Source organism: Streptosporangium sp. NPDC048886 (genome assembly GCF_055586905.1).
This window is the reverse complement of record NZ_JBVJHH010000001.1, coordinates 115,161-170,862: the sequence shown is the minus strand read 5'-3', so window position 1 is coordinate 170,862 and position 55,702 is coordinate 115,161. Positions and strand designations below refer to the sequence as shown.

Sequence of the window (55,702 nt, the reverse complement as noted above, 5' to 3'; positions counted from 1 at the left end):
TCCTCCCGGACGCCGCACACCACCTTGGACCAGACCCGTCCGCTCACCGCGCTCGCCTTCGACGCCGTCCCGGCCGTGCGGGTGGGCGACGGCGCGGCCTGCGGCCGGGTCCGGGATCTGGGGATCGCCGGCCTCGCCGCCGAGCAGGTGGGCGGCGCCGCCCGCTGCCTGGAGACGGCCGTGGCCCACGCGAGGCAGCGCCACCAGTTCGGCCGCCCCATCGGCTCCTTCCAGGCCGTCAAGCACAAGCTCGCCGATCTGCTCCTGCTCGTCGAGTCCGCCCGCTCCGCCGCGCAGGCGGCCGCCCGGGCCTCCGGGGACGACCTCCCCGTCCAGGCGGCCATCGCCGGCTCCTACTGCACGGAGGCGTATCTGACCGCCGCGGGCGAGAACATCCAGATCCACGGCGGCACCGGCGTCACCTGGGAGCACTCCGCCCACCGCCACCTCAAGCGCGCCACCGCCGACGCCCAGCTCTTCGGCCCCCCGCAGGCGCACCGCGGCCGGCTGGCCGCTGCCGCCGGCCTCTGACCCGCCGGGCGGCCGGGGCACACGGCGCGCGAGCTGGAGCACCTCGTCGCGCCCGGCGTCGACCTGGCCGAGGCACGCGCGGCGCGCGAGAAGGCCGCGGGCCCGGCGGGGTCAGCCGCCGAGGAGCACCACTTCCCAGGGCTGCCGGGAGGTGGTCCTGCGGGTGGTGTTGAGGGCTTCGGACATGCGCCGGAGGCCGGGACGGGCGCGCAGGCGCTCGCGCCCCACGGGGTCCGCCGCGCGCAGGACGAACAGGACGCCCATGACGTCGAGGGCGGCGGTGGCGGAGGTGGCCGGACCCGCCGGGACGGCCAGGGCGCCGGGGACGCCGGGGTCCCGGACGCGCTCGGTCAGCGCGGCGGCGACCTCGGCGGCGTGGGGGCCGTCGCGCCACTCGACGTGCCAGCTCTGGTCGCTCCCCCGCCACCAGGCCAGGTCCCGGCAGGACTCCATGAGCCCGGCCTCGCCCGCCAGCGCGGCCATCACCCGGCCCAGGGCCTCGAACCGGCGCCCGTCCTCGGGCGGCGCCTCGCCGGAGGAGGCGCGGGGCCGCCCCGCCGGGCCCGGCGTCCTCACCTCCGGGGGCGTGCCGTCCCGCCGACGCCGCGCGCCGGCTCCGCGCCGTCTGTCCGCCCCTGAGCTCACAGAGCCAACTGTGATCGGCGGGGCCCGTCCCCGCAAGCCCCGGTCCGGGCCCCGGTCGGGCGGGGTCGGCTTGTTGCCGTCCCACCAGGCTGGTAATCTCGCCAAGCGAGCGCTTGGTTAAGTGAAGGGCTCGCGACCGGGGACCGGATGTGACACAACGGAGGCGTGGATGACGTCCCTACGGATCAGCCTGGGATATGAGCTGGAGGTCCGCGGGCGCTCCCGCGAGGTCGAGCAACAGGCGTTCCAGAACGTGATCGAGCAGGTGGTGCTCGGCGACCGGCTGGGGTTCGACACCGCGTGGTTCGTGGAGCACCACTTCACCCGCGGTTTCTCCCACTCCTCGGCCCCCGACCTGGTGCTGGCCGCCATCTCCCAGCGCACCGAGCGCATCCATCTGGGCCTGGGCGTGGTGCTGCTGCCCTTCCAGTCCCCCATCCGCACGGCGGAGCGGGTCGCGACCCTCGACGTCATCTCCGGTGGCCGGGTCGAGTTCGGCACGGGCCGGGGCGCCTCCCCGCTGGAGTACCAGGCGTTCCGCAAGCCGTTCGAGAAGTCCCGGCAGATCTGGGAGGACTCACTGGAGGCGACCCTCGCCATCTGGAGGGCCGACGGGGAGCCGGTCAGCCGCTCCGGCGAGTTCTTCGAGATCCCCGACGTCGCGGTCTACCCGCGCCCCGCCCAGGTGCCGCACCCTCCCGTGTGGGTGGCCTCCACCTCGCTGGAGGGATATCTGGCCGCCGCCAAGCACGGCTACAACCTGCTCGGCATGACGATGCTGAAGGGGATCGACGACGTCGCCGACGACATCGCCCGCTACCGGCAGTGCCTGGCCGACAACGGCTTCGACCCCGACAGCCGCCGGGTCGCGCTGATGATCCCCTGGTACGTCGCGGAGACCCGCGCGCGGGCGTTCGAGATCGCCGCCGACCCGGTGCTGTGGTACATCCGGCGCCAGGTCAACCTGGTCACGCCGCCCGACTACTACGACGCCCGGCACGCCACCCACAAGGTCCTCGGCCAGCTCGCGGCCGGGATGCCGCCGGAGGAGGCGATGGCCACCCTCCGCGAGCACCACATGGTCGTGGTGGACGACGTGGAGGGCTCGCGCAAGGCGGCGGCCCGCATCGCCGAGGCCGGGGCCACGGACCTGATCCTCCAGGCCCAGGTCGGGGGGCTCGCCCACGAGCACGTCTGCGAGTCGATGCGGCTGTTCATGACCGAGGTGGCCAGATGACGGCCGGCCCGGGAGGGACCCGGGTCCGCGACCGGGGCGACGGGGCGGCGGCCGGCGACACGACGGCCTGGAAGACCCGGGGTGATCTCGCCGCGGCGGGCCGTACCGCGACCGGCCTGCTGCTGGTCTCCGCGGACGCCGGGAGCGTGGTCTCCGCCGGCGGGCCGGCCGAGACCGTCCGCGCCTACACCGCCGCGCTGGAGGCGGCGGGGGTGGGCACGACGGACCGGGTCGTGGTGGCGCTGTCGGGGGACGGCGAGCTCGCGGGCGCGCGGTGGGCGCTGGCCGCGGCCGAGACGGCCCAGGCGGCGGCCTCCGTCGGCCCGCGCGGCAGGCTCCGGCTGCACCACGCGCTGGAGTCGCTGAGGGCGACCACCCTGGTGATCACGCCGACCGGGGCCATGGACCTGCTGGCCAGGCTGCACCTGGAGTTCCTGCTCGACCCGCTGGACCTGGGCCTGCGGCACATCATCCTGACCGGGGAGATCGCCTCCCGGCGGACGATGCCGCACCTGGCGGCGGAGTTCGAGGCGGAGGTGACGGAGGTCTACTGCTCGCCGTTCACCGCGGTACCGCTGGGATGGCGCTCCTCGGAGACGGCGCCGCTCACCCTGTTCGATCCGGGGGCGGCGGGCCTGGCCCCGCTGGACAGGGACGAGCCGCTGACCGCTCCGTACGCCCCCGGCCTGGCCGAGGTGGTCGTCGCCGACCCGCCGACCGGCACGACGCTCCGCACCGGGCAGGTCGTCCGGCTGGCCGCCGGAGACGCCTTCCCCGCGCCCGAGCACACCGTCGGCGACCACGTGCTGGTACGCGGGGTGTGGCTGTCGCTGGAGCGGATCGAGAGGGCGCTCGGCAGGATCGACGGCGTCTCCGGCTGGGAGCTGGGCGTGGCCCGGGAGGGCACGCTCGACGCCGCGACCCTGACGGTGACCTTCAACCGGGAGAGTCTCGTCGGCAACCCCATGTGGAGGTCGCGCATCCAGCAGTCGCTCAAGGCGCTCACGCCGGTCACGATCGCCGTCGAGATCTGCCCGCAGGTCTCGGAGGCCGGCCCCCGGGGCGTGGTGAACGACGGGCGGGGCCACCATCTCGGCAGGGACCGCACGGCCATCGCCCGCTGACCCCCCTCGAAAGGCGCGACCGGCATGGAAGTACCCGGCTGGGGGACGATCCCCCGGATGCTCCGCGACCAGGCCAGCACCCACCCCTCCGACATCGTCGTGGACGACGGCGAGGTACGGCTGTCGCTCGCCGATCTGCGCGCCCGGGCCGGCGCCGTCGCCCGGGGCCTGATCGCCCTGGGCGTGCGGCCCGGCGACCGGGTCGCGATCTGGGGCCCCAACGACCTGGACTGGGTCACGAGCGCGTTCGGCGTCTGGGACGCCGGGGCGGTGCTCGTGCCGCTCTCGGCGCGCTGCAGGGGCATCGAGGCCGCCGGCACGCTGCGCGGGACCGGGACGAGCGTGCTGATCACCGGAGACGGCCTGGACGGCACGGTCTTCACCGACCTGCTGGCCGGCGCGGCGGGCGGGCCGGGCGCCGGGCGCCCCTACGCCGGCCTGCCGGAGCTGCGGCAGGCGATCGTGCCGGAGCGGGTGCGACGTCCCGGGACGGTGCGGCTCTCCCAACTGCTCTCGGACGGGTCCCGGGCCGGCCGGGCCGAGGCGGAGGAGCGGGCGCTGGCCGTACGGCCGGGCGACCTGTGCGAGATCATGTCCACCTCCGGCACCACCGGGACGCCCAAGGGCGTCATGCTGGAACACGGCCACACGCTGCGCGGCTACTGGGACTGGGCGGAGATCGTCACCCTCCGCCCCGGCGACCGCTATCCGGTCATCGCGCCGTTCGCGCACGGTTTCGGGCTCAACGCGGGGCTGCTGGCCTCGGTGATGCGCCGGGCCGTGATGACGCCGGTCCCGGCGTTCGGCCCCGACCTGCTCATGGACCTGATCCGCGACAGGAGGATCACGGTCCTGGCCGGGCCGCCGACGCTGTTCCACCGGCTGCTGGAGGAGCCCGACCTCGGGGAGCACTCGCTCCGGGTGGCGATCTGCGGCGCGGCCTCGGTGCCCGCCGAGCTCATCCGCAGGCTGCTGGAGCGGCTCGGGCTGGAGCGCATGATCAACGCCTACGGGCTGATGGAGGGCACGGTCGTCTCCATGACCAGGGCGGAGGACCCCGTCGAGGTCGTCGCGTCGAGCACGGGCCGCCCGGTGCCGGGCATGGAGGTCAGGATCGTGGACGAGCGCGGCGCCGAGGTCCCGCCCGGCGGGCGCGGTGAGATCGTCGTGCGGGGCTACGGGGTCATGCGCGGCTACTGGAACGAGCCGGACAAGACCGCCGAGGTGATCAGGGACGGCTGGCTCCACACCGGTGACATCGGCGCCTTCGATCCCGGCGGCAACCTCGCGGTGGTGGACCGCAAGAAGGAGCTGTACATCGTCGGCGGGTTCAACGTCTCCCCCGCCGAGGTGGAGGGCCTGCTGCTGCGGGAGGGCTCGCTGGCCCAGGCGGCGGTGGTCGGGGTGCCGGACGGGAGGTCGGGCGAGGCCGGGTGGGCGTTCGTGGTCCCCCGGCCGGGCGTCGCCGTCGATCCGGCGGGGATCGTCGCGTGGGCCGGGGAGAACATGTCCGACTACAAGGTGCCCAGACGGGTGGTCGTGGTGGACGCCCTGCCGGTCAACGCCAACGGGAAGATCGACAAGCAGGCCCTGCGCGCCCGGGCGGCCTCCCGGGCACAGGTGTGACCGACCGGCGGTCCCCGCGGCCCGGCGCGCGTCGGGCGTCGGGCGGCGGGCGGCGGGTGGAGTGGGACGGCGACGGCCCCGACGGGTGAGACGCGATGAGGAAGGCCGCGGCGGGCGGAGTGGAGTGGCGACGGCCCCAGCGAGTTAGATCCGGCGAGAACGGCCTCTATGAGTGGGTACGACGGATATATACGGCATGACGTCGGATATATCCGCCGGGATGGCGGCGCGCGCACCGGCCACACGGGTTATCTGGATCATGTTGCCTGTCGAGGCTGGCAGGGCGCGCCCCGTTGATACAGAATCGCGTTCACGACAGCCCGCGCCTAGGAGGCGATGTGTCACTGCGAGTCGCGATCGTCGGATCAGGGCCTGCCGGGATCTACACGGCCGAGGCGCTGATGAAGCAGGCCCCCGGGGCCGTCGAGGTGGACGTGCTCGAGCGGCTGCCCACGCCCTACGGCCTGGTGCGGTACGGCGTGGCCCCCGACCACACCTCGATCAAGTCGATCGCACAGTATCTGCGCCGGGTGCTGGAGCTGCCCTCCGTGCGGTTCCTGGGCGGTGTCGAGCTGGGCAAGGACGTCGGCGTCACGGACCTGCTGGACTGCTACGACGCCGTGGTCTACTGCACCGGCGCGATGGTGGACCGGCGGATGGGCATCCCCGGTGAGGACCTGCCCGGCAGCGTGGCCGCCACCGACTTCGTGAACTGGTACTGCGGCCACCCCGACACGCCCGCCGACCGCTTCGTCCTCGACAGCCCGGAGGTCGCGGTGATCGGCGTGGGCAACGTGGCGGTGGACGTGGTGCGCGTCCTCGCCAAGACCGCCGAGGAGCTGCGCGCCACGGACGTGCCCGACGAGGTGCTGTCCCGGCTGGCCGGCAGCCAGGTCAAGGCCATCCACATGATCGGCCGCCGGGGGCCCGAGCACGCCAAGTTCACCCTGAAGGAGCTCCGGGAGCTGGGCGAGCTGACCAACGCCGACGTGTGCGTGCGGCCCGAGGAGGCGGTGGCGGACGTCACGGACCTGCCGCGGCAGGTCCGGGGGAACGTCGAGGTGCTGCAGGGCTGGGCCGCCCGCACCCCGGTGGGCCGCCCCCGGAGACTGGACGTGCGGTTCTGGATGCGCCCGGTGGAGATCCTCGGCGAGAGCCGGGTGGAGGCGCTCAGGCTCGAACGGACCCGGCTGGTGGACGGCCGCGTCGTGGGCACCGGCGAGTTCGAGACCCTCCCGGTCGGCATGGTCCTGCGCTCGGTCGGCTACCAGAGCGTGCCGCTGCCCGGCGTCCCCTTCTCCGAGGCCACCATGACCGTCCCGAACGAGGCCGGCCGGGTCCGTGACCGCGAGTACGTGGCCGGCTGGCTCAAGCGCGGTCCCACCGGCGTGATCGGCACCAACAAGTCCGACGCCGCGGAGACGGTCCGCACCCTGCTGACCGACCTCGCCGGCCGCGAGCCGGCCCGCCACGCCGACCTGGACGACCTCCTCGCCTCCCGGGGCGTCTCGCCCATCACCTACGGGCACTGGCTGGCCATCGAGGAGGCGGAGGCGGCCCTGGCCAGGACCCTGGGCCGCGGTGAGCGCGTCAAGCTCCTCGGTCTCGCGGCCATGCTCACCGCCTCCGGCCGATGACCCGGCGGTGAGGCGGGCCGGTGCCGGAGGTCGGCGGCCCGACCGCCACACCGGCCCCCCGGGTCGGCCGCTCCCGCGGGCGCTCGGCGACATCACCGACGGGGCCCCGCGCGGAGCCCGGACCGTCGCACCGCGCGGGCATGGACACGGCGCCCGGGAACGGCCGAGCATTGAGGGGCGAAGCCCGGCCCGCCCACGAGGAGCACCGCCATGCGCGTCACACTCGCCGACCCGTCGGCCCTGATCCCCGGCTTCGAGCAGACCCACCGCGAGCAGTCGGCGGCCTATCCGGCGACGGCGGCGACGGTGGGGTGGCAGCCGGTGCACACCGTCTACGTCCCCGCCGACCGGTTCGACGCGGGGACCGTGGCGGCCTGGGGGGAGGAGGCACGGGACCTGCTCGGGCGGCACCTGTCCAGGAAGGACCTGGCCAGGCTCTTCGAGATGCACGAGCAGACCGCCAAGGCCGTGCACGAGAAGGTCGCCGCCAAGCTCGGCCGGGAGCCGATCGAGGACCTGCGGGTGGACTTCGAGGACGGCTACGGCCTGCGTCCCGGGGAGGAGGACGGTCACGTCGCGCGGGCCGCGGAGGCCGTCGCGGCCCTGCACGCGGACGGGACGCTCCCGCGCCGCTGGGGGCTGCGGGTGAAGTCGTTCGCCGACGGCGACCCGGTCCGGAGCCTGCGCACGCTGGACGGGTTCCTGACCGGGGTGATCGACCGGGTCGGGCACCTGCCGGAAGGGTTCGTGGTCACCTTCCCCAAGGTCCTGATGAGGGCATACCTCGGCCAGTTCGCCGACTGCCTGGAGGCGCTGGAGCAAGGACTCGGCCTCGCCGGTGGCACGCTCCGGTTCGAGATGCAGGTGGAGGCCGCCCAGACGGTGCGCTTCCTCGACGCCGGCCTGGTCTCCTCGCTCGGGGGCCGGCTGGCCGCGGCGCACTTCGGCGTCTTCGACTACACGGCGAGCTGCTCCCTGCCCCCGCACGAGCAGCGGCTGGACCACCCGGCCTGCGACCACGCCCGGCACGTCATGCAGACGGCCTTCGCCGGGACCGGGGTGGAGCTGTCGGACGGCTCGCTGGCCGCCTCTCCCGCCTCCGACGACAGATACGTCGTGCGGAACCTGTGGTGGCGGCACGTGGCGCTGATCAGGCACTCCCTGAGCCACGGCTTCTACCAGGGCTGGGACATGCACCCCTCACACCTGGTCAGCCGCTACGTCGCGGTCTACCACTTCCATCTGACGCGCTATGAGGAGTACGCGCGGCGGGTGCGCGCCTGGGAGGAGCAGCGCGAGGCGGGCGGCGGCGTGATGGACGAGCCCGCCACGGTCAGGACGATGGCCGCCGCCCTCCGCCGCGCCGACCTGGCCCTCGGGACGGCCTGACGGCCGTCAGTCGATCAGGGCGCGCCACCGGCGGACCAGGTGCGGGTCGACCGGGTCGGACCACGACGGCCGCACGGCGCTGCCGACGTGGAAGGCCCGCACGCCGTACTCCAGCAGCGCCGGGACGTGACCCGGCCGGAGCCCGCCGCCCGCCATGATCAGCGGGCCGTCGCCGGCCTCACACCGGGTCTTGAGCAGCGGCAGTCCGTCGGCCACGCCGCTGGGCGCGCCCGAGGTGAGGACGGTGGCGAGGTTGGGCAGCAGCCGGACGGCCCGCCAGCCCGCCTGGAGGTCGGCCGCGTGGTCGACCGCCCGGTGGAAGGTCCAGGGCAGCGGGGCGACGGCGTGGATGAGCGCCTCGGTGGCGGCCAGGTCGACCGCCCCGGCGGAGTCGAGGAAGCCGAACACGAACCCGGCCGCGCCCGCCTCGGAGAGGGCCCTGGCATCGCGCCGCAGGCCCTCCAGCGACTCGGGCGTGGCCAGGAACGAGGGCTCGCCGCGCAACATCACCATCTGCGGCAGCGCGCACTCCTTGGAGATCGCCGCGACCGTCTCCACCGCGGGGGTGAGCCCGTCCGACGCCATGTCGACGACGATCTCCAGGCGGTCGGCACCGCCTTCTTCCGCCGCGACGGCGTCACGCACGTCGAGCGCGATCACCTCAAGCAAGGATCCGGTCATGGGGTGAGGCTATCGGATGACTTTGTCCTAGGATCGCCGTGGTTCAGACATGCTGCCTCACGGAAGATCCACGCAGGTCGACGAAGGGCAGCGCGGCACCGGCGGCACCGCCGCGCAGACCTCCGGCGCGCTGGAACAGCGCCCCCGAGGCGCGGTGCGGCAGATCGACCGTGCGGAGGTGGGCGAAACGCTGGCCCCGATAGTAGTCCTGCAGTCGCGCGTTGTCCTTGGAGCAGTCAAGCCGGAGCCAGCGCCTGCCCGTCGCCAGCACCCGCAGGCCCGCCCAGTCGAGCAGCGCCTCCCCCAGGCCGCGGCCGGAGTGGGCCCGCGCCACCGACAGCTTGTGGACGTAGAGCGCCGACTCCGGGCCGTCCTCGGCGGCCCAGAACTCGGGGTCGGCGTGGCCGTCCAGGGCGAGGGTGGCGGCGGGCCCCTCCTCGCCGTCCAGCAGATACATGGTCCCCTCCTCGATCAGCGGGGCGATGCGCTCGGCCGGGAAGCCTCCGGCGGGCCACTGGCGCACGCCGCGGCGGTTCAGCCAGCCGGCCGTCTCGGCGAGGAGCGCGAGCACTCCCGGGAGGTCGGTCCCGGTCGCTCTGCGCAGCGCGAGCCGGCGTGCGGTGGTGGGGCGGAAGGCGTCGGAGTGCATGGTTGATCCCTTCGTTGCACTTGGTGCGGGAGTGGACACGGACAGTGGCCGGATGGTGGCGCGCGGTATCCATGCCCGGCTAGGCGGGGCGCCTAGGGGTCTGAGGGGAGCGGAGGGGACAGGCCGCGCCTGCCCGGCCGGCCGGCGCGACCCGGTGGTCGCCCGCGGCGCGGACGGTGTTCGGGCCACCCCGTCAGGGCGGCCACGGAGACGTCAACGGCTTTCCAGCTCGTATCTGATCAGGTGCTTGTCGGCGGGGAGCACCGAAACGGCGACACGTACGGCGGTGTCGGTCTCGTCGTATCCGACCCGGACGTAGACGACCACGGGCGTCCCCGACTGGAGCTGGAGCCGCTCGACCTCCGAGCTGGTGGGCATCCGCGCCCAGATGTCGTCCACCACGCGGACCTGGGGGTGGCCGAGCTCCTCCAGCACCCGGTTGGCGCCGCGCATGATGTCGCCGGGACGGGCGATCTCGGAGCCGGCGACCAGCGCCAGGGGGAAGTAGGAGTCGTTGGTGTTGTACGGCTGGCCGTCCACGAACCGGAGCCTGCGACGGACCACGGCGAGCTCCTCGTCGGGCAGCTCCAGCCTGCTGGCGATCTCCTCGACGGGCTGCACGATCGAGACCTCGATCTCCTGGCTGGGCTCGCGGCCCTCCTGGGAGACCGCCCAGGCGAAGGCCTCCCTGGTCTCCTCGGGCTGCGGCTGGAGCTCGCGCTGGGGGTGGATGAGCAGCGGGCGGCGCTCCCTGACCACGGTGCCCCTGCGCGGGGTGCGGGTGACCAGGCCCTCGTTGACCAGCTCACCGAGGGCGAGCCGCACGGTGTTACGGCTGACCTGGTGGGTCAGCATGAGCTCCGCTTCGGTCGGCAGCTGATCTCCCGGTCCGAGCGCACCGGAGTAGATGGTCCTCCGAAGCTCGGAGGCCACCAACTGATACAGCGTTGACCGTGCCATTTAGTCCCCTTTGTGCCAACAAAACTAGACGATCTGGTTCTAGCGGGGAACAGCCCCTTGACCCAACCTCCCAAGACCCGCATCATCCAATCGTTGGTACAAATCCATCGAAAGGTCGGCGAGGAGGTGAGACCGGTGCCGTCGATCCGCGCGGACGCGCCCTACCTGCCCTGGCACGATCCCTGCGAGGCAACACGTTTACTGCGCTACGCGTTGCATCGCCAGGGATTCACCCACACCTACCAGAGCAACGGGAGCGGGATGTCCGTGCTTTCGGTGCTGTCCGATCTCACCGTGTGGTGCAAGAGCGGCCTGTTCGTGTGGAGCGAGGCCGGCCGCGAGACCTCCCACCCGGCCGGCGACCCGGTCGGGGCGGCGCGTCTCATCTCACGCCGCCACCGGTCGCCGGCCCGCGGTGCCCCCTCCGGGGAGAGGACGGGCCCCCGGGGCCACGCCTCTCCCCCCACCCGCTCCGCGCGCGATTAGCCGGTGCCAGGACCCCAACCCTCGCCGGGGTCCTCACACCGCCGCGCCGGGGACGGAGCGCGTCCTGGCGGGTCCCCCACGCCCGCCAGGGCGCGCTCCCCGTCAGGACGCGCCCTCCGCCGGCTCCGGCGGCCCGTCCCGACCCCGACCGGACGTGCGGCCCGGGGCCTCCCCCGGCGCTCCCGGGCCGCCCGTCCCACCACGGCCGCGTCACTCCGCCGGCCGCCAGTTGATCAGGGACAGCTCCTCGTCCACCACGGCGAAGACCGCCCGGACGGGCCCGCCCGCGACCGGCGGCTCCGGCCAGTCCCAGTTGCCGTACATCACGCATTCGGGCGCGTCCGCCAGCCGTACCATCACCACGACATAGGGCTCGGTCACTCCGGCGAGGAAGGGCTGGTGGCTGACGATCCAGCTCTCGACGCGGCCGGCCGGGGCGATCGGCCGCCAGTGCCACCGGCGGGTCCGGCAGCGGTGGCAGTAGGCCCGGGCCGGGAAGCGGAGCGTGCCGCAGGAGTCGCACTCCTGGACGGCGAGCTCGTGCCGGGCGACCCGCTCCCACCACTCCGCCGAGTCGCGATCGGTGACCGGGCGCACGCTCACCCCTTCCGGAGGATCAGGGCCGAGGTGGCGGGCAGGATGTAGCCGGGCTGGGCGGTGGACAGGGCCACCTCGGCGCCCTCCACCTGCCGCTCGCCCGCGTCGCCCCGCAGTTGCGAGACGGCCTCGGCGATGTGGTTGACGCCGTGCACGTATCCCTCGGACAGGAACCCGCCGTGCGTGTTGACCGGCAGCTCGCCGCCGAGAGCGGTGGCGCCGGAGGCGACGTACGGCCCGCCCTCGCCCTTGGCGCAGAAGCCGTAGTCCTCCAGCTGCACGATCACCGAGTAGGTGAAGCAGTCGTAGATCTCGGCCACGTCGATCTCGGCGGGACCGACACCCGCCTGGCGGTAGAGGCGGGGGGCCAGCTCGGCCGCGGCGGTCACCGTGACGTCCGCGCCGCCGCCGGACAGGAAGGAGTCGCCGCCGCCCCACGCCGCCGCGGAGATCAGCACGGGCGGCCGTCTCAGGTCACGGGCCCGGTCCGCGCCGGTGATGACGATCGCGCAGGCCCCGTCGGTCTCCAGGCAGCAGTCGAGCAGCCGGAACGGCTCGGCGATCCACCGGCTGCCCAGGTAGTCGTCCAGGGTGATCGGGGTGCGCATGAGCGCGCGGGGGTTGCGCGCCGCGTTGGCCCGCTGCGTGACGGCGAGCCGGCCGAAGTGCTCGGGCCGCGTGCCGTATCTCGCCATGTGGGCGCGGGCGACCATCGCGTACTGCTGCGGCGGCGCGAAGTATCCGTAGGGCGCCTGGTACTGCACCTCCGGGCCGGGCGGCAGCCCCCGGCCCGTGCCGCCCATCCGGAACTCCGAGCGGGCGTTGATCGCCCGGTAGCAGACGACCGTCTCGGCCACCCCCGCCGCGACCGCGAGCGCGGCCTGCCCGACCACCGCGTGGGAGACGCTGCCGCCGCCGAACTGGTCCAGGTGCCAGGCCGGCCGGTGGATGCCGAGCGCGGGGCCGACCACCGAGGGGGCGGCGGAGTCGCCGACCCGGTGGGTGGCGATCCCGTCGACGTCGTCGGCGGTCAGTCCGGCGTCCTCCAGCGCGGCCAGGACCGCCTCGCAGGCCAGGGTCAGCGTGCTCACCCCGGAGTCCCTGGACAGACGCGTGTATCCGACCCCCGCGACGGCCGTACGGTCCCGGAAACCGCCCACGCACACCCCTCCGAATACAAGCAAGCGCTTGGCCGAAGGCTAGGCAGGGCCGGGCCCGGGTGTCAACGGGGCGTGACGGCCACCACTTTTTCCGGCACCCCACTGTCATCCAAGCAAGCGCTTGGTAATATGGACGGAGACGGCGGAGGACGCCGTCCGCCGCCGAACTTCCCTCGGGGGCCGACCTGGCGCGATCGAGGAGGCGAGTGCGACCATGAACACCCATGCGGCCCGGCTGCTGGAGCCGGACGGTCACCTGCGCGTCACCCCCGGCGCACGCGGGATCATCGCCAACGGAGTCGCCATGCACAGTGGCCTTCCCCAAGGCCTGTCCGACGGAGCCGACAACCGCGCCCAGGCCGTGGACGGCACATGGTTCCGCTCCGTGCTGGGCCATTTCGCCACCGGCGTCGTCGCCATCACCGCCATCGACCCCGACAACGGCGAGCCGTGCGGCCTGGCCGCCAACTCCTTCACCTCGGTCTCGCTGGACCCGCCCCTGGTGGCCTTCTGCGTGGCGCACACCAGCACGAGCTGGCCGCGCCTGCGCGCGGCCAAGACCCAGACCGTCAACGTGCTCGCCGAGCACCAGGAAACGGTCTGCGCCGCGCTCGCGAGCCGGGGCGGCGCCAAGTTCGCCGGCCTGACCTGGACCGACTCCCCCGGCGGCAACCCGGTGATCGACGAAGCGCTGGCCTGGATCGACTGCACGATCGAGGCCGAGCACCCGGCGGGCGACCACGTCATCGTCGTCGCCCGGGTCCACCAGCTCGGCCTCCACGGCGACGGCGGGCCGCTGCTGTTCTTCCGGGGCGGCTACGGCCGGTTCCGCTCATGACCCTGCGCGAGGAGATCCGCGCCTGGCTGGCCGAGCATCTCGACGGCGAGTTCGCGCACGCCCGCGGTCTGGGCGGGCCGGGCCGCGAGCACGAGGGCCACGACGTCCGCCTGGCCTGGGAGCGGCTGCTCGGCGAGGCCGGCTGGACGTGCCTGGGCTGGCCCAGGCGGTACGGCGGGCGGGAGGCGACGCTGGAGGAGCAGGTCGCCTTCCACGAGGAGTACGCCCGCGCGGCGGCCCCGGCCAGGGTCGGGCACATCGGCGAGGGGCTGATCGGGCCGACCGTCATCGACCACGGCACCGAGGAGCAGCGACGGCGCTTCCTGCCCCCCATCCGGCGGGGCGAGGAGCTGTGGTGCCAGGGCTACTCCGAACCCGACGCGGGCTCCGACCTGGCCGGCGTGCGGACCCGCGCCCACCTCGAAGACGGCCACTGGGTGATCACCGGCCAGAAGGTGTGGACCTCGCTGGCCCACGTGGCCGACTGGTGTTTCGTGATCGCCCGGACCGAGCCCGGCTCGCAGCGGCACCGGGGCCTGTCCTACCTGCTGGTCCCGATGGACCAGCCGGGGGTCGAGGTCCGGCCCATCGTCCAGCTGACCGGCACCAGCGAGTTCAACGAGGTCTTCTTCGACGGCGCCCGCACCCCCGCCGCCAACATCCTGGGCGCCCCCGGCGAGGGCTGGCGGGTGGCCATGGCCACGCTCGGCTACGAGCGTGGCGCCTCCACCCTCGGCCAGCAGATCGGCTTCCAGCGGGAGTTCGCCAGGGTCGTGGAGACCGCGAGGCGGACCGGGGCCGCCGCCGACCCGGTGCTGCGCGACCGGCTGGTCCAGTCGTGGCTGGAGCTGCAGATCATGCGCCTGAACGCGCTGCGCACGATGACCTCGCTGTCGGCCGGGGAACCGGGCCCCGAGGTGTCGATCGGCAAGCTCTACTGGTCGGAGTGGCACCGGCGGCTGGGCGAGCTGGCCCAGGCCGTCCAGGGCCGGGAGGGCCTGGTCGCCGACGGCCCGCCGTACGAGCTGAACGACCTGCAGCGTCTCTACCTGTTCAGCCGCGCCGACACCATCTACGCCGGGTCCAGCGAGATCCAGCGCAACATCATCGCCGAGCGCACCCTGGGCCTGCCCAAGGGCTGAGACGGCCGTGCCCGCCCCCTCTCCCGCCGGAACGGAGCCCAGGTGATCCATCCGCCTCCCCCCTACCCCCGCCCGCACGGCCTGCTCGACGGGAAGGTCACGCTGGTCACGGCCGCGGCCGGCGCGGGCATCGGATACGCCACGGCCCGGCGCTGCGCCGAGGAAGGCGCCAGCGTGGTCATCTCCGACCGCCACGAGCGGCGGCTGGGCGAGGCCGCCGACGCGCTGGCCGAGCTGACCGGGGTCCGGCCGCTCGCGGTGCCGTGCGACGTCACCTCCGAGGCCCAGGTCCAGGAGCTGTTCGAGGCGGTGGAGCAGGCGCACGGGCGGCTGGACGTGGTGGTCAACAACGCCGGCCTGGGCGGTACGGCCAGGCTCGTCGACATGACCGACGGGCAGTGGGACGCGGTGCTGGGGGTGACCCTCACCGGCACGATGCGCTGCACCCGGGCCGCCCTGCGGCTGATGGCCCCGCGGGGCTCGGGGGTGATCGTCAACAACTCCTCGGTGATCGGCTGGCGGGCCCAGGAGGGCCAGTCCCACTACGCCGCCGCCAAGGCCGGGGTGATGGCGCTGACCAGATGCGCCGCCGTGGAGGCCGCCCCGCACGGCGTCCGGGTCAACGCGGTCGCCCCGTCCCTGGCCATGCACCCCTTCCTCGCCAAGGTCACCAGCGACGAGCTGCTCGCCGAGCTCACCGCCCGCGAGGCGTTCGGCCGCCCGGCCGAGCCGTGGGAGGTGGCCAACGTGATCGTCTTCCTGGCGAGCGACTACTCCACGTACATGACCGGCGAGGTGGTCTCGGTCTCCAGCCGCCACCCGTAGGACCGCGGCGGCGCCGTCCGCCCGGACGCCCGGCGCCGTCGACATCGGCCCAGCTCAGGGCCGAGATCGACGAGTTCGGGTGGGTCGACACAGCCTGAGTGGGTATCGGACAATAGTCGGAGATGGAAGGGCTGCCGACCGAACGGCTCTGTTCCCCGAGGTGGGGGGACGGGAGGACCATGGAGAGCAGCGACCAGTCCCCTCCGCGTGTCGCCCTTCTGGGCGGCTTCCGGCTGCTGGCCGCGGGCGGCCAGGTGACGGTCTCCGGCGGGTCCGAGCGCCTCCTGGCGTTCGTCGCCCTGTGCGGCCATCCCGTGCCCCGCAACCTGCTGGCGGGGACCCTCTGGCCCGACGCGCCGGAGCGGCGCGCGGGGGCGAGCCTGCGCTCGGCGCTGGTCCGCCTGAACGGCGCCGGACGGCAGGTGCTCAGCGTCGGCTCGACCGAGATATGCCTGCGCCCCGGGGCTCACGTCGACTTCCACGAGGCCCGGTCGCTGGCCCAGCGCGTCCTCGACCCCACCACGCCGACCCACGAGCGGGACCTCAGCGCGGAGGCCGTCGCCCTGCTGTCGGACAGCCTGTTGCCCGGCTGGTACGACGACTGGGCCGTCGTCGAGGCGGAGGAGTGGCACCAGCGGCGCCTGCACGCGCTGGAGGCGCTGACCGCCGACTTCATCGCGGCCGGCCGGCACGCCGACGCGGTCGCCGCCGCCAGCGTGGCCGTGCGCGCCGAACCGCTGCGCGAAAGCGCCCGCGCCGCGCTCATCCGGGCCTACCTGGCCGAGGGCAACCAGGCCGAGGCGCTGCGGTGCTTCGAGCACTACGGCCACCACCTCCAGGCCGAGCTGGGCCTTCAGCCGACGCCGCGCCTGTGCGGACTCGTCGCCGGGCTGCGCCCGGACGCCGGCCGCTGACGGCGGTCTCGGAGGGGCGGCCGTGGGAAACGCCGGTGGAGCCCGGCCTCCTGCGGCGTGGTCACGCCCGCATCACACCGGCGTCGCGGCCGGGTGACGCCGGGCTGGTCACGATGAATGTGGAGGTCAGAGCCGGACCCGGCCACCGGATGGTGCCGTGGACGGTCCTGCCGCTGAAAGGAGACAGGCATGCATGGCAAGCGACGTCTGCTGCTGATGGGGCCGGCGCTCCTGGGCGCCCTCGCACTGGGACCCACCGTGCCCTCGCAGGCCATGGCCGTCCCCGGCCCCGTGCAGCCGGCGGGGACCGGCACCATGGTCAACCTGACGACCGTGCTCACGTCCACATCCGAAAAGCCCGGTAAACGGTACAAAGCGGGTAGACGAGACGGCTTCGCGGACGGCCGGAGCGACTGCAAGGCCGGGCGGTCCCACGACCTCAACATCAGCGGTTCCGGGAACTACGCTAGGGGATTCCGGGACGGCTACAACGAGGGCTACCACAGCTGCACACCGCCCAAGCCCTCGCCCACGACCACGACCACGCCGCCCGGTGGCGGCAGCGGCGGTAGCGGTGGCGGGTCCGGCGGCGGCAGCGGCGGATCCGGCGGCGGCAGCGGCGGATCCGGCGGCGGGTCCGGCGGCGGGTCCGGTGGCGGGTCCGGTGGCGGGTCCGGCGGCGGGTCCGGCGGCGGCATCGGCACCCGGTAAGTGAGAATGTCCGAGCGGGGAGGCGGCACGGCGTCCGCCGCCACGCCCCTCCCCCTCGGTCCGTGCCGCGCCGTGCCGGGGAGCGGTCACGACCGGCCGGCCATTGGTACGTTCCAGATCCGTGACGTCCCACATATGGCGCAGCTCGGGCTTCTCCCTCTAACGTGCGCATCATGACCACCGATGGGCGCTCGGCGCACATTCTCGACGTCCTGATCACCGAGTTCGGTGACTCCATCAAGCGTGACCCCGCGGCCTTCCGGCGCAAGTTCCGGAAGATGGCCGCCTCGCCCTTCGCCTTCTACCGGGGCAGCGCCAGCCTGTTCTACGCGGACATGACCGGGGCGTTCGCCGACGAGTCCTTCCTCGACGGCCAGACGCGCCGGGTGTGGATCCACGGTGACCTGCACGCCGAGAACTTCGGCACCTACATGAACGCCTCGGGCGTCCTGGTCTTCAACGTCAACGACTTCGACGAGGCCTACGTCGGGCCCTATGTCTGGGACCTCAAGCGGTTCGTGGCCAGCGTCGCGCTCATCGGATACGCCAAGGCGCTGTCGGACGAAGTGATCACCGATCTGGTGGCCGGGTTCGCCCACGCCTACCTCGCCGAGCTGACCGGCGTCTCCGAGGGCGGGGACGACGCGATCGGCTCGCTGACCCTGGAGACCACCACCGGCGTGCTCCACCGGGTGCTGCAGGTGGCCCGGCTCAACACCCGGGTGGCGCTGCTGGACGCCGAGACCACGATCGACAACTTCGACCGCAGGTTCGCCGCCATGGAGGGCCGTTTCCCGATCGACGAGGAGACCCGGCACGCGGTGGAGGCGGCCTTCCAGGACTACCTGACCACGCTCCCCGCCGTCTCCGGGGTCGAGCACAGGATCAAGGACTTCGCGCTCCGCACGGGCGTCGGCATCGGCTCGGCCGGGCTGCCCTCCTACAACATGCTGCTGGAGGGCCACACCCAGGCCCTGGAGAACGACGTCATCCTCTACATGAAGCAGGCCCAGGTTCCCGCCGTGGCCCGGCACATCTCCGACGAGAAGGTGCACGGCTACTTCAGGCACCAGGGCCACCGCACCGCCGAGTCGCAGCGGGCCCTGCAGGCCTACGCCGACCCGTGGCTCGGCTACACCACCCTGAACGGCGTCGGCCAGCTCGTCGCCGAGGTCTCCCCCTACTCCGCCGACCTCGACTGGGGCGACGTCAACGAGCCGGACGAGCTGGCCTCGGTGATCGGCGACCTCGGCCGGGCCGTGGCCCGGATGCACTCGGTGGCCGACGACGAGTCCAGCCACGACCTGGTCGACTTCTCCACCGAGGACGCGATCGTGGCCGTGATCGGCGGCGACGCCGACGGCTTCACCGCCATGCTCGTCGACTTCGCCCACTCCTACGGCGCGCAGGCCAGGACCGACCACCAGCGCTTCGTCGACCTGTTCCGCAACGGCCGCCTCCCCGGCCTCTGAGGGCGCCGGATCACGGCCACGGCGATCATCCGGCCGGCCCCGGCGCCTTCCGGACAGCGACCGTCCGCGCCCGCTCTCCCGGTCGCCGGCGCGGCGGCAGAGCCGTGACGGGCGGGGGCGCCGGGGACGCGGCTATCCCCGGCGCGCCCCGGCGTAGTGGCAGGCGGCCTGCGACCCGGGCACGGAGGGGAGCACGGGCAGCGGCTGCGACCTGCACCGCCCGTCGACCCCGGCCTCGGCGGCCGTGCCCGCGGCCAGGACCTGGCAGCGCGGGTGGAAGCGGCAGCCCTGCGGGATCCGGGTCGGGTCCGGCGGCTCGCCGCCCAGCACGACCGGCGACGGCGACTCGGGAAGCACCGACAACAGCGCCTGCGTGTAGGGGTGGGACGGCGACTTCAGGATCTGCTCGACGGGTCCCGACTCGACGATCCTGCCGAGATACATCACCGCGACGCGGTCGGCGATGTTCCAGGCCAGCCCGAGGTCGTGGGTGACCACCAGGGCCGACAGGCCCAGCTCGGCGCGGAGGCGCAGCATCAGGGCGAGGATCTCGCCGCGGACCGAGGCGTCCAGCGAGGCCACCGGCTCGTCGGCCACCAGGAGCCGGGGCTCCAGCGCTAGGGCGCCGGCGATGACGACGCGCTGGCGCTGGCCGCCGGACAGCTCGTGGGGGTAGGAGTGGAAGAAGCGCTCCGGCGGGCGCAGCCCGGCGCGCGACAGCGCCGAAGCGACCCGCTCCTCCTCCCCGGGCAGGCGGTGGATCCGCGGCCCCTCGGCCACCGCCTCGTAGACGGTGTGCCGGGGGTTGAGCGACCCCGTCGGGTCCTGCAGCACGAGCTGCGCCTCGCGGCGGTACGCCTTCAGGGCGCGCGATCCGTAGGACAGGGGCGCCCCGCCGTACAGGACCGATCCCGAGGTGGGCCGCTCCAGGCCGAGCAGGGTGCGCGCCAGCGTCGTCTTGCCGCAGCCGGACTCACCCACCAGCGCGACGATCTCCCCCTCGCCCACCTGGAGGTTCACCCCGTCCACCGCGCGGGCGCGCCGCCCGCGTGAGGAGAACTCCACGTGCAGGTCGCGGGCTTCCAGCAGGCTCATGCGGCCCCCTCCGTCGGTCGGACGACCGAGATGCGGTGCTTGCCGGCGCGGGTGATCCGCCCGGTCACTGGACCTCCTCCACCGGCCGGCCGGGCACGGTGCCCCGCGCTCCGGCCTCCTCACCCCGCGCTCCGGCCTCCTCGCCGGGCGCCCCGGCCGTCTCCGGCAGGACGCGTACGCACGCGGCGGTGTGCGGGGCCGGGGCCGGGCCGCCGCCCGCCGGCCACAGCTCGACCTCCCGCGACGCGCACGAGGGCAGGGAGACCTGGCACCTCGGGTGGAAGGAGCAGCCGGTGGGCAGGTGCCGGGGGTCGGGCGGGTCTCCGCCCAGGCCCTTGGGCGCCATCCGGGAGGCGGGGTCGCCGACCGTGGGGAAGGCGGCGGCCAGCGCCCGACTGTAGGGATGGCGGGCGTCCTGGAAGACCTCGCGCGAGGGGCCCGACTCGACCACGCGCCCGGCGTACATGACCGCCAGCCGGTCGCACATCGAGGCCAGGACCGACAGGTCGTGGGAGATCATGATCATGCTGATGCCGTGCTCGGCGATGAGCGAGCGGATCAGCGCGAGCACCTGGGCCTGGATCATGACGTCCAGGGCCGTCGTCGGCTCGTCGGCGATGATCAGGCGCGGCGAGCAGGCCAGCGCCATGGCGATCATCACCCGCTGGCGCTGCCCGCCGGACAGCTCGTGCGGGTGGCTGCGGGCGCGCCAGGCGGGCATGCCGACCTGTTCCAGCAGCTCCGCCACCTTCCGGCGGGCCGCGGCCGGGGTCGCCAGCCCGTGGACCAGCAGCGGTTCGGCGAGCTGGTCCTCGATCCGTCGCACCGGGTTCAGGGCGTGCTGGGCCCCCTGGAAGACCACCGAGGCCGACGCCCACCGCACCGCGCGCAGCCGTCCCCACTTCATCGTGAGCACGTCCTCCCCGTCCAGCAGGATCTCGCCGGACACGCGCGCGTCCCGGGGGAGCAGCCGCAGCAGGGCCATGGCCAGCGTCGACTTGCCCGACCCGGACTCCCCCGCCACGCCGAGAGCCTGACCGGCGGCCAGGTCCAGGGACACCCCCCGCACGGCGGGCACCTCTCCGGCGGTGGCCCGGTAGGTCACCGTCACATCGCGCAGTTCGAGCAGAGTCACGAGGCCCCCCGCAGGCGTGGGTTGAGTACGGCCTCCAGCGCCCGGCCGCAGAGCGTGAACGCCATGACGACCGCGACGATGCACAGGCCGGGCGCGAGGATGTACCACCACGCGCCGGAGGTGGCGGCGCCCCAGTCGTAGGAGCCGCGCAGCATGCCGCCCCACGACACGCTGCCCGAGTCGGCGCCGAGGAAGGCCAGCGTCGACTCGGCGACGATGGCGCTGGCCACCTGCAGGGTGGTGTTGGCCAGCACCAGCGGGGCGACGTTCGGCAGCACGTGCCTGGTCATGATGTGCCAGTGTCCCGCGCCGAGGGCTCTGGAGCGTTCGATGTAGGGCCTGGCCTCGACCGCCAGGGTCTGCGCCCGGATCAGCCGCGCGGTGGACGCCCAGGAGGTCACGCCGATCGCCAGGATGATGGTGGAGGTGCCGCCGCCGAGGATGGCCGCGAGCACCAGGGCCAGCACGAGCGAGGGCAGGACCAGGAACCAGTCGGTGATCCGCATCAGCACGGCCGAGGTCCAGCCGCGGAAGTGGCCCGCCGCGATGCCCATCACCGTGCCGATGGTCATGCTGAGCAGGGCCGACATGAAGCCGATGAGCAGCGAGACGCGCGAGCCCCACAGGATCATCAGTATGACGGACCGGCCCGACTCGTCGGTGCCCAGCGGGAAGTCCGGGCTCGGGGCGGCCATCTTGGCGCCCGTCGCCTTGGTGACGTCCATCCCGGCCGGGTCGGTGACCAGCGGGGTGAGGAGGGCCAGGACGACGGCCGCGATCAGGATCGCGGCGCCGTACAGTCCGGCCCGCTGCCGGCGGTAGGCCCGCCAGAAGCGCGACAGCGCCGCCCTGCGGCGGGTCCAGGTGACGCTCACGCCGACCTCACCCTCGGGTCCAGGACGTGGTAGGCCACGTCGGCCAGCGTGTTCATGACGATCACCGCGGTGCACACCACCATGAACGTCCCCTGCATGACCGCGAAGTCCGGTCCCTTGATCGCCTCGTAGAACAGCAGGCCGAGCCCCGGCCAGGAGTAGACGGTCTCCACCGAGACCGCTCCCCCGACCACGAACCCGATGTGGATGAACACCAGCGTCACGGTCGGCAGGAGCGCGTTGGGCACGGCGTGGCGCCGCCGTACCTCGTCGTCGCGCAACCCCTTGGCGCGCGCGGTGGTCACGTAGTCCTGGCCGATCTCGTCGAGCAGCGAGGAGCGCATGACCAGCAGGTACTGCGCGTAGACCACGGCGACCAGGGTGAGGCACGGCAGCACGAGGTGGTGGGCGACGTGCAGGAGGTAGGCGGGCCCGTCGGGCGCGTCGATCCCCTCCATGCCCCGGGTGGGGAACATCCCCGGGATCGGCCCCACCCCGGCGGCCAGGACCATCAGCAGCAGCAGTCCCAGCCAGAACGTCGGCACCGACCACAGGACGAGCGACAGGCCGGTGGACAGGCGGTCGAACCGGCTGCCGTGCTTCCACGCCGCCCGGGTGCCCTGCCACAGACCCAGGCTGACCGCGATGACCAGTCCGGTGCCCACCAGCACCAGCGTCGGGCCGACCCGCTCGCCGATGAGGTCGGCGACCGGGCGCTTGTACTCGTAGGAGGTGCCGAGGTCCAGCCGGAGGGTCCGCAGCACGAAGTCGAGGAACTGCCGCATCAGGGGCCTGTCGAGCCCCATCTGGTGGCGGAGCAGGTCGAGCTGTTCGGGGCTGAGCGGTACGTCGCGCGTGTAGGCGATCGCGGGGTCGCCGGGGATCAGCCGGAAGACGAAGAACGTCGCGACGATGACCATGGCGACGCTGAGCACGGCCCCGCCGGCCTTCGCCAGCGCGTAGCGCAGCACCGTCCGGCGGGCGCCGCGCTCCTGGCCGGAGCCCGCCGCCGGGCCGGCGGCGGGTTCGGTGTCGAGAGGCGCTGTCATCGAGGGGTCACTCGCGTTCGTCCGCCGCGGAGCGGCGCCGCCTGGCGAGCAGGAAACCGCCCGCGCCCAGGACGACCACGGCGGCGACGATGCCCGCGACGAGGCCGGTGCCGAGGCCGCCGCCGGACGGGCCCGCCGCCGGCGCGGCCACCGCGTCCAGCGAGTAGAAGGGCCAGGAGCTGCTGCCGCCGTACAGCAGGCCCTTGTCCTCGGGGATCGGGGTGATGCTGGTGATCTTGTCCTTGCGGTAGCCCTCGAGGTTGTTGGGATAGTAGATGGCGATGACCGGGGCGTCGGTGTAGAGGCGCTTCTGCATCCGCTTGATGATCTCGATGCGCTTGGCGCGGTCGAGCTCGGTCAGCTGCTCCTGGTAGAGCTTCTCGTACTCCGGGTCGCAGTAGAACGACTCGGTGCCGCCGCCCTCGCCGCCGGCCGTGGGCCGGCGGCTGCACAGGTGGGTGGCCAGGACCTCCTCGGGGTCGGGGTTGACCGACCAGCCGCTGATCGCGATGTCGAACAGGCCGGTGAAGCCGGTCTCCTCGGTGAACTTGCTGGAGTCGAGCTTCTTCGTCGTGAGCGCGATGCCGATGTCCTTCAACCAGCCGGTCAGGAACTGCGCGAGCTTGTCCTCGACCGGGACCTCGGTGTGGATGCTGAAGCGCATCTCCAGCTTGCGCTCGCCGTCGGGCATCGTCCGGATCCCGTCGGGACCCTTCTTGTAGCCGGCGTCATCGAGGATCTTGTTGGCCTTCGCCACGTCGTGGGTGACGAGGTCGTCGCCCTCGGCCTTCCAGAAGAAGTCCTTGTACATCGGCGGGATGACGGACCCGTCGGCCGGCACGGCCAGGCCGTTCTGCACCTGGTCGACCAGGGCCTGCTTGTCGATCGCGTGGTGGATGGCCTGCCGGACCTTCGGGTCCTTCAGGGCCGGGTGCCCGTCGCCGACCGGCTTGTCGTCGATCGTCTTCGCGCCGTGGTTGATCTGCAGGTAGGCGGCCCGGCGGCCGAGGGTGTTCCACTGGACGATGTCCGGAGCGCCCGCCAGCGCCTGGAACTGGGGAGCGTCCAGCCGGCCGATCAGGTCGATGTCGCCCTTCTTCAGGCCCGCGATGGCGGCCTCGGGGTTCTCGTAGAAGACGACGTGCAGCTCGTCGATCCTGGGGGCGCCCCGCCAGTAGTCGGGGTTGGCCCTGAGCTTGATGTAGGCGCCCTTCTTGTACTCGACCGGGAGGTACGGGCCGCTGCCGGCGGCCGGGAACCGGTCGTTCTCGAACTTGCCCAGGTCGCCGACCTTCTCCCAGACGTGCTTGGGCACGATCGGGATGGGGTTCTCCAGCATCGAGGCCTGCGGCTTCTTGGTCTTGATGACCAGGGTCCGGTCATCGGTCGCCGTGACGCTCTCGAAGTTCTCCACCGCCGGGCCGTTGGCCTGCTTGGCCGCGTCGACGGTCATGACCGTGTTGAAGGTCCACGCGGCGTCCTGCGCGGTGACCGGCCGGCCGTCCGACCACTTGGCGTTGGCGCGGATCTTGAAGGTCCAGGTCAGCTTGTCGTCGGCCGTCTCCCACGACTCGGCCAGGTCGGGGCTCGGCTGCAGGGTCTTGGGGTCGGGGACGGTGAGGAAACCGTACATCCACCGGTGGATGGAGGAGGAGACCACCCGGACCGCCAGGAACGGGTTCAGCGAGTCGACGGCCTGCAGGGCACCCAGTCGCACGATCTTCTTGCCCGTCGCGGGCGCCTGTCTGGCCAGTGCCTGCGTCGCCGGGAGTATCGCCAGCAGCAGGGTCAGGCCGAGCGCGGCCAGCCGCGCACCCATTCTCGTCATGGTGGTGTCCCATCTCCGAGCCGGTGGTCCGTTGTAGACGAAGGCACACCATAAAGACGCCGCACGTCAACGAATGGTGGAAGATTGTTTCATTCTTGTTTCTTTCCATGACGTTAATTTTCAACCAACCGTTCGGTATGGACGGGCGTCCGGCGGTGCGGCATGCTGCCGACCATGGATCTGTTCTCGGTGGAAGGCAAGACCGTCGTCGTCACCGGCGGCTCGCGCGGGATCGGCAGGATGATCGCGGCCGGTTTCGTGGCGGCCGGGGCGACCGTCTACATCTCCTCGCGCCGCGCCGCCGAGGTCGAGAAGACGGCCGCCGAGCTGGGATGCGTCGCCGTGCCGGCCGACCTGTCCACCGAGGAGGGCGCCCGCACGCTCGTGGCGGCGGTCACCGCGCGGGAGTCACGGCTGGACGTGCTGGTCAACAACGCCGGAGCGACCTGGGGCGCCCCCCTTGAGGAGTATCCGGAGCACGCCTTCGACAAGCTCTGGGGGATCAACGTCAAGGGCGTCTTCCACCTGACCCAGCGCTTCCTGCCGCTGCTGCGCGCCGCCGCGGGCCCGGAGGACCCGGCCAGGGTGATCAACATCGGGTCGATCGACGGGATCCGGGTGCCCACGATGGAGAACTACGCCTACTCGGCGGCCAAGGCGGCCGTGCACATGCTCACCCGGCACCTGTCCCAGCGGCTGGCCGGCGAGTCGATCACGGTCAACGCCATCGCGCCGGGCCCGTTCGAGTCGAAGATGATGGCCTTCGCGCTCGACGACCCGGCGACCCGATCGGCGATCGAGTCCCACGTGCCGCTGGGCCGCATCGGCAGCCCGGAGGACATGGCCGGCACCGCGATCTTCCTGGCGTCGCGGGCGGGCGCCTATCTCACCGGGGTGGTCATCCCGGTGGACGGCGGCATCTCCGCCCGCGGCTAGTCCCCTCCCGCCCCTCGCTGCGCTCCCGCCACTCGCCGCGCTCCCGCCACCCGCTGCGCTCCCGCCACCCGCTGCGCTCCCGCGGCTCGCGGTAGCGTGGGAGTCGGCCTCTCCGGGCGGCGACATCGCCCTCGGTCCCGGTCCATCGTGCGCGGAGTCGGAGGTGATCACGGTGCATCCGGTCCCATGACAGCCCCATCCCGGGGTGTCACGGAGCCGAAAGGTGACCGTATGAGCAAGACCGACAAGACCCGGCCCTGGTGGGTGCGGATGGCCGACGCACCGATGGTGACCTGCCTGCCCGTGCATGACCACCGGTTCGGGCCGTGCACGCTGCCGGAGGAGATCACCGCCGACAGCGCGTCCCTGAGCCACCGCACGGACGGCTGTCACTGGGGCGCCACCGTCCACGCCTACTACCTGTTCCACTGCGGCCGCAGCGACGGGGGCCGGGAGTGGTACCGCCTCCGGCGCGAAGAGCGCCGCCGCAGCCGTCACCGGGCACGCCACGCGCTGCGCGCCTATCGCGGCGAAGACTGAGAGGGAACGGAGGGCCGGACATCAGCGGGCACCGCCCCCTTCCCCGTCCGGCCGGCACGGAACCGGAGCACAGGACGGGCCAGATCCCCATCTGACCGGATCGCCCCCTCCTCTCCGCCGTTGCTTGACCTTGCGACGTCTCGTGGGGTCCGCGATCCTCGCGGCCCCCACGGGAGTTCCGCTGCCACGTCCGACGTGCGCCGCCCGGCAGCCGGACGCCCCGGCCGGCCGAAAAGCGGAGGCTCGACGCTGGACGCCCCGGCCGGCCGAAAAGCGGAGGGTCAACGCCAGCACACCGCGCCACAAAACGCCTATTGCCCCCTAAATGGGACAATGGGCAGCATGGGTAGCAAACATTAAATTACGTCCCTTAATAGGGATATCAACTACAACAAATCCCCCTTGTTCGTAATTAATGTGATGTGACATATTACGCGTGACACTCCCCCTTCCGAAAGGAACTCCCCCCACGTGCGTAAGCTCATCACCATGCTCGCGGCCGGGCTGGTCGGGACGGCCCTGGGCGCCTCCGCGCTGCCCGGCCTCGCCGCCGCGGACCCGGACCCCAAGCCTCCCGCCGCCAAGCCCGGGGACGGCCGGCATTCGGACGCGGTCAGCCCGTTCGCGGTCGAAGAGCAGTCCCTCCGGACCAAGGCCATGGAGCAGGCACTGACCGCTCCCCAGGCGGGCAAGCGCTCCTCGGGCAAGGTCAAGGTCGGCGACCGGTACGTCGAGCTCGCCCTCGAACGCAAGGACAAGATCTTCACCGTGCTCGCCGAGTTCGGCAACAAGATCGACAACGCGACCCTGCACGGAGGGAAGATCCGCTACGGCGGCGTACCCGGCCCGCTGCACAACCAGATCCCCAGACCCCAGCGGAGCTACGACAACCACACGCTCTGGCAGCGGGACTTCAGCCGGGCCTACTACCAGGACATCTACTTCAACGGCGCCCAGGGCGCCAACTCACTGCGCAACTTCTACCGGCTCCAGTCCGCCGGCCGGTACGACTTCGACGGCTACGTCTCCGACTGGGTGAAGGTCCCCTACAACGAGTCCCGCTACGGCACCCCGCGCTGCGAAAGCGGCCTGGACTGCGACACCCCCCTGTTCGACTTCGTCAAGGACTCCGCCAACGCCTGGTACGACGCCGAGCGCGCCAAGGGCCGCAGCGTCGAGGACATCACGGCCGAGCTCAAGTCCTACGACGTCTGGGACCGCTACGATCACGACTTCGACGGCGACTTCGACGAGCCCGACGGCTACATCGACCGTTTCCAGGTGATCCACGCCGGCGTCGACGAGACGTGGGGCGGCGGCGCGCAGGGCGCGGACGCGCTGTGGGCGGTCAACCACGACGCCTACTGGAACCTGCGCGGGAGCTCCGGCCCGGCGGGCAACCTGCGGGGCGGCACCCAGATCGGCGACACCGGCGTCTGGGTCGGCAAGTTCCTGACCGCCGGCGAGAACAGCGGCGTCGGCCTGATCGCCCATGAGTACGGCCATGACCTGGGCTTACCCGACCTGTACGACGGCGGCGGGAGCAACAGCGTCCAGTTCTGGTCGCTCATGTCCAGCGCCTCGTACCTGAGCAGGAAGGACGGACCGAGCGGCGAGTATCCGGGCGACCTGGACGCCTGGAGCAAACTGCGGCTCGGCTGGCTGTCCCACGACAGGGCCAAGGCCGCCACGGCGTCCACTCACACCCTCGGCGTGAGCTCCTACAACACCGCCGACCCACAGGCCGTCATCGTGGATCTGCCGCCGCACACGGTCACCACCGAACTGGTCGAGCCGGCCCAGGGCTCCCATCAGTGGTGGAGCGGCAGGGGCGACTACCTCAACGAGACGCTCAGCCGCGAGATCGACCTGACCGGCGCGGCCCCGGCCGTCCTGAACGCCAAGGTCTGGTACCAGATCGAGCAGGACTTCGACTTCCTCTACGCCGAGGTCTCCGAGGACGGCAAGGTCTGGACGCCGATCGGCGGCACCGTCGGCGGGCAGCCGATCCCGAGCGTCAACGGCGTGCCCGGCATCACCGGACGCAGCGGCTGGACCGACCTGAGCCTCCCGCTGGACGCCTACACGGGTAAGAAGATCCAGTTCCGGTTCCGCTACTTCACCGACACCAACACCGTCGAGAACGGCTTCGTCGTCGACGCCGTCACCGGCGCCGTCACCGACGACGCGGAGAACGGCGACAACGGCTGGACCGCGGCGGGCTTCAGCCGCGTCGGCAAGACCGGGACCAAGCAGCACCCCCGTGCCTACATCGCCGAGAACCGGCGCTACACCGGCTACGGCGCCTACCTCAAGACCGGCCCCTACAGCGCCGGTTTCTCCAACGACCCCACCCGGCGCGACATCTACGAGCACTACCCCTACCGGGAGGGCGTCCTCGTCTGGCTCTGGGACACCTACTACACCGACAACGCCACCCGTAACCACCCCGGCGAGGGCATGATCCTGCCGATCGACGCCCACCCGGTCCCGCTGCTCTGGAAAGACCACAGCATGGTCAACGACCGGCTCCAGGTCTTCGACGCCCCCTTCGGCCTGTCCTCCACCGGCCGTCTCACGCTGCACAAGGACAGCGCCAGGACGACCTTCCCCTCGCTCCCCGCCGTCCCGGCCTTCAACGACCGCACCGGCGTCTACTGGTACAGCACCAGCCCCCTGCTGGGCGTCCGGCCTCCCGACACCAACACCGAGATCAAGGTGGTCCGGGAAGCCGCCAAGGGCCTTCGCACCACCATCACGGTGGGCCCCGCCTCCTGAGCAGGTGCGGGCTCGCGTCCCACCGGGCCCGGAGAGCCACCCACCCGCCCGCGGCCGCTCGACATCGCCACCGGTGTGAGCGGCCTCCGGCCGGACCCGCGGCCGGGTGAGCACGCGGGAGACGCGGGGGCGCGCGACCGTGGTCGCGCGCCCCCGCTCATTCAGTCGCCCCGGGCCGGATCAGTAGACGACCGGCACATCGACGGAGACGGAGGTCGGGCCGGGCAGGGGCGTGCCGCCGCCACCGGGGCCCACGGGACCGGGGGTGATCTCCACCTTGGCGCGGACCGTGGTCCCGGAGGCCACGGTCGTGGTGACGCCCTCGACGGTGAAGAAGTTGTTCCAGATGCTCAGCGCCTGGCTCCCCGACCCGAGCGGGGCACCGCCGACGATCGCGCCGGAGACCAGCGCACCGACGTTGCGGGGATTGACCGGGGGCTCGGAGATGCCGAGGGCACCGATGATCCCGTAGACCCGTACCTGACCGCCTGTGACGTCCACGCACGCCTTGACGTTCAGCCCCTGGATCGGACCGCCGGTGCTGCACGTGGTCGTCGTCGTGAGGGTCGCGGCCGAGGCGGGAGTGCTCATCGCGAGCCCGCCGGCGATGGCGGCCCCGGCCATCACGAGCGCGAGACCGCGGTTGACGATCTGGTTCATCGAATTCCTCCGTTGGGGTCAGGCGCCCGACTCCGTTGCCGGGCGCCTGTGATTTATAGAATGCCACATGTCACATTGCACAGAGGTGTTCTCTAAGAGAATTGCCGGAAAATTGCTCGGAGCGCCTTGGAACGCTGCAATCCTGCGGCGCCGTGCAATGAAACGCCGAGCCGGAGCGGCGCCCTGTCGGACGCCATTTGCCCTACGGCCGGCGACGCCGGGACCGCCCTTAATTAAGGGCGTTACATAATCTAATTAAGGGCGTTGCACAATCTCGGAATCGGCTCCCTGCCGCATCCACGTCGACGACGGGTGCGGGCAGCGTGTCAGGGAAGCCCTCTCACCCGAGCCGGCCCGCGCCCTCGACCAGCTCGGCGATGTTCGCGGCCGCCGCGAAGCTCAGCCGGAGGTAGGCGTCTGGGGGCTCGGCGGGGAAGTATCGGTTGCCGGGGTCGACGAAGACGCCGCGGGCCTGGGCGGCGTCGGCCACAGCGACGGCCTGCCGGCCGGACGGTAGCCGGACCCACAGGTGGAGCCCGCCCTCCGGCACTCGGGTGACCGTCCAATCAGGGACCTGGCGGGCCAGGGCGCCGGCGAGGGCGGCGCACCGTTCGCGCAGCGCGCCGGCCAGGGCCTGGAGGTGGCGATCCCACGCGGGCGTGCTGAGCAACTCGACCGCCGCCTCCTGCAGCGGCCGGGCGACGAAGAAGTCGTCGACGTAGCGCATGCCGAGCAGCCGCCGCGTCACCGGGCCGCGGGCGATGACGGCGCCGATGCGCAGGCTGGGAGAGGCGGGCTTGGTCAGGGAGGTCAGGTGGACGACGGTCCCGTCGGGGTCGTCGGCGACCAGCGGGGCGAGCGGGGGGCGTCCGTGGCCGAGGTGCCGGGCGAAGTCGTCCTCGATGAGGAAGGCGCCCGCGGCCCGTGCGACCTCGACGATCCGGCGGCGCCTGTCGGGGGCCAGCACCGTCCCCGTGGGGTTGTGGAAGGTGGGCTGGCAGTACAGAAGGGAGGCTCCGGTCATGTCGAAGGCGCTCGCCAGCAGGTCGGGACGGATGCCGTCGTCGTCCATGGGGACGGGGATCGGGCGCAGCCCCGCGGCCCGGGCGGCGGCCAGGGCCCCCGGGTAGGTGGGCGACTCCATCAGCACCGGGCCGCCCGGTGCCGCGACGGCGCGGAACAGCATGGACAGCGCGCCCTGGCCGCCACCGGTGATCAGCACGTCCTGCGCGGTCACGGCGCCGCCCGCCGCTCGGGCGAAGACGGCGCGCAGTGGTTCCAGGCCCGCCGTCGGCGCGCGGTGCCAGGCGTCCGGGCGGCGGGCCGCGCGAGCGAGGGCGGCCGCCAGCGCCCGCGTCGGCTGCAGCGTCTCGTGAAGGTAGCCGCCGGACATCGCGATCCCCCCCTCCAGCGGGGGATGGGCCGCCTCGACGGCGTTGCCCGGGTCGTACTCCCGGCCGGCCAGCGTGATCTCCTGCCACGACGTGTCACCCGGCGTCGCGGTCGGACGGGCCGGGCGAGGGGCGACGAACGTGCCGATCCCCGGGCGGGTGACCACGGTGCCCTCGGCGATCAGCACCGCGATCGCACGGGACACCGTGCCGGGCCCGACCCGGAAGCGCTCGATCAGCTCTCGGCTGCTCGGCAACCGATCGCCGGGCGCCATCCGGGCCAGCAGGGGCCGGAGGTTCGCGACCAACTCCGCAGAAGTGCTACTGTCCGCCACGAAAATCGATAGTAGCACTACCAGCATCACTTCAGAATCACCCCTGGCGGAGAGCCGGCGCCGCAGGCGACACCCGCGGCCCTCTCACCGGGGCCGCCGGTCGCCCGGCGCACGATCTCGCGCCGACGTCTCCTCAGCCCCGGCACCAGGCTCGGGTGGCCCGGCGGCCGGCTCTGGACCGGGCATTGACGGAGATTAATTACATGTTATTGATGGGATAAGTCAGAAAATTTCCATACAGCTGCACCATCGGACCGGGGGACCGTCGGAGCCCACCCCAGGAGGATGCGCATGGCGCGCAGCCAGCCCACTGACCCGCCCGTCGACTTACTCGCAGCAGTCCAAGGAGAAGTCTCCTGGTTCTGCTGCGGCACGGCCTGGGGGCCGTGCAGCAGCACCGGCAAGGGAGCCTGCGGCACCTGCAACTCCGGGAACCTGCAACACGCCTGGCCCAACACCTCCGACGCCTGCTGGTCGATCACCCGGCCGGACAGCTGCGGCGTCTCGCTGTCCCGCAGGACCTGTGGTTTCAACCACCGCATCACGGCGCTGTGCAGCGGCGCCAGCGTCGTCACCTCCATCGCCGACTGCGGACCGCAGACGGACCTGTTCTGCGGCGAGCGCAGCTGCTGCGGCGCGACCTGCGCGAGCAACCGGCTGATCGACCTGACCCCGGCCGCCTACAGCCGGATCGCCGGCCTCTCGACCGGCCTGCGGCCGTGCGAGATCTCGGTCCCCTAGGAGGCGGCCCGATGACCAGCAGAAGGCAACTGCTCAAGTCCGCCCTGCTCGGCGGCGGAGCCGGCGTCGTCGCCGCGACCGCGCTGGGATCACTCGGCCCGGAGGCGGCCTTCGGCGCCGTGGCACCCGAGATCGAGCCCGGCACCCCCGACCCCGGCTTCGCCGAGGGGCGGATCCGTTCCATCAAGGACGACACGCTCTTCGTCCTGGGATCGAACATGGTCTTCCACCGCATCAGGGTCGTCGACGGCACGAGCCTGTGGAAGCTCGGCCCCGTCGCCTTCGACCAGGCCAGACCCGGTGACGGGCTCTACGCCCGGGGCGTCCGGATGCCGGACGGGGTGCTCGCCGCCGAGGCGGTGTGGCTCAACATCGTCAACATCAAGGGCCACATCAGGAACATCACCAGCGAGAAGATCCACCTGGACCACAAGGGGCAGGAGATCCTCTGCCACCGCGTGCCGGGCAGATCGGTCGCCGTCTATTCCGACTCGCCGCCCTCCGCCGACCTGTCGCTGCTGCGGGTGAGCCAGCACGTGCAGGTCCTGGGCGCCTGGCGGCCCGACACCAACGAAGTCGACATCGCCACCGTCTTCTCCCCTCACTAGGAGTGACAGATGCATGGGATCGCCGCGCTGCAGCCGTACGTGATCGGCTCCTTCCTGCTCTGGGCCGCCCTGGCGAAACTGCTCAGCCGGAAGATGCGGGCGCAGGCCGGGCAGAGCGCGCTGGCCCGGCTGGTCGGCCCGGCGCGCGCGGTCCCCACGCTCCGGCTCGTCGGGGTGCTGGAGCTCGCGGTGGCGGCCGCGCTGCTGCTGCCGCCGGCCCTGCCCGCGGAGGGCGCGGCCGGCGCCGCGCTCTCCGCGGGATTCCTCGCCTATCTCGCCTACGCGCGCCTGGCCGCGCCCGCCGCGTCCTGCGGCTGCCTGGGCACGCACTCCCGCCCGGTGGACCGGCGTGCCTTCGCCCGGGCGGGGCTCCTGCTCGTCATGGGCATCGCGGCGCTCTGGGCGCGGCCGTACCCGCTGGACCCGCCGCTCGCGGTCCTGGGCCTGGTGGAGATCGCCGTCCTGCTGGGGCTCTCGGCGGAGCTGGACCGCCACTGGCTGATGCCCCTGCGCCGGCTGCTCGTACGGCTGCGCAGACCGCTCGCCCCGCCCGCACCGCGGGAGATCCCGCTGGAGGTCACCCTGCGCCTGCTCTACCTCAGCCCCGCCTACTGCTCGGCGTCGGCGCGGCTCACCTCCGACGTCCAGGACGTGTGGGACGAGGACGGCCTGCGGTTCGTGGTCTACGCCGCTCGCGGGCGGACGGCGGTCTTCGCCGTCCCGCTCTCCGGCGGCGACCCGTCGGCCGTCCGCGCCGCCCTCGTCGAGGAGCCCGCGCCCGCCTGACCGTCCGGCGGCCTGCCCGGCCGCCGGCGCGCGGGTCAGAGCGCCACGGTCAGAGCGCCGCGCTCAGCGCGCGGGCCAGGTTGGCCGCGGCCTCGGGCGCGTAGTGCAGGAACAGGTAGGGCTCGGTGAGCTCCAGCTCGATGAGGACCGGGCTGCCGTCGGGCAGACGGACCAGGTCCACCCGGGCGTAGAGCACCTCGGGGAACTCGGCCAGCACCTGCTCGGCCAGGGCGAGCTGGTCGGACCCGGGAGTGCGGAGCTCGCCGTGGCCGTTCGCCCGCTCCGGCGCGGTGGCGTTGCCGGCCAGCATCGGGTTGCGCCGGATGGCGTGGCTGAACCGGCCGCCGAAGTAGAGCAGCGAGGTCTCCCCCTCGGTCTCGACCATGTCCAGATAGGGCTGGATCATCGCGGTCCGCCCCTCGGCGGCCAGCCGGGCGGCGTGGGCCCCGGCCTCCCCGCGGTCGCCGGTCCTGATCGTGTCGCGGGCCCCGGCCGACACCGTGGGCTTGACCACGTACTCGGCGAGGACCGGGAAGTCGGGCTCCTGGCCCGGCTCGACCCAGTAGGTGGGGATGGCCGGCGCCTTCAGGTCCCGCAGGTAGGTCTTGTCGGTGTTGCGCTCAAGCACGGCGGCCGGGTTGAGCAGCCGGGTGACGGACTCGACGCGGCGGGCCCAGTCGAGGAACTCCGCCCGCCGGGCCACGTAGTCCCAGGCGGAGCGGACCACGACGGCGTCGAAGGCGGCCCAGTCGGCCTCGGGGTCGTCCCAGCGCACGATCCGCCCGGCGATCCCGGCCTCGGCCCAGGCGGCGAGAGCGAGCTCCTTCTCGTTGTCGAGCCCGTCCGGGTCCGCGAAAGTCACATAGGCCGCAGAAACGCTCATGGAAAGCCCCTTATGTCAGCACCAACCAAACAGAAAGGACCTTACACAGAGCCACTCGCCGGCCGCGGCCCGGCCCGGGGCGTCCGCGGCTACGCCCCGTAGACGGGCTCCGGCTCGGCCGCCTCGGCCAGCAGCCCGGCGACCGCGTCGCCGATCTCGGCGGGCTCCCAGCGGGCGCCCCGGTCGGCGCGGGGGCCGTGCCGCCAGCCGTCGGCGAGGGAGAGGACGCCGCCCTCGACCTCGAACACCCGCCCCGTGACGTGGGCGGACCCGGCCGAACCGAGCCATGCCACCAGCGGCGCCACGTTGGCCGGGTCCATCGCGTCGAAGCCGCCCGCGGGCCTGGCCATCGTCGTGGCGAAGACCTCCTCGGTCATCCGGGTCCGCGCGGCCGGGGCGATCGCGTTCACCGTGACGCCGTAGCGGCCGAGCTCGGCGGCGGCCACCTGGGTGAGCGCCACGATGCCCGCCTTGGCCGCGGCGTAGTTGCCCTGCCCGACGCTGCCGAGCAGCCCGGCGCCGGAGGAGGTGTTGATCACGCGGGCGTCCACCGGCTCCCCCGCCTTCGACCGCTCCCGCCAATGCGCCCCGGCGTGCCGCAGCGGCAGGAAGTGGCCCTTGAGGTGGACCCGGATCACCTCGTCCCACTCTTGCTCGGTCATCGAGACCAGCATCCGGTCGCGGACGAACCCGGCGTTGTTCACCAGCACGTCCAGCCGGCCGTAGGCGCTCAGCGCCGTCTTGACCAGCCGCGCCGCGCCGTCCCAGTCGGCGACGTCGTCGCTGTTGGCCATCGCCTGGCCCCCCATCTCGCGGATCTCGGCGGCCACCTCCAGCGCGGGCACCCCGGAGCGGCCGTCTCCCCGGGGCCCCGCGCCGAGGTCGTTGACCACGACCTTCGCCCCCTGCCTGGCGAACTCAAGGGCGTGTTCCCGCCCGATGCCGCGCCCGGCCCCGGTCACGATCACCACACGCCCGTCACAGATGCCGCTCATGCAAGGTCCTTCCATGCAAGGTCCTCCGTCGTGATCATGCAGAGTTTCCCGGGGGTTCACCCGCCGTGTCCAGAAGCGATCCGCCGCCAGGCGGGGATCTCCCCGCCGCCGTGCAGGAGGAGCTCGGCCCCGGTCACGTAGCCGGGGGCGGCCAGCCACAGGCACGCCCCGGCCACGTCCTCGGGCAGGGCCATCCGGCCCGCGGGGACGGCGTCGCCCATCCGCCGGACCCCCTCGGGGCCGCCGTAGTGACCGGCCGCGCTCTCGGTCTCGGCGAGGCCGACGACCACCGTGTTGACGCGGACCCGCGGCGCCCACTCGGCGGCCAGGCAGGCGGCCAGGTGGTGCAGACCCGCCTTGGCCGCGCCGTAGGCGGAGGTGCCGGGCGAGGGACGCGCGCCGCTCGAACTGCCGATCATGATGATCGAGCCGCCCACCGCGGCCAGGAGCGGGTGGGCGCGCTGGGCGACCAGCAGCGGAGCGATCAGGTTGAGCTCGACGATCCGGGCGTGCAGCCGCGGCGAGGTCCCGGCCAGCGGCGCGTACGGCGAGCCGCCCGCGTTGCTGACCACCGTGTCGAGCCGCCCGTGCCGCTCCTCGATCTCCCCGACCAGCCGGTCCACCTCGGCCGGGTCCCGCACGTCGGCCGCGACGAACCCGATGCCCGCCGGCAGCGCCCGCGGCTCCTGGCGCGCGCACACCACCACCCGGGCCCCGGCGGCCAGGAAGGCGGCGGCGATCCCGGCGCCGAGTCCCTTGGTCCCGCCGGTGACCAGCACGACCGATCCGGCGTAGTCGTAGGAGACCCGCATGACACCCTCACCGTCTTCCTTCCGCCCGGCCTGTCGCGTGCTACCGTACCAAGCAAGCGTTAGGTGAATACAGTGAGGCGCGATGGGAATCACTCTGCACAGTGGCGGACCGGTCGCCGAGGTGGTCATGGACGTGCCCCCGGTCAACGCGTTGACCGTCTCGGGCTGGTTCGAGCTGGCGCGGGCCCTGCGGAAGGCCGGACGCGACCCCGTCACCCGCGTGGTGGTGCTGCGCGCCGAGGGCCGGGGCTTCAACGCCGGGGTGGACGTCAAGGAGATGCAGGCCACCCCCGGGCACGCCGCCCTGGTCGGGGCCAACCGGGGATGCGCGGCGGCCTTCGCGGCGGTCTACGAGTGCGAGGTCCCGGTGATCGCCGCCGTGCACGGGTTCTGCCTGGGCGGCGGCGTCGGCCTGGCGGGCAACGCCGACATCGTCGTGGCCGCCGAGAACGCCTACTTCGGCCTGCCGGAGGTGGACCGCGGCGCGCTGGGCGCGGCCACCCACCTGGCCCGGCTGGTCCCCCAGCACCTGATGCGCGCCATGGTCTACACCTGCCGCACCGTCACCGCCGCCGAACTGCGCGCCTTCGGCTCGGTGCTGGAGGTCGTCCCCCGCGACAAGCTGCGCGAGGCCGCCCTCGACGTCGCCTCCGCGATCGCCGCCAAGGACCCCTACGTCATCCGCCGGGCCAAGGAGTCGCTCAACGGCATCGACCCGGTCGACGTCAGGCGCAGCTACCGGTTCGAGCAGGGCTTCACCTTCGAGCTCAACCTGATGGGCGCCGGCGACAGGCACCGCGACGCGTTCGTCTCCGGCGAGGCCGGGACGGACGGGGCGCCGGGCGAGGAGGTTCGATGAGCGGCAAGGTGATGTCGGTCGAGGAGATCGTCGGCTCGCTGCGCAGCGGCATGACGGTCGGGATCGGCGGCTGGGGCTCGCGGCGCAAGCCGATGGCCCTGGTCCGCGCGCTGTGCCGCTCCTCCCTCGAAGACCTGACGATCGTCTCCTACGGCGGCGCCGACGTCGGCCTGCTCTGCGCCCACGGCAAGGTCCGCAGGGTGATCGCGCCCTTCGTCACGCTCGACTCGATCCCCCTCGAACCGCACTTCCGGGCCGCCCGGCAGAGCGGTGCCGTGGAGTTCACCGAGTACGACGAGGGCATGTTCATGTTCGGCCTGCTCGCGGCGGCGCACCGGCTGCCCTTCCTGCCGACCCGGGCCGGGCTCGGCTCGGACGTGACGCGGGTCAACCCCGGCCTGCGGACCGTCCGCTCCCCCTACCCCGACGGCGAGGAGCTGATCGCGGTCCCCGCGCTGACCATGGACGCCGCGCTCGTCCACCTCAACCGGGCCGACCGCCTCGGCAACGCCCAGTATCTCGGCCCCGAGCCCTACTTCGACGACCTCTACGCCAAGGCCGCCGAGCGCTGCTACGTCTCCTGCGAGCGCCTGGTGGACACCGCCGACCTGCTCAAGGAAGGCCCGCTCCAGTCGCTGCTGATCAGCAGGTCCATGGTGACCGGCGTGGTGGAGACGCCCGGCGGCGCCCACTTCTCCACCTGCGAGCCGGACTACGGCCGCGACGAGACCTTCCAGCGGGCCTACGTGGCCGCCGCCGCCGACCCGCAGGCGTGGAAGGCGTTCCGGGAGCGCTACCTGTCCGGCGACGAGACCTCCTACCAGGAGGCCGTACGGCAGGCACGGGAGGGCGCGTGAGCGCCGGCCCCCTCCGGCGCCGCCGCACCGGACAGCTCAGGACACCGGCCCCCGGGAGGGACACGTGACGATCACCGCCACACGCGCCGAGGTGTGCGTCGTCGCCTGCGCCGAGGCGTTCCGGGGGGACGGGGAGATCCTCGCCGCCGGCGTCGGCGGCGCGTTCACCCTGCTGGCCGCCCGGCTGGCCCGGCTCACCTTCGAGCCCGACCTGATCACCCATGACGGGACGTGCCTGCTGACCGGGGACGTGCCGCCGCTGGGCGAGACGCCCGGGGTGGTCGAGGGCTGGCTGCCCCTCCGGGACCACCTGTGGCTGGTGCTCAACGGCCGGCGGCACGTCATGCTGGGGGCGAGCCAGCTCGACCGGTACGGCAACAGCAACATCTCCTGCATCGGCGACTGGGCCAGGCCCCGCTCCCAGCTCCTCGGCGTGCGCGGCGCCCCGGGCAACACCGTGTGCGGCCCGACCAGTTACTGGATCCCCAAGCACTCGCCCCGGGTGTTCGTGCCGAAGGTGGACATGGTCAGCGGCGTCGGCCACGACCGCGCGGCCGAGGCGGGACCGAGCGCCTACCGCCACCACGACCTGCGCCGGGTGGTCACCGACCTGGCCGTGCTGGACTTCGACACCCCCGACCACTCGATGCGCCTGGCCTCGGTCCACCCGGGCGTCACCGTGGCGGAGGTCGTGGAGCGGACCGGCTTCCCGCTCGCCGTCCCGGACACGGTCCCCCGGACCCGCCTGCCCACCGGCGAGGAGCTCCGCGTCCTCCGCGAGGTCCTCGACCCCGGTTCCCTGCGCGAGCGCGAGGTCCCCGACCCGGGCCCGCCCGGCGCCCCCGCGGCCCCCGGGCCCCCCGGCGCCGCCTCCCCGCGCGAGCGCGGGGCCCCCGCGTGACCTCCGGCCCCGGGCCGGCCGTACCCGCCGGCGGCGCCGCGGACCCGGCCGGGCCCGCGGCGCCCACCCTGACCACCCGGCTCACCGAGCTGGTCGGCTGCCGCCACCCCATCGTGCAGACCGGCATGGGCTACGTGGCCGGCGCCCGGCTGGCCGCCGCCACCTCCGCGGCTGGCGGCCTGGGGATCATCGCGGCGGCCACGATGCCGGTCGAGCAGATGACCGCCGCGATCCGGTCGGTCCGGGAGCGGACCGACGCGCCCTTCGGGGTGAACATCCGCTCCGACGCCGACGACGCGCGCGAGCGGATCGACATCATGATCCGTGAGGGAGTCCGGGTCGCGTCGTTCGCGCTGGCGCCCAGGCGAGAGCTCATCGCCCGGCTGAAGGACGCCGGCGTGGTGACGGTCCCCTCGGTCGGTGCGCGCAGGCACGCCGAGAAGGTCGCCGCCTGGGGGGTGGACGCGGTGATCGTGCAGGGCGGCGAGGGCGGCGGGCACACCGGGGCCGTCCCGACCACGGTGCTGCTCCCCCAGGTCGTGGACGCGGTGGACGTCCCGGTCATCGCGGCGGGCGGCTTCTTCGACGGACGCGGGCTGGTCGCCGCCCTGTCGTACGGCGCGTGCGGGATCGCGATGGGCACCCGCTTCCTGCTGACCTCCGACTCCCCGGTCGGCGAGGAGGTGAAGAAGGTCTACCTCGGCATGTCCGACACCGTGGTCACCACCCGGGTTGACGGCGTCCCGCACCGCGTCCTGCGCACCCCCTTCGTCGACTCCCTCGAACGCTCCCGGCTGCGCCTGCTCCGCGCGATCGCCAACGGGGCCCGGTTCAGGAGGCTGTCGGGCACGTCCTGGGCCGGGATGGTGCGCGAGGGCCGCCGGATGAGACACGGCCGCGACCTGACCTGGGCCCAGGTCCTGCAGGCGGCCAACACCCCGATGCTGCTGCGGGCCGCCATGGTGGACGGGCGCGCGGACCTGGGCGTCATGGCCTCGGGTCAGGTCGTCGGGCTGATCGACGATCTGCCGAGCTGCGCGGAGCTGATCGGCCGGATCATGTCCGAGGCGCACGCCGTACTGGACCGTCTGCCGCGTCCGTGACCAGACCGGGCCGGCCTTTACGAAGTATGTCCGTTTTTCGGGTCTCCTCGGCCGGTATGGTCCCGCCGGCCGACGCGGCCGCGTGGCACGCGCCGCGGCCGTCAGCCCGGGCGACGATCCGGCCCGCCTCGACGCGGACGGCGGCCTCGGTCCCGTCGCTGACGGCGGGCACACCGGCCGCCGCGGCGAGGGCGCCGGAGCCGTCGTGGACCACCCGCAGGGGCGGCCACGCCGAGGGCGGGAAGGCCTGGCGCAGGCAGGCGCAGAGGCCGGCGACGGCCAGCCGGGCCAGCGGCGTCAGCTCCTCGGGGTCGCCGGTGACCAGGACGGCGGTGACCGCGGCTCCGGCCGGCGCGGCCCGCACCGCCTCCTCGACGGCCTCGAGCCGGTGCAGCCCGAGGACCGCCACCACGCCGTCGTCGGCCAGCCGCGCGGGGCCGCCGCGGATGACGTCCGTGGCGGGCGGCGGGGACCACGGCTCGTCGGCGGGCCGCGCCCGCGGGATGTAGGGGAGGTGCGGGGGCCGCCACATGTCGCCCAGGTCGAGGTCCGCGAGCTGCTCGCAGACGCCGATGACGTTGAAGGGCTCGATGAAGCCGGGCGCGGCGGCGGCCAGCTGGCCCGCGCCGTGCAGGGTCGTGAGCACGGACTCGGCCACGCGCACCAGGCGGCCGACGGGCGTCCCGGGCGGGCGCAGCCGCTCCAGGGCCAGCCCGAGCAGGATCGCGTCGAACCTCATCAGCTGTGCGAATGGCAGCCGGGTCCGCCCGTCCACCAGGATCTCGGACATCAGGTCCGAGCCGAGCCGGGCCGGACTGGACTGTTCGTCGGTGGCGAGGGGGAGCCCGGCGACCCAGGCGCGGGCGAACGCGCCGAGCGCCTCGCGGGCGGTGCGGCCCGGCTCCGGGTGCGGTGGCCACGGTGCGCGCTCGGCGAGGTCGGCCAGGACGGCGAAGTAGAGAGCCCGTTTACCGGGGAAGTTGGAGTAGACCGCGCCGCGGGTGAGCCCGGCGCGCCCGGCGATCGCGTCGATCTTGGCATCGCGGAAGCCGCGCTCGGTGAACTCGTCCTGGGCGGCGGCCAGCACCCTGGCGCGGTTGCGCTCCTGCGTCTCAGCCCTGGTGAGCCGGCCCATCGTCCCCCTCGTTCCGGCGTTGTCCGCCCGTTCCGCTTCAAGATATCGTCGCCGTCTATATGATGGGATCATCTGATCAGATCATTCGAAGTATGGAGTGTCCATGACCGGCGTCGGACCGGATGCGGGTGGTGCGCCCGAGATCGATCTGACCGACGTCGGAGTGCCGCCGGCCGGTCTGGCACGGCTCGGTGGACCTGTGAAGCGCCTCCGCCCCGGGCACCCGGCGCCCGGCGGCACCGCCCGTGACCCTCTGACACCCGGTCCCGACCTGGTCCGGCCGGACCCCGGCCCGCACAACCGTTGAGGAGACGTTCTCGAATGGCACGCATCGGTGACGGCAACCTGCTGAGGTGCACGTTCTGCGGCAAGAGCCAGAAACAGGTCCGCAAGCTCATCGCGGGCCCGGCCGGCGTCTACATCTGTGACGAGTGCGTCGGGCTCTGCAACGAGCTCATCGAGGAGGAGCTCGCCGAGTCCGCCGGGGGCGAGCCGTGGGAGCCGCCGAAGCCGCGGGAGATCCACGACTTCCTCGACCAGTACGTCATCGGGCAGGACGCAGCGAAGAAGACACTCGCGGTGGCGGTCTACAACCACTACAAACGCATCCGGCCGGGGGCCCGCGGGAGCGGGCGGCAGGCCGCGAAGGAGGAGCCGGTCGAGCTCGGCAAGTCCAACATCCTGCTGATCGGCCCGACCGGCTGCGGCAAGACCCACCTCGCCCAGACGCTCGCCCGGATGCTCGACGTCCCGTTCGCGATCACCGACGCCACCGCGCTCACCGAGGCCGGCTACGTCGGGGAGGACGTCGAGAACATCCTGCTCAAGCTGGTCCAGGCCGCCGACTACGACATCGCGAAGGCCGAGACCGGCATCATCTACATCGACGAGATCGACAAGGTCGCCCGGAAGGGCGAGAACCCGTCGATCACCCGCGACGTCTCCGGCGAGGGCGTCCAGCAGGCGCTGCTGAAGATCCTGGAGGGCACGATCGCGAGCGTGCCGCCGCAGGGCGGCCGCAAGCACCCGCAGCAGGAGTTCATCCAGATCGACACCGGCAACGTGCTGTTCATCGTCGGGGGTGCGTTCGACGGCCTGGAAAGGATCATCGAGCAGCGGGCCGGCCACCGGGGCGCCGGGTTCGGCGCCCCGGCCCGCACCGAGGACAGGGCGGCCGAGCGGGACGCCCTCGCCCGGGTCATGCCCGCGGACCTGCTGAAGTTCGGCCTGATCCCGGAGCTCGTCGGCCGCCTCCCGGTGGTGTCGACCTTCCGGCCGCTGGACCGGACGGCGCTGACGCGGATCCTCACCGAGCCGCGCAACGCGCTGGTCAAGCAGTATCAGCGGCTCTTCGAGATCGACGGCGTCGAGCTGGAGTTCACCGAGGACGCCGTCGACGCGATCGCCGAGCAGGCGCTGCTGCGCCGCACCGGCGCCCGGGCGGCCCGCGCGATCCTCGAAGAGGTCCTGCTCAACGTGATGTACGAGGTGCCGGGCCGGGACGACGTGGCCCGCGTCGTGATCAGCCGCGAGACCGTGCTCGGCAACGTCAACCCGACCCTGGTCCCCCGCGGGCGGCCGGAGCGCGGATGGGAGCGCCCCGAGAAGTCCGCCTGAGACGTCCCCGGCCTCCGGTGTCACGGGCCCGGCGCCGGAGGTCAGAGCTGGGCGTCCCCGGCGAGGAGCTCGGCGGCGGCCTGGCCGCAGACCCGGGCGGCCCCGTGGGTGGCGATGTGGACGGCGCCGAGGTCGGAGCGGCCGGGCAGGCCCATCTCGACCACCACGGCGTCCGGTCGGGCGGCCAGGAGGTGGTGGAGGGCGTCGGTCTGCCAGGGGTGGCGGTGGGCGTCGCGGACCACGGCGACCAGCGGGCGCTCGGCGGCGGCAGCGAGGGCGGCCTCGATCGCGCCGCCGGTGGCGGCCGAGGCGTTCAGGCGGGTCACCGTGGTGCCGGGCAGGAGCTTGCCGAGCGGCTCCCCGACGCCCCAGGGGGTGTCCTTCTCGATGGCGAGGTTCATCTCCGGGGTGAGCTCGACCACGTGGGGCGGGGCGGACAGCGGGAGGACCGCGGTCGCCGAGCGGCGGGTGACCCGCAGGGCCCGCCGGGCGGCGGCCAGGCCGATCCCCGCGTCGCCGGGGCGGGCGGCCCCGGAGCGCCCCCGCGCGGCGGAGACGCCCCAGAGCGCGAGCTCGCAGACCCGGTGGGCCGCCTCGGCCAGCCGCTCCTCGGGGAGCCGTCCCTCGATCACGGCGTCCACGATGGCGTCGCGGACCGCGGTCGCGGTGTGCTCGTCGGCGTGCTCGCCGCCCACGCAGATCGCGTCGGCGCCCGCGGCGATGGCCCGCGCCGAGGCGCCGCCGATGCCGTAGGGGCCGGAGACGGCCGCCATCTCGATGCCGTCGGTGACGATGACGCCGTCGAAGCCCAGCTCGACCCGGAGCAGGTCGCGCAGCACCCGGCCGCTGAGCGTGGCGGGCAGGGCGGCGTCGAAGGCGGGGACCAGCAGGTGACCGGTCATGACCGTGCGCACACCCTCGGCGATGGCCGCGCGGAAGGGCCGCAGCGCCATCTCGTGGAGCTCTTCGGCGGTGGCCGCGACCAGCGGGACGCCGTGGTGGGAGTCGACGGAGGTGTCGCCGTGCCCGGGGAAGTGCTTGGCGCAGGCGGCGACGCCGGAGGACTGCAGGCCCCGGACCCAGGCGGCGGTGTGCCGGGAGACCAGGTCGGGGTCGGCGCCGAAGGAACGCAGGCCGATGACCGGGTTGTCCGGATTGGAGTTGACGTCCGCCGAAGGGGCGAAGTCGAGGTTGACACCCGCCGCGGCGAGGTCGCGGCCGAGATCCCTGGCGAGTTCCTCGGTGAGCTCGGTGTCGTCGACGACGCCGAGGGCGAAGTTCCCCGGCCGGGTGCTGCCGGCCACGGCCTCCAGGCGCGTGACCTCCCCCGACTCCTCGTCGACGCCGACGATGACCTGCGGGTTCTCCGCGCGGAGCGCGGCCGTCAGCTCGGCGACCTGGGACAGGGTCGCGATGTTCCTGGAGAAGAGCACCACTCCGGCCAGGCCGTCGGCCAGACGCCTGCGCAGCCAGTCAGGCGGCGTCTTCCCCTCGAACCCCGGAAGAACTACCGTGTCCGCCAGACGGAGCAGCTCTGGGCCGCGTTTCATGCACCCTCCTCGCCTGACGGCCGACCGGCATCCCCTGCCGAAGACACGTAGACAACGCATTGTGTGGCACCTCAAGAGAGAGCGCTCTCAGAGGCTTGGGCGTAAATCTAATAGGAAACTTTCCTAATTGCTAGTGGGCTGACCATGGGCATTTGACTCAGGGTTTACTCACCAAAGTGATCCATGGGGCTGGAGAGAGCCCGCCGGGACGAGACCTCGTCCGGGCCGGGGCACCGGCCGCGCGCGGGAACCGGCCGTCACCTCCCCGGCGGACGACGCCCGGCACCGGACGGACGGGAGGGCGCGGCCGTGGCCCGTCCCGCCCGGAACGGTCCATGCCAGGTCACCGCCGCATGCCGGGCGCCCGTCCGTGCCGGGCGCGCTCTCAGAGCCGTTCGATGATCGTCACGTTGGCCTGGCCGCCGCCCTCGCACATCGTCTGCAGGCCGTACCTGCCGCCGGTCCGCTCCAGCTCGTGCAGGAGAGAGGTCATCAGCCGGGCGCCGGTCGCGCCGAGCGGGTGGCCGAGCGCGATGGCGCCGCCGTTGGGGTTGACCCTGGCGGGGTCGGCACCGGTCTCCTTCAGCCAGGCCAGCACGACGGAGGCGAACGCCTCGTTGATCTCGACGGCGTCGATGTCGCCGATCGACATGCCCGTCCTGCGCAGCGCGTGCGCGGTGGCGGGGATCGGCGCGGAGAGCATCATGATCGGATCGTCGCCGCGGACGGACAGATGGTGGACGCGGGCGCGCGGGATCAGGCCGTGGGTCCGGACCGCTTCCTCGGAGGCGACGAGCAGGGCGGCGGCGCCGTCGGAGATCTGGGAGGAGACCGCGGCGGTGAGGCGCCCGCCCTCGACCAGGGGCTTGAGCGCGGCCATCTTCTCCGGCGTGGTGTCGCGGCGGGGGCCCTCGTCGACGGCAACACCCTCGTACGGGGCGATCTCGGCGGCGAACCGGCCCTCGTCGACGGCGCGCAGCGCCCGCCGGTGGGACTCGTAGGCGAACTCCTCCATGTCGAGCCGCGACACGTCCCACCGGGAAGCGATCATCTCGGCGCCGCGGAACTGCGACACCTCCTGCCCGCCGTACCGGGACCACCAGCCCTTGGAGCCGGCGAACGGGCTGTCGGCGCCGAGGGCCTGCCCGGCGGTCATGGCGTAGCCGATCGGGACGCGGCTCATGTTCTGCACGCCGCCGGCCACGACCAGGTCGCAGGTGCCCGACAGCACGGCCTGGGCGGCGAAGTGGAGCGCCTGCTGGGAGGAGCCGCACTGGCGGTCGACCGTGACGCCGGGCACCTCCTGCGGCAGCCCGGCGGCCAGCCAGCAGGTGCGGGCGATGTCCCCGGCCTGCGGGCCGACGGTGTCCACGCAGCCGAACACGACGTCGTCCACGGCCGAGGGGTCCACCCCGGTGCGCCGGACGAGCTCCCCGAGCACGTGGGCGCCCAGATCGGCGGGGTGGGCGCCGGCCAGGCCGCCGTTCCTGCGGCCCACGGGGGTCCGGACCGCGCCGACGATGTACGCCTCAGCCATTGCGTGTCCCTTCGTTGTCCGCGGACAATAAGCGTAGCAAGCGCTTGGTCACATACAAAGACCGGGATGAGCTGGCGCGTTCAGGTGAACAAGCGATTGCGCAAGGGCTCATAATGGAGGGGTGAACACGCGAAAGAACTCCGGCGGCGCGACCACCACCCCAGTCAAGCGCCAGGGCACGACGAAGCGCGCGGCCTCATCCGGCTCCGCCTCCGAACGCCGCGACCACCTCGTCAAGCTCGCCGCCGAGCTTTTCGCCCGCAAGGGCTTCCAGGCGACCACCGTCCGCGAGATCGCGGAGGAGGCGGGCATCCTGTCCGGGAGCCTCTACCACCACTTCGACTCCAAGGAGACGATCGTCGACGAGGTGCTGACCACCTTCCTCGACGACCTCGTCGGCCGCTATCGCGCGGCCCTGGAGCAGGAGGGCGAGCCCCGCGCAATCCTGTCAGAGATGGTGCGCATCGGGTTCAGCACCCTCGAACCGCACCGCGCGGCGATCACCGTCATGCAGAACGACTGGAACTATCTGCGCTCCCTGCCCGGCGACCGTTTCGACTACCTGGTCAAGGCCGAGGACGAGGTCGAGCGCATGTGGGTGGAGCAGATCAAGCGCGGCCAGGCCGTCGGCCAGTTCCGCGCCGACGTGGACCCCAAGCTCACCTACCGCATGATCCGCGACACCATCTGGGTGGCGGTCCGCTGGTTCCGCCCCGGGGGCCGCCTCAACACCACCGGCCTCGCCGAGCACTACATCACGGTCCTGTTCGACGGCCTGGCGACCGGCGAGCGGAGCAGCCACAGCGCGTGACGCGCCCGGCCGGACGGCGGCGGGCGGTGCGGACGGAGAGTGACGGGCGGGCATGACAGCGGGGGCGGAGCCCGCCCGGTGAGCGCGGCGGCCGGCGCGGGACGGGCCGCCCACGGTGCGGACGAGGAGTGGCGAGCGGGCATGGACACCCTGCACGAGGCGGTGCGGCGCGCGTTCACCGAGGTGGCCGACCCGGCCAAGGCGTCGGCGATGCGGGCCTACATGAAGTCGGAGACGCCCTTCCTCGGCGTCCAGGCCGGGCCTCGCCGTACGGCGCTGCGGAGGGTCTTCGCCGAGCACCCGATCGAGAGCGCGCCCGAATGGCGCAGGACGGCCCTGTCGCTGTGGCGGGACGCCGAATACCGCGAGGAGCGCTACGCGGCGATCGAGCTGACCGGACACCGGCCGTACCGGAGGTTCCAGACCCTTTACGCGCTCCCCATGTACGAAGAGATGATCGTCACCGGGGCCTGGTGGGACTACGTCGACGAGCTGGCCGTCCACCGCGTCGGCGGCCTGCTGTCGGCCTTCCCCGACACGATGCGCCCGCTCATGCTGGAGTGGGCCCACGGCGACGACCTGTGGAAGCGCCGCACGGCCATCCTCTGCCAGAACAGGTTCAGGTCCGCCACCGACACCGGCCTGCTCTACGCCTGCATCGCGCCGAGCCTGTCCGACATCGACTTCTTCGCCCGCAAGGCGATCGGCTGGGCCCTGCGCGAATACGCCAAGGTCGACCCCGACGAGGTCGTCCGCTACGTCGACCACATGGGCATCACCGGCCTGAGCCGCCGCGAGGCCCTGAAGAACCTCCCGGCCCGGTGACCCCGCCGGCGCCCGACCGGCGGGCGGGCCGGACCCGCCCGCCGGGGCCGGTCACTTGATCGTGTAGGGGTCGCCGTAGACCTTCCAGGACAGCGGGGTGTCCAGGTCGAGGTTGCCCTTGTTGAGGAAGACCCGCTGCGCGGTGTCGACCCGGCTGGTGTCCTCGTGCGCCTCCTCGGCCCTCATCGCGACCTTGCGGGCGTCGAGGAAGGCGTGCAGGTATTTGACCTCGTCACCGCCCTGCGCGGGCGGCTTGGCCTTCTTGAGGGCGTTCCTGCGGATCGCGCTGAAGCTCTCCGGGTCGCCCCCGTCGCCGTGCATGACGATGGCGTCGTAGTAGACGAACTGCCCGAGGGCGCGCAGGCCGTCCTGCTTGGCCTGCTGGACCGCCGGGTTGAAGTAGACCCGGTCACGCTCGTCGTTCTGCGCCTGCTGGAAGGCCGTGTCCTTGGCCGCGGCGGCCCAGTCCTTGGGGTAGTTCGGGTCGAGGCCCTTGTGGGAGTCGGTGCCGTTGACCTTGCGCAGGGCGGGCAGGTATTTGGCGAGCACGTTCCCGGGCCTGCGCTCGGCGTAGAGCTCGACGAGGTCGAGCATGTCACCGGTGCCGGAGCAGAAGCCGATGATCCCGGCGGTGTAGCCGCGCCCGTCGTCGATGTCCTCGATGTACTTGTACTGCGCCTTCCAGTTGAGGGAGGAGTTCTCCGCGCTGGAGACGAGCTGCATGGCGATGTCCTTCTTGCGCGGGTCGGTGAGGTCGACCCCGGCGGCCGCCGGCTCAGGCGAGGACACCGACAGGCGCGGCGCCGGCCCGGCGGCGTGCGCGGGACCCGCGTGGACGAACAGGACCGGGGCGGCGACCACGACCGGGGCGAGCAGGAGCCGCAGCACCCGGCGGCCGGAGCGCGGATCTGACGAGATGGGCACGTGTCTCTCCAGGGGGACGGTGGAGGAACGACCGGAGGCGAGGAGTCTTCGCCCGCTCGTTAGGAAAGTTTCCTAACGAACTTAACCGCCGAAATGCCCCGCCCGTCAACCCGTATCCCCTTAATCGCAAAATAGGATCTTCTTAAGTGGAGGTTAACGGGCTACTTGAGCGCCCCCGCCGTCAGGCCCTTCTGGATCTGACTCTGGAAGATCGTGTAGACGATCAGCATGGGGAGGATGGCCATGCTGAGCGCGGCGAACAGGGCCGACCAGTCCGCGTCGTAGCCGGCGGCGGTGGAGATGTCGGCGATGCCCTGCGTGAGCACCCACTTCTCCTTGTCGGCGGGCAGCAGCACCAGCGGCAGCTGGTACTGGTTCCACTGGCCGAGCACGTTGAAGATGGTCACGCTGATGATGCCCGGCCTGGCCATCGGGAGCATGATCTGGAAGAACACCCGGGTGTGCGAGGCCCCGTCCACGAAGGCCGCCTCGGCCACCGCCCCGGGCAGCGTCCTGAAGAACGCCGCGAGGAAGAACACGGTGAACGGCAGCGAGTAGGCGATGTAGACCAGGACCAGCCCGCCGTGGGAGTTGAGGCCGATGAACCGGCCGATCACCGGGACCGCGCCCATGTTCTGCACGACGAAGAACAGCGGGGTCAGCGCCAGGTAGACCGGGAAGGCCAGGCCGGAGACGAACAGCAGGTAGATCGCCCGGTTGCCGCGGAAGCGGTAGCGGGCGAGCACGTAGGCGGCCATCGAGCCGAACAGCATCGTGCCGAAGGTGCCGGCCCCCACGACGACGATGCTGTTGATCATGTACTGGCCCACGTGCGCCTGCTCCCAGGCCCGCGCCCAGTTGTCGAGGCGGAGGGACGCCGGCAGCGACCAGGCGTCGCCGAAGATCTCGTCCTCGCTCTTCACCGACGCCAGGAACGTCCACAGGATCGGCACCACGACCAGGACCGTCCACACCAGCAGCGCGACGTGCGTCAGGGCCGACAGGGGGCCCAGGCGCCTCCTGCGCTCCCGCCGGGCGTAGGCCCGGCTCCGGGAGATCATCGTGTCTGCCGTGGGAGTCATCGCGTCTGCCACTAGAACTCGATCCGCTCACGCCGCGACAGGCGCAGGGCCAGCGCCGCGAACCCGATGGTGAAGAAGAACAGCACCACGCCCATCGCGGAGGCGTAGCCGAACCTGAAGTACTGGAAGGCGTTGCGGTAGATCTCCGCCGCCATCACGGTCGTGGAGGAGTCGGGCCCGCCGTGTTCGGCCGTCATCACCCACACGACGGCGAAGACGTCGAGCGCGGCGATGCCGAGGTAGACCCAGCCGACCTGGATGGTGTCCCAGAGCAGGGGCAGCGTGATCCGGAAGAACAGCTGCGCTCCCCCGGCGCCGTCGATCGACGCCGCCTCGAACATGTCACGTGGGATGGAGGAGATGCCCGCCGAGAAGAGCACCACGTAGAAGCCGACCGCCTGCCAGACCAGCACGCCCAGCAGCGCCCAGAGCGCGACGTCGGTGTCGGACAGGAAGCCGACCGGCTCGAACCCGAGGGCGATCAGCGGCGCGTTGAGCATGCCGCTCCGGTCGGGCCGGAAGACCTGCTGGAACAGGACCGCGACCACGACGACGGCCAGCACCTGGGGGAAGAAGAACACCACCCGGTAGAACTTCGACCCCCAGACGCCCCCGGTGCCGCCCCGCCCTCCGCTGTTGAGCAGGAAGGCGAACAGCAGCGCGATCCCGATGGTCAGCAGCGGCATCAGGATCAGCAGGATGAGGTTGTGCCCCACCGCCTTCCAGAAGACGTCGTCGTCCAGGAGTCTCCGGAAGTTCTCCAGGCCCACGAACTGCGGATCCGCGCTCACCCCGCGCCAGTTGGTGAAGGCGATGTAGAAGGCCTGCGCGTAGGGGGCGATCACGTAGATCACATAGAGCGCCACCGGGATCGCGAGAAACCCGGTGACGAACCGCATCCTGCCGTAGTTCATCGCCCGCCTACCGTTCCGCTGCTCGCCGCGCGGACCGCCCGCCCCGCGCGGGCCGCCGTCCGCCTCTCACCGGCGGGCCGCCGTCCGCCTCTCACCGGCGGCCCGCCTCCCGCGGGCCGCCCGCCACCGCCGCCGTACGCCACCGCCACCTCTTATTACCTCTTGAACTTCTTCACCGAGGAGTCGTTCTTGATCGAGTCGGCCTTCTTCTGTGCCCGTTCGATCCACTGGTCGACGGTCAGCTTGCCGTTCATGAACTGCCCGGTCGCCGCGGCCACCTGGTCGTGCATCTCCACGTACCACTTGCGGAACAGGAACCAGACGGCGTTGTCGCCCGCCGCGGCCAGGGCGGTCGAGGCGCTCTTCAGACCCGGCTTGAGCGTGCGCCCCTCACTCGCGCCCTTGACGACGGTCAGCGTGGAGACCATCTCCATGAACTTGCCGGCGCCCTCCTTGGAGAGCATCGCCCGCATGTACTCCAGGCCCGCCCGGGGGTTGGCCGACTTGGCCGGGACAATGAACTCCTCGCCCGGCCGGGCGTGCAGCGTGCCGTACGGCAGGGCGTCGGAGGAGCCGAAGTCCGGCAGCGTGAACATCGCGTAGCCGAAGTCGGCCGGGGTGGAGTCCTTCTGCTCGTTCTCCAGCCAGGAGCCGCAGGGCAGCATGGCGACCTGGCCCTTGTTGTGGGCGGTCTGGGTCTGGACGTGGTCCAGGCCGGCGGTGCCCTGGAGGAGGTATTTGGCGCCGATCTCGGCGAAGGCGGTCGCGGCCTGCTTGACCGGCTCGGCCTGCCAGGCGCCGTCCTCCAGGTTGTCGATGTTCTTCAGCACGTCCTTGCCGCCGATCTTCGCGGCGAGGGTGAGGATGGTCTCGTAGATGTAGAAGGGGTGCTTGCCCGCGTAGGTGAACGGCGCCATCTTGCCGGACTTCTTGATGGTCTCGCAGAGCTGCAGGAACTCCGCCCACGTCTTGGGCGGCTGCCAGCCTTCGGCCTCGAAGAGCTTCTGCGAGTACCAGATGCCCCAGACGGTGCTGGCGTAGTTCAGGACGTACGGCTTGCCGTCGTAGCTGCCCAGCTCGATCGCGGCCGGGTCAATCGTGTCGCGCACCTTGACGGCGGGGTCGTCCCAGCTCGGCGCGTCGTACAGGGGCGTGAGGTCGGCGAGCTGGCCGTCCTGGACCAGGGCCCCGAAGTCCATCGCGTTGGCGCCCGAGTTGTTGACGAGCTCCGGCGGGTTGCCGCCGGCGAAGCGCGGCTGGAGGGTCTTGGCGATCTCCTTGGTCGTGTTGTGCTTGATCTCCAGCTTGGGGAACCTGCCCTTGACCAGCGGCTCGTGGACGTCCTTGGCGTAGGCGTCGCCCAGGCCCCCGTCGAAGATCCAGACCTCCAGGGGGCTGGTCTCGACGAGGCCGAGCGGGTTGGCCGCGCTGGTGGCCCCGGCGGCCGGCGCCGCCGGTGAGGCGCCGCCGGGGCCCGCGGGACTGGCGCAGGCCGACAGCACCGGCAGGGCGATGCCCGCCAGGGCCGCGCTGCGCAGAAGCTCACGCCGGGACAGATTGGTCATGCTTCCTCCTGCAGGGGGGTGATCAGGCACCTCGCCGGATCCTTCCGGCATAGCGGTTCTCAAGATCCCGGTTGTGCTCGTCGCCGCCGACGGTGTTGACCGAGCGGTAGACCGGCGGGGTCTGGCCGGCCTCGATCAGGCCGCGCACCACCTCGGCCACGACCATCTGCGCCAGCAGCGCCGAGGTGATCGTGGAGACCGCGCCGAACGCGCCGCCGTCCGGCAGCGGCATGATCGCGTCGCCGTACGGGGCCCCGTTGTCGAGCACCACGTCGGCGAGGTCGAGGAGCTTGCGACCCGAGGGGTGGCGGGAGACCATCGCGGTGCTGTGCTGGACGGAGGTCAGGGCGATCAGGCCGTGCCCCCTCTCCTTGACGATGGAGGCCAGCTCCACCACCGAGCCGTTCACCCCGGAGCTGGAGATCAGCACGAACACGTCCTGCGGCTGGACGGGGGCCAGGTCGTAGAGCCGCCGGGCGATCGCCGGGTCGCGCTCCAGCTCCGAGGGGGCGCCCAGGAGCACCTCCACCGGGGCCCCGCCGTACAGCACGACGTCGCGCAGCGCGAGCCGGTTGGTGGGGACCAGCCCGCCCGCGCGGCCGGCGATCTCCATCGCGATCGCCTCGGAGTGGCCGGAACCGAAGGCCTGCACCACCCCGCCGTCGAGCAGCGACCCGATGATCAGGCCGGCCGCCCGCCTGACCCCGTCCCTCTGGGTCTGGGAGACCTCGTCCGTCAGGGCCCTCACTTCATGGACGTAGTCGGCGGCGCCGATATCCACGGTCAGCTCCTCTCCACGCGGTGACTCTCAAGTGCGCGGACCGTCCGCTCGAACGCCTCGTTGGTCCGCTCGTAGGTGCGCTGCGCGACCGCGACGTAGACGGCGTCGAGGACGAAGAGCTGGGAGTGGACGGCGGCCAGGCCGCCCAGCCTGAAGGTGGTCTCCCGGCTCGCGGTGGTCAGCACCAGGTCGGCCAGCTCGGCCAGCGGGGAGCGGGCGAAGGAGGTGACGGCGACGGTCAGCGCGCCGCGGTCACCGGCCTCGGCGAGCGACTCCAGCACCTCCCGGGTGCGGCCCTGGTGGGAGATCCCGATGGCCACGTCGCCCTCGGCCAGCAGCGCCGCGTCGGCGAGCGCCTCGTGGGCGTCGGCGTGGCTCCAGCAGGGCACCCGGATCCTGCGGAGCCGCCCGCCGATCATGGCGGCCGTCCCGCCGCTGATGGAGACCCCGAAGACCAGCACCCGCCGGGCGGCGACGATCGCGTCGGCGATCTTGGCGACGGTGCCCGCGTCGAGCTGGGCCGCGGTCTCCTGGATGAGCCGGGCGTCGGCGGCGGCCATCACGCCGATCGCCGTGTCGAGCGCGTCGGTCGGGCCGATCTCGCGGCCCACGTTGGCGTCCCAGTTGGCCTGCGCGGCGCGGCCGGTCTCGGTGGCCAGCGCGACCCGGAGCCCGGCGTATCCGGTGAAGCCGAACACCCGGCAGAACCGCGTGACGGTGGCGGGTGAGCTGCCGCTCCGCTCGGCGAGCGCGAGGATCGTGGACCGGGCCGCTCCGGCCGGGTCGGCCAAGATGGCCTCGCCGACCCGGCGAAGGGCCTCGGGCAGCGCGGACGTCTCGGTCTGGATGCGCCCGAGAGCCCCTACCGCCACAGGCATTCCTTTCACCCGCTCAGTGATGGGGTGAAAATTATTCTCAAGCACGGTCCGCGTCAAGCCCCTTCGGGGAGCGGGCACCCTGGACCGCTCCGGCGGCCTCCCGGACCGCTCCGGCGGCGTCGGCGACAGCAGCTCGCGGTCGTCGTCGGACAGGGTCCGCGACACCGGGCGATCTCGCGCCCGGCCGGGCTCAGCCGGGCCGGACCAGCAGCGCGGCGCTGCCGTAGCTGCCGCCGAACCCGGTCACCAGCGCCGTCTCCCGGCCCGCCCTGAGCTCCCGTACGGCCTGGGCCACGTTGTTGAGCCCGTGGACGTAGCCCTCCGACAGCAGGCCGCCGTGCGGGTTGACCATGGCGTGGCCGCGCCGGAGCAGGAACTCCCCCAGCTCGGCCCGGCCGGCGAGGCCGAAGTCCTCCAGCTGCCGGGGCACCAGCCAGGAGTAGGCGTCGTAGAGCAGCGCCACGTCGACGTCCGCCGGCCGCATGCCCGAGACCTCCCACAGCATCGGGGCGACATGGGCGGAGAAGACCGCGCTGACGTCGGGCGAGCGGTCCATGGACGAGCAGCCGGGGCCGCCTCCCCTGACCACGCTGTGGACGCGGGGGGCGTCGGGCGCGAGCCGTGCGTCGCGGATCACCAGCGCGCAGGCGCCGTCGGTCTCCTGGCAGCAGTCCACGGTCCGCAGCGGCGAGCAGACGTAGGGCCGGGCCAGATAGTCCTCCAGGGACAGCGGGTCCCGGCGCAGCGCCCGGGGGTTGGCCGCGGCGTTGTCGCGGGACTGGGCGACGACGGCGTGCAGGTGCTCCTCGGTGAGGGAGGTCTCGTACAGGTAGCGCTGGGCGGCCAGGGCGAACATCGGGATAGGCCCGGCCATGCCGTAGGGGATGGTGAAGCGCTCCTGGGGGCCGGTGGAGACGGTGTTCATGCGCTTGCCGGAGCGGCCGTTCAACGCCCGGTAGACCAGCACGTTGCGCGCGAGGCCGCAGGCGATCGGCATAGCCGCCTCGGCCAGGATGGAGGCCGCCTGGGTGCCGCCGCCGGCGATGTCGTTGTGCCAGCCCAGCTTCTCGATCCGCAGCGCCCCGGCGACCTGGACGACCGGGGCGGAGTCGTTCAGGTGATAGCTGAGGACCGCGTCGATCTGCCCGGCCTCCATGCGGGCGTCGGCCAGCGCGAGCCGGGACGCCTCGACCGCGAGCTCCAGCTCGGTCCTGCCCGACTCCCGCGTCAGGGCCGTCATCCCGATCCCGGCGACGGCCGCCCTGCCTCTCATCCGACGCCTCTCCTCCGGCTCCTGAGGGTGCGGGTCACCTGGCTCCCGCGGGTCCGGGTCGCTCGCCGGGGCGGGGCGCGATCCGCTCCGGCGAGCGACGTCCGCAGGCCGCGGGGCGCCGCGCGGGCCGGCGGCGCCCTCCCGAGGAGGGCTCCCACCCGGCCCCCGGGGACGCCGCGCGGCGGCCCGGTCACCTCGACGGGGCGGCGGGCCCGGACGGTCCCCGTCGCCCGGCCGCCTCGGACCGCGGCCATCGCCCGTCACGCTAGCCCGCGCACGTTAGTTAGGCAAGCGCTTGCTCGGTATAACGCGCGGTAGTCTTGGCCGAAGATCCACACCAACGCGTTAGGCGATCATGCTCGACCAACGACTCCGCCCCACCATGCCGTACGCCGCCCTCGTCTTCGACTGCGACGGCACCCTCGCCGACACCGCCTCCGCCAACGAGACCGCCTGGCGCACGGCCCTGGCGGACTGGGAGGTGGAGCTCGACCCGGCGTGGTACCGGGCCCGCACCGGCCTGTCCGGCGACCGCCTGCTGGCCGAGCTGGAGACCGAGACCGGCGTGGAGCTGGACTACCCGGCGGTCCGGGCGGCGGCGCTCGACGCCTACCAGTGGCTGATCCACACCGTCACCCCCCACCGGCCGGTCGCCGCGGTCGCCGAGGCGCACCGGGGCCGGGTGCCGATGGCGGTCGCCTCCGGAGGGGCCCGCCACGCGGTGGAGGAGACCCTGCGCGCCACCGGCCTGCGCCCGCTCTTCGACGCCGTGGTGACCAGGGACGACGTCCGTTACGGCAAACCCGCCCCCGACGTCTACCTGCTGGCGGCCCGGCTTCTGGACGTCGCCCCGCACACCTGCGTCGCCTACGAGGACACCGACGAGGGGGTGGCCGCCGCGCTCGCCGCGGGGATGGCGGTCATCGACGTCCGTCCCTCGCTCCAGGACGGAACACAGGACGGGACATGAGCGGCCGTCAAGCGCAGTCGAAGATCGTCTAAAATCTCCGGTGAGCCTC

53 protein-coding genes (1 of these 53 running past the window's edge) are annotated in these 55,702 nt (G+C 72.6%); 27 read left to right on the top strand and 26 right to left on the bottom strand.

Going from position 1 to position 55,702, the window contains the following annotated elements; all coding sequences use genetic code 11:
- Positions 1-531 carry the 3' portion of an acyl-CoA dehydrogenase family protein gene (locus ACZ6R6_RS00710; protein ID WP_470089032.1) on the top strand. 441 nt of this gene lie to the left of the window's left edge, so the window shows 531 of its 972 coding nt (coding positions 442-972); the start codon falls outside the window, past its left edge; it ends in the stop codon at positions 529-531.
- Positions 532-642: 111 nt separating this feature from the next.
- Here the strand turns inward: ACZ6R6_RS00710 and ACZ6R6_RS00705 are convergent, their stop codons facing one another.
- Positions 643-1,107: a hypothetical protein gene (locus ACZ6R6_RS00705; protein ID WP_470089030.1), complete on the bottom strand. Its 465-nt coding sequence runs from the start codon at positions 1,105-1,107 to the stop codon at positions 643-645.
- A 238-nt stretch (positions 1,108-1,345) separates the two neighbouring features.
- On the opposite strand from ACZ6R6_RS00705, the gene ACZ6R6_RS00700 reads away from it, so the two are divergent.
- The 5 genes from ACZ6R6_RS00700 to ACZ6R6_RS00680 all read left to right on the top strand — a co-directional run bounded on the left by ACZ6R6_RS00700 (position 1,346) and on the right by ACZ6R6_RS00680 (position 8,189).
- Positions 1,346-2,413 carry an LLM class flavin-dependent oxidoreductase gene (locus tag ACZ6R6_RS00700; RefSeq protein WP_470089028.1) on the top strand — a complete coding sequence of 356 codons (1,068 nt, stop codon included), beginning with the start codon at positions 1,346-1,348 and terminating at the stop codon, positions 2,411-2,413.
- A complete protein-coding gene (locus ACZ6R6_RS00695; RefSeq protein ID WP_470089027.1) occupies positions 2,410-3,537 on the top strand; it encodes a phenylacetate--CoA ligase family protein in 1,128 nt (375 codons plus the stop codon). The genes ACZ6R6_RS00700 and ACZ6R6_RS00695 overlap by 4 nt, the downstream gene beginning before the upstream one ends.
- 24 nt (positions 3,538-3,561) lie before the next feature.
- Positions 3,562-5,163, top strand: coding sequence for an AMP-binding protein (locus tag ACZ6R6_RS00690; protein WP_470089026.1), 1,602 nt, complete (start codon positions 3,562-3,564; stop codon positions 5,161-5,163).
- Positions 5,164-5,501: 338 nt separating this feature from the next.
- A complete protein-coding gene (locus tag ACZ6R6_RS00685; RefSeq protein WP_470089024.1) occupies positions 5,502-6,800 on the top strand; it encodes an FAD-dependent oxidoreductase in 1,299 nt (432 codons plus the stop codon).
- Between the two features lie 210 nt (positions 6,801-7,010).
- Positions 7,011-8,189 carry a DUF6986 family protein gene (locus ACZ6R6_RS00680; RefSeq protein ID WP_470089023.1) on the top strand — a complete coding sequence of 393 codons (1,179 nt, stop codon included), beginning with the start codon at positions 7,011-7,013 and terminating at the stop codon, positions 8,187-8,189.
- 6 nt (positions 8,190-8,195) lie between these two features.
- Here the strand turns inward: ACZ6R6_RS00680 and ACZ6R6_RS00675 are convergent, their stop codons facing one another.
- The 3 genes from ACZ6R6_RS00675 to ACZ6R6_RS00665 form a co-directional block, all read right to left on the bottom strand.
- Positions 8,196-8,870, bottom strand: a complete 675-nt coding sequence (locus ACZ6R6_RS00675; RefSeq protein ID WP_470089022.1) for a copper homeostasis protein CutC — start codon at positions 8,868-8,870, stop codon at positions 8,196-8,198.
- Positions 8,871-8,913: 43 nt separating this feature from the next.
- Entirely contained in the window at positions 8,914-9,519 is a 606-nt protein-coding gene (locus tag ACZ6R6_RS00670; RefSeq protein WP_470089020.1) for a GNAT family N-acetyltransferase, read from the bottom strand.
- A gap of 213 nt (positions 9,520-9,732) precedes the next feature.
- Complete coding sequence (locus ACZ6R6_RS00665) at positions 9,733-10,479, bottom strand: GntR family transcriptional regulator (protein ID WP_470089019.1); 747 nt, start codon at positions 10,477-10,479, stop codon at positions 9,733-9,735.
- A gap of 135 nt (positions 10,480-10,614) precedes the next feature.
- On the opposite strand from ACZ6R6_RS00665, the gene ACZ6R6_RS00660 reads away from it, so the two are divergent.
- Complete coding sequence (locus ACZ6R6_RS00660) at positions 10,615-10,965, top strand: hypothetical protein (RefSeq protein ID WP_470089018.1); 351 nt, start codon at positions 10,615-10,617, stop codon at positions 10,963-10,965.
- A 210-nt stretch (positions 10,966-11,175) separates the two neighbouring features.
- Here ACZ6R6_RS00660 and ACZ6R6_RS00655 read toward each other — a convergent pair whose 3' ends face one another.
- Both ACZ6R6_RS00655 and ACZ6R6_RS00650 read right to left on the bottom strand, forming a co-directional pair.
- On the bottom strand, positions 11,176-11,562 hold the full coding sequence (locus ACZ6R6_RS00655) for a Zn-ribbon domain-containing OB-fold protein (protein ID WP_470089016.1): 387 nt from the start codon (positions 11,560-11,562) through the stop codon (positions 11,176-11,178).
- 2 nt (positions 11,563-11,564) lie between these two features.
- On the bottom strand, positions 11,565-12,722 hold the full coding sequence (locus ACZ6R6_RS00650) for a thiolase C-terminal domain-containing protein (RefSeq protein WP_470089014.1): 1,158 nt from the start codon (positions 12,720-12,722) through the stop codon (positions 11,565-11,567).
- Positions 12,723-12,936: 214 nt separating this feature from the next.
- Between ACZ6R6_RS00650 and ACZ6R6_RS00645 the strand changes: the two genes are divergently transcribed.
- The 6 genes from ACZ6R6_RS00645 (at position 12,937) to ACZ6R6_RS00620 (ending at position 18,624) form a co-directional block, all read left to right on the top strand.
- Positions 12,937-13,560 (top strand): flavin reductase family protein, encoded by a 624-nt coding sequence (locus ACZ6R6_RS00645; protein WP_470089013.1) that lies wholly within the window; start codon positions 12,937-12,939, stop codon positions 13,558-13,560.
- The gene (locus ACZ6R6_RS00640) at positions 13,557-14,702 is read left to right on the top strand and encodes an acyl-CoA dehydrogenase family protein (RefSeq protein WP_470089012.1); all 1,146 of its coding nucleotides are present in this window, start codon (positions 13,557-13,559) and stop codon (positions 14,700-14,702) included. The genes ACZ6R6_RS00645 and ACZ6R6_RS00640 overlap by 4 nt, the downstream gene beginning before the upstream one ends.
- 45 nt (positions 14,703-14,747) lie before the next feature.
- Positions 14,748-15,527 (top strand): SDR family oxidoreductase, encoded by a 780-nt coding sequence (locus ACZ6R6_RS00635; RefSeq protein ID WP_470089507.1) that lies wholly within the window; start codon positions 14,748-14,750, stop codon positions 15,525-15,527.
- A gap of 179 nt (positions 15,528-15,706) precedes the next feature.
- Positions 15,707-16,441 carry an AfsR/SARP family transcriptional regulator gene (locus ACZ6R6_RS00630; RefSeq protein WP_470089011.1) on the top strand — a complete coding sequence of 245 codons (735 nt, stop codon included), beginning with the start codon at positions 15,707-15,709 and terminating at the stop codon, positions 16,439-16,441.
- A gap of 189 nt (positions 16,442-16,630) precedes the next feature.
- Entirely contained in the window at positions 16,631-17,152 is a 522-nt protein-coding gene (locus ACZ6R6_RS00625; protein ID WP_470089009.1) for a hypothetical protein, read from the top strand.
- Positions 17,153-17,325: 173 nt separating this feature from the next.
- Positions 17,326-18,624 carry a DUF2252 domain-containing protein gene (locus ACZ6R6_RS00620; protein ID WP_470089008.1) on the top strand — a complete coding sequence of 433 codons (1,299 nt, stop codon included), beginning with the start codon at positions 17,326-17,328 and terminating at the stop codon, positions 18,622-18,624.
- 132 nt (positions 18,625-18,756) lie between these two features.
- Here the strand turns inward: ACZ6R6_RS00620 and ACZ6R6_RS00615 are convergent, their stop codons facing one another.
- From ACZ6R6_RS00615 to ACZ6R6_RS00595, 5 genes are all read right to left on the bottom strand, one after another.
- Positions 18,757-19,719 carry an ABC transporter ATP-binding protein gene (locus ACZ6R6_RS00615; protein ID WP_470089006.1) on the bottom strand — a complete coding sequence of 321 codons (963 nt, stop codon included), beginning with the start codon at positions 19,717-19,719 and terminating at the stop codon, positions 18,757-18,759.
- Between the two features lie 64 nt (positions 19,720-19,783).
- Positions 19,784-20,854: an ABC transporter ATP-binding protein gene (locus ACZ6R6_RS00610; protein ID WP_470089004.1), complete on the bottom strand. Its 1,071-nt coding sequence runs from the start codon at positions 20,852-20,854 to the stop codon at positions 19,784-19,786.
- The gene (locus tag ACZ6R6_RS00605; protein WP_470089002.1) at positions 20,851-21,729 is read right to left on the bottom strand and encodes an ABC transporter permease; all 879 of its coding nucleotides are present in this window, start codon (positions 21,727-21,729) and stop codon (positions 20,851-20,853) included. The genes ACZ6R6_RS00610 and ACZ6R6_RS00605 overlap by 4 nt, the downstream gene beginning before the upstream one ends.
- Positions 21,726-22,778 carry an ABC transporter permease gene (locus ACZ6R6_RS00600; protein WP_470089001.1) on the bottom strand — a complete coding sequence of 351 codons (1,053 nt, stop codon included), beginning with the start codon at positions 22,776-22,778 and terminating at the stop codon, positions 21,726-21,728. Before ACZ6R6_RS00600 ends, ACZ6R6_RS00605 begins: the two co-directional genes overlap by 4 nt.
- Positions 22,779-22,785: 7 nt before the next feature.
- Complete coding sequence (locus tag ACZ6R6_RS00595) at positions 22,786-24,606, bottom strand: ABC transporter substrate-binding protein (protein ID WP_470089000.1); 1,821 nt, start codon at positions 24,604-24,606, stop codon at positions 22,786-22,788.
- 174 nt (positions 24,607-24,780) lie between these two features.
- On the opposite strand from ACZ6R6_RS00595, the gene ACZ6R6_RS00590 reads away from it, so the two are divergent.
- The 3 genes from ACZ6R6_RS00590 (at position 24,781) to ACZ6R6_RS00580 (ending at position 28,860) form a co-directional block, all read left to right on the top strand.
- Complete coding sequence (locus ACZ6R6_RS00590) at positions 24,781-25,542, top strand: SDR family oxidoreductase (RefSeq protein ID WP_470088998.1); 762 nt, start codon at positions 24,781-24,783, stop codon at positions 25,540-25,542.
- Positions 25,543-25,773: 231 nt separating this feature from the next.
- The gene (locus ACZ6R6_RS00585) at positions 25,774-26,082 is read left to right on the top strand and encodes a hypothetical protein (protein WP_470088997.1); all 309 of its coding nucleotides are present in this window, start codon (positions 25,774-25,776) and stop codon (positions 26,080-26,082) included.
- Positions 26,083-26,553: 471 nt separating this feature from the next.
- Positions 26,554-28,860, top strand: coding sequence for an immune inhibitor A domain-containing protein (locus tag ACZ6R6_RS00580; RefSeq protein WP_470088995.1), 2,307 nt, complete (start codon positions 26,554-26,556; stop codon positions 28,858-28,860).
- Between the two features lie 180 nt (positions 28,861-29,040).
- Here ACZ6R6_RS00580 and ACZ6R6_RS00575 read toward each other — a convergent pair whose 3' ends face one another.
- Both ACZ6R6_RS00575 and ACZ6R6_RS00570 read right to left on the bottom strand, forming a co-directional pair.
- Positions 29,041-29,520 (bottom strand): hypothetical protein, encoded by a 480-nt coding sequence (locus tag ACZ6R6_RS00575; protein ID WP_470088993.1) that lies wholly within the window; start codon positions 29,518-29,520, stop codon positions 29,041-29,043.
- Positions 29,521-29,860: 340 nt separating this feature from the next.
- Positions 29,861-31,246 (bottom strand): aminotransferase-like domain-containing protein, encoded by a 1,386-nt coding sequence (locus tag ACZ6R6_RS00570; RefSeq protein ID WP_470088992.1) that lies wholly within the window; start codon positions 31,244-31,246, stop codon positions 29,861-29,863.
- A 291-nt stretch (positions 31,247-31,537) separates the two neighbouring features.
- Here ACZ6R6_RS00570 and ACZ6R6_RS00565 point away from each other — a divergent pair, with 291 nt between their 5' ends.
- Genes ACZ6R6_RS00565 through ACZ6R6_RS00555 form a run of 3 tightly spaced genes read left to right on the top strand, consistent with a single transcriptional unit; the run spans position 31,538 to position 33,381 of the window.
- A complete protein-coding gene (locus tag ACZ6R6_RS00565; protein ID WP_470088990.1) occupies positions 31,538-31,987 on the top strand; it encodes an RlpA-like double-psi beta-barrel domain-containing protein in 450 nt (149 codons plus the stop codon).
- Positions 31,988-31,998: 11 nt separating this feature from the next.
- A complete protein-coding gene (locus tag ACZ6R6_RS00560; RefSeq protein ID WP_470088989.1) occupies positions 31,999-32,595 on the top strand; it encodes a cell wall protein in 597 nt (198 codons plus the stop codon).
- 9 nt (positions 32,596-32,604) lie between these two features.
- Positions 32,605-33,381, top strand: a complete 777-nt coding sequence (locus tag ACZ6R6_RS00555; RefSeq protein WP_470088988.1) for a MauE/DoxX family redox-associated membrane protein — start codon at positions 32,605-32,607, stop codon at positions 33,379-33,381.
- Between the two features lie 49 nt (positions 33,382-33,430).
- On the opposite strand, the gene ACZ6R6_RS00550 is transcribed toward ACZ6R6_RS00555, so the two are convergent.
- From ACZ6R6_RS00550 to ACZ6R6_RS00540, 3 genes are all read right to left on the bottom strand, one after another.
- A complete protein-coding gene (locus ACZ6R6_RS00550) occupies positions 33,431-34,264 on the bottom strand; it encodes an ATP-grasp domain-containing protein (protein WP_470088987.1) in 834 nt (277 codons plus the stop codon).
- Positions 34,265-34,353: 89 nt separating this feature from the next.
- Positions 34,354-35,259, bottom strand: coding sequence for an SDR family oxidoreductase (locus ACZ6R6_RS00545; RefSeq protein WP_470088985.1), 906 nt, complete (start codon positions 35,257-35,259; stop codon positions 34,354-34,356).
- A gap of 56 nt (positions 35,260-35,315) precedes the next feature.
- Positions 35,316-36,071, bottom strand: a complete 756-nt coding sequence (locus ACZ6R6_RS00540) for an SDR family oxidoreductase (protein WP_470088984.1) — start codon at positions 36,069-36,071, stop codon at positions 35,316-35,318.
- 82 nt (positions 36,072-36,153) lie between these two features.
- Between ACZ6R6_RS00540 and ACZ6R6_RS00535 the strand changes: the two genes are divergently transcribed.
- The 4 genes from ACZ6R6_RS00535 (at position 36,154) to ACZ6R6_RS00520 (ending at position 39,791) form a co-directional block, all read left to right on the top strand.
- Positions 36,154-36,930: an enoyl-CoA hydratase family protein gene (locus tag ACZ6R6_RS00535; RefSeq protein ID WP_470088983.1), complete on the top strand. Its 777-nt coding sequence runs from the start codon at positions 36,154-36,156 to the stop codon at positions 36,928-36,930.
- Positions 36,927-37,787, top strand: a complete 861-nt coding sequence (locus tag ACZ6R6_RS00530; protein WP_470088981.1) for a CoA transferase subunit A — start codon at positions 36,927-36,929, stop codon at positions 37,785-37,787. The genes ACZ6R6_RS00535 and ACZ6R6_RS00530 overlap by 4 nt, the downstream gene beginning before the upstream one ends.
- A gap of 70 nt (positions 37,788-37,857) precedes the next feature.
- Positions 37,858-38,688, top strand: coding sequence for a CoA-transferase subunit beta (locus ACZ6R6_RS00525; protein WP_470089505.1), 831 nt, complete (start codon positions 37,858-37,860; stop codon positions 38,686-38,688).
- Positions 38,685-39,791, top strand: coding sequence for an NAD(P)H-dependent flavin oxidoreductase (locus tag ACZ6R6_RS00520; protein ID WP_470088980.1), 1,107 nt, complete (start codon positions 38,685-38,687; stop codon positions 39,789-39,791). The genes ACZ6R6_RS00525 and ACZ6R6_RS00520 overlap by 4 nt, the downstream gene beginning before the upstream one ends.
- Here ACZ6R6_RS00520 and ACZ6R6_RS00515 read toward each other — a convergent pair.
- The gene (locus tag ACZ6R6_RS00515) at positions 39,745-40,926 is read right to left on the bottom strand and encodes a TetR/AcrR family transcriptional regulator (RefSeq protein WP_470088978.1); all 1,182 of its coding nucleotides are present in this window, start codon (positions 40,924-40,926) and stop codon (positions 39,745-39,747) included. The two genes, ACZ6R6_RS00520 and ACZ6R6_RS00515, sit on opposite strands and share 47 nt — an antisense overlap.
- A gap of 321 nt (positions 40,927-41,247) precedes the next feature.
- Here ACZ6R6_RS00515 and clpX point away from each other — a divergent pair, with 321 nt between their 5' ends.
- Positions 41,248-42,543, top strand: a complete 1,296-nt coding sequence (gene clpX, locus ACZ6R6_RS00510; RefSeq protein ID WP_470088977.1) for an ATP-dependent Clp protease ATP-binding subunit ClpX — start codon at positions 41,248-41,250, stop codon at positions 42,541-42,543.
- 41 nt (positions 42,544-42,584) lie between these two features.
- Here the strand turns inward: clpX and ACZ6R6_RS00505 are convergent, their stop codons facing one another.
- Positions 42,585-44,093: a glycoside hydrolase family 3 protein gene (locus ACZ6R6_RS00505; RefSeq protein WP_470088975.1), complete on the bottom strand. Its 1,509-nt coding sequence runs from the start codon at positions 44,091-44,093 to the stop codon at positions 42,585-42,587.
- A 385-nt stretch (positions 44,094-44,478) separates the two neighbouring features.
- Positions 44,479-45,630: an acetyl-CoA C-acetyltransferase gene (locus ACZ6R6_RS00500; protein ID WP_470088974.1), complete on the bottom strand. Its 1,152-nt coding sequence runs from the start codon at positions 45,628-45,630 to the stop codon at positions 44,479-44,481.
- A gap of 121 nt (positions 45,631-45,751) precedes the next feature.
- Between ACZ6R6_RS00500 and ACZ6R6_RS00495 the strand changes: the two genes are divergently transcribed.
- Together ACZ6R6_RS00495 and ACZ6R6_RS00490 are read left to right on the top strand one after the other, a co-directional pair.
- Entirely contained in the window at positions 45,752-46,441 is a 690-nt protein-coding gene (locus ACZ6R6_RS00495) for a TetR/AcrR family transcriptional regulator (protein WP_306856828.1), read from the top strand.
- A gap of 78 nt (positions 46,442-46,519) precedes the next feature.
- Entirely contained in the window at positions 46,520-47,266 is a 747-nt protein-coding gene (locus ACZ6R6_RS00490) for a DNA alkylation repair protein (protein ID WP_470088972.1), read from the top strand.
- Between the two features lie 51 nt (positions 47,267-47,317).
- Here the strand turns inward: ACZ6R6_RS00490 and ACZ6R6_RS00485 are convergent, their stop codons facing one another.
- The 7 genes from ACZ6R6_RS00485 to ACZ6R6_RS00455 all read right to left on the bottom strand — a co-directional run bounded on the left by ACZ6R6_RS00485 (position 47,318) and on the right by ACZ6R6_RS00455 (position 54,683).
- Positions 47,318-48,190, bottom strand: a complete 873-nt coding sequence (locus ACZ6R6_RS00485; RefSeq protein WP_470088971.1) for a chitosanase — start codon at positions 48,188-48,190, stop codon at positions 47,318-47,320.
- A gap of 161 nt (positions 48,191-48,351) precedes the next feature.
- Positions 48,352-49,272 (bottom strand): carbohydrate ABC transporter permease, encoded by a 921-nt coding sequence (locus ACZ6R6_RS00480; RefSeq protein ID WP_470088970.1) that lies wholly within the window; start codon positions 49,270-49,272, stop codon positions 48,352-48,354.
- Between the two features lie 11 nt (positions 49,273-49,283).
- On the bottom strand, positions 49,284-50,186 hold the full coding sequence (locus ACZ6R6_RS00475; RefSeq protein ID WP_470088968.1) for a carbohydrate ABC transporter permease: 903 nt from the start codon (positions 50,184-50,186) through the stop codon (positions 49,284-49,286).
- A 155-nt stretch (positions 50,187-50,341) separates the two neighbouring features.
- Positions 50,342-51,751: an N-acetylglucosamine/diacetylchitobiose ABC transporter substrate-binding protein gene (gene ngcE, locus ACZ6R6_RS00470; RefSeq protein ID WP_470088966.1), complete on the bottom strand. Its 1,410-nt coding sequence runs from the start codon at positions 51,749-51,751 to the stop codon at positions 50,342-50,344.
- A gap of 22 nt (positions 51,752-51,773) precedes the next feature.
- Positions 51,774-52,532 (bottom strand): sugar isomerase domain-containing protein, encoded by a 759-nt coding sequence (locus ACZ6R6_RS00465; protein WP_470088964.1) that lies wholly within the window; start codon positions 52,530-52,532, stop codon positions 51,774-51,776.
- Positions 52,533-52,534: 2 nt separating this feature from the next.
- The gene (locus ACZ6R6_RS00460; RefSeq protein WP_470088962.1) at positions 52,535-53,410 is read right to left on the bottom strand and encodes a MurR/RpiR family transcriptional regulator; all 876 of its coding nucleotides are present in this window, start codon (positions 53,408-53,410) and stop codon (positions 52,535-52,537) included.
- A 190-nt stretch (positions 53,411-53,600) separates the two neighbouring features.
- Positions 53,601-54,683, bottom strand: coding sequence for a thiolase C-terminal domain-containing protein (locus ACZ6R6_RS00455; RefSeq protein ID WP_470088961.1), 1,083 nt, complete (start codon positions 54,681-54,683; stop codon positions 53,601-53,603).
- Between the two features lie 355 nt (positions 54,684-55,038).
- On the opposite strand from ACZ6R6_RS00455, the gene ACZ6R6_RS00450 reads away from it, so the two are divergent.
- Positions 55,039-55,653, top strand: coding sequence for an HAD family hydrolase (locus ACZ6R6_RS00450; protein WP_470088959.1), 615 nt, complete (start codon positions 55,039-55,041; stop codon positions 55,651-55,653).
- Positions 55,654-55,702: the final 49 nt, after the last annotated feature.

Excerpts from the sequence above, each read along its gene's own strand:
- ACZ6R6_RS00665 (WP_470089019.1), bottom strand. The coding sequence starts at position 10,479 with ATGGCACGGTCAACGCTGTATCAGTTGGTGGCCTCCGAGCTTCGGAGG.
- ACZ6R6_RS00590 (WP_470088998.1), top strand. The coding sequence starts at position 24,781 with ATGGATCTGTTCTCGGTGGAAGGCAAGACCGTCGTCGTCACCGGCGGC.
- ACZ6R6_RS00480 (WP_470088970.1), bottom strand. The coding sequence starts at position 49,272 with ATGACTCCCACGGCAGACACGATGATCTCCCGGAGCCGGGCCTACGCC.
- ACZ6R6_RS00700 (WP_470089028.1), top strand. The coding sequence starts at position 1,346 with ATGACGTCCCTACGGATCAGCCTGGGATATGAGCTGGAGGTCCGCGGG.
- ACZ6R6_RS00540 (WP_470088984.1), bottom strand. The coding sequence starts at position 36,071 with ATGCGGGTCTCCTACGACTACGCCGGATCGGTCGTGCTGGTCACCGGC.
- ACZ6R6_RS00625 (WP_470089009.1), top strand. The coding sequence starts at position 16,631 with ATGCATGGCAAGCGACGTCTGCTGCTGATGGGGCCGGCGCTCCTGGGC.
- ACZ6R6_RS00505 (WP_470088975.1), bottom strand. The coding sequence starts at position 44,093 with ATGAAACGCGGCCCAGAGCTGCTCCGTCTGGCGGACACGGTAGTTCTT.
- ACZ6R6_RS00585 (WP_470088997.1), top strand. The coding sequence starts at position 25,774 with ATGAGCAAGACCGACAAGACCCGGCCCTGGTGGGTGCGGATGGCCGAC.
- ACZ6R6_RS00595 (WP_470089000.1), bottom strand. The coding sequence starts at position 24,606 with ATGACGAGAATGGGTGCGCGGCTGGCCGCGCTCGGCCTGACCCTGCTG.
- ACZ6R6_RS00600 (WP_470089001.1), bottom strand. The coding sequence starts at position 22,778 with ATGACAGCGCCTCTCGACACCGAACCCGCCGCCGGCCCGGCGGCGGGC.
- ACZ6R6_RS00640 (WP_470089012.1), top strand. The coding sequence starts at position 13,557 with ATGACCCTGCGCGAGGAGATCCGCGCCTGGCTGGCCGAGCATCTCGAC.
- ACZ6R6_RS00450 (WP_470088959.1), top strand. The coding sequence starts at position 55,039 with ATGCTCGACCAACGACTCCGCCCCACCATGCCGTACGCCGCCCTCGTC.
- ACZ6R6_RS00690 (WP_470089026.1), top strand. The coding sequence starts at position 3,562 with ATGGAAGTACCCGGCTGGGGGACGATCCCCCGGATGCTCCGCGACCAG.
- ACZ6R6_RS00680 (WP_470089023.1), top strand. The coding sequence starts at position 7,011 with ATGCGCGTCACACTCGCCGACCCGTCGGCCCTGATCCCCGGCTTCGAG.
- ACZ6R6_RS00460 (WP_470088962.1), bottom strand. The coding sequence starts at position 53,410 with ATGCCTGTGGCGGTAGGGGCTCTCGGGCGCATCCAGACCGAGACGTCC.
- ACZ6R6_RS00515 (WP_470088978.1), bottom strand. The coding sequence starts at position 40,926 with ATGGGCCGGCTCACCAGGGCTGAGACGCAGGAGCGCAACCGCGCCAGG.
- ACZ6R6_RS00475 (WP_470088968.1), bottom strand. The coding sequence starts at position 50,186 with ATGAACTACGGCAGGATGCGGTTCGTCACCGGGTTTCTCGCGATCCCG.
- ACZ6R6_RS00545 (WP_470088985.1), bottom strand. The coding sequence starts at position 35,259 with ATGAGCGGCATCTGTGACGGGCGTGTGGTGATCGTGACCGGGGCCGGG.
- ACZ6R6_RS00565 (WP_470088990.1), top strand. The coding sequence starts at position 31,538 with ATGGCGCGCAGCCAGCCCACTGACCCGCCCGTCGACTTACTCGCAGCA.
- clpX (WP_470088977.1), top strand. The coding sequence starts at position 41,248 with ATGGCACGCATCGGTGACGGCAACCTGCTGAGGTGCACGTTCTGCGGC.
- ACZ6R6_RS00530 (WP_470088981.1), top strand. The coding sequence starts at position 36,927 with ATGAGCGGCAAGGTGATGTCGGTCGAGGAGATCGTCGGCTCGCTGCGC.
- ACZ6R6_RS00630 (WP_470089011.1), top strand. The coding sequence starts at position 15,707 with ATGGAGAGCAGCGACCAGTCCCCTCCGCGTGTCGCCCTTCTGGGCGGC.
- ACZ6R6_RS00695 (WP_470089027.1), top strand. The coding sequence starts at position 2,410 with ATGACGGCCGGCCCGGGAGGGACCCGGGTCCGCGACCGGGGCGACGGG.
- ACZ6R6_RS00550 (WP_470088987.1), bottom strand. The coding sequence starts at position 34,264 with ATGAGCGTTTCTGCGGCCTATGTGACTTTCGCGGACCCGGACGGGCTC.
- ACZ6R6_RS00535 (WP_470088983.1), top strand. The coding sequence starts at position 36,154 with ATGGGAATCACTCTGCACAGTGGCGGACCGGTCGCCGAGGTGGTCATG.
- ngcE (WP_470088966.1), bottom strand. The coding sequence starts at position 51,751 with ATGACCAATCTGTCCCGGCGTGAGCTTCTGCGCAGCGCGGCCCTGGCG.
- ACZ6R6_RS00675 (WP_470089022.1), bottom strand. The coding sequence starts at position 8,870 with ATGACCGGATCCTTGCTTGAGGTGATCGCGCTCGACGTGCGTGACGCC.
- ACZ6R6_RS00620 (WP_470089008.1), top strand. The coding sequence starts at position 17,326 with ATGACCACCGATGGGCGCTCGGCGCACATTCTCGACGTCCTGATCACC.
- ACZ6R6_RS00615 (WP_470089006.1), bottom strand. The coding sequence starts at position 19,719 with ATGAGCCTGCTGGAAGCCCGCGACCTGCACGTGGAGTTCTCCTCACGC.
- ACZ6R6_RS00500 (WP_470088974.1), bottom strand. The coding sequence starts at position 45,630 with ATGGCTGAGGCGTACATCGTCGGCGCGGTCCGGACCCCCGTGGGCCGC.
- ACZ6R6_RS00560 (WP_470088989.1), top strand. The coding sequence starts at position 31,999 with ATGACCAGCAGAAGGCAACTGCTCAAGTCCGCCCTGCTCGGCGGCGGA.
- ACZ6R6_RS00555 (WP_470088988.1), top strand. The coding sequence starts at position 32,605 with ATGCATGGGATCGCCGCGCTGCAGCCGTACGTGATCGGCTCCTTCCTG.
- ACZ6R6_RS00455 (WP_470088961.1), bottom strand. The coding sequence starts at position 54,683 with ATGAGAGGCAGGGCGGCCGTCGCCGGGATCGGGATGACGGCCCTGACG.
- ACZ6R6_RS00670 (WP_470089020.1), bottom strand. The coding sequence starts at position 9,519 with ATGCACTCCGACGCCTTCCGCCCCACCACCGCACGCCGGCTCGCGCTG.
- ACZ6R6_RS00645 (WP_470089013.1), top strand. The coding sequence starts at position 12,937 with ATGAACACCCATGCGGCCCGGCTGCTGGAGCCGGACGGTCACCTGCGC.
- ACZ6R6_RS00575 (WP_470088993.1), bottom strand. The coding sequence starts at position 29,520 with ATGAACCAGATCGTCAACCGCGGTCTCGCGCTCGTGATGGCCGGGGCC.